This window comes from Ketobacter sp. MCCC 1A13808 (assembly GCF_009746715.1).
GTDB lineage: Bacteria > Pseudomonadota > Gammaproteobacteria > Pseudomonadales > Ketobacteraceae > Ketobacter.
Window position 1 is genome coordinate 1 of record NZ_VRKW01000006.1, and the last position, 57,671, is coordinate 57,671.

51 protein-coding genes and 2 tRNA genes are annotated in these 57,671 nt (G+C 50.1%); 24 read left to right on the top strand and 29 right to left on the bottom strand.

Translation table 11 applies throughout. The features are described from left to right. Positions 1-375 precede the first annotated feature (375 nt). Positions 376-1,584, bottom strand: a complete 1,209-nt coding sequence (gene tyrS, locus FT643_RS12500) for a tyrosine--tRNA ligase (protein WP_317622018.1) — start codon at positions 1,582-1,584, stop codon at positions 376-378. Between the two features lie 236 nt (positions 1,585-1,820). Here tyrS and FT643_RS12505 point away from each other — a divergent pair, with 236 nt between their 5' ends. Together FT643_RS12505 and FT643_RS12510 are read left to right on the top strand one after the other, a co-directional pair. Beyond that, the gene (locus FT643_RS12505) at positions 1,821-3,239 is read left to right on the top strand and encodes an OapA family protein (protein WP_156871749.1); all 1,419 of its coding nucleotides are present in this window, start codon (positions 1,821-1,823) and stop codon (positions 3,237-3,239) included. Further along, positions 3,232-4,350 carry an anhydro-N-acetylmuramic acid kinase gene (locus FT643_RS12510; protein WP_317622019.1) on the top strand — a complete coding sequence of 373 codons (1,119 nt, stop codon included), beginning with the start codon at positions 3,232-3,234 and terminating at the stop codon, positions 4,348-4,350. Before FT643_RS12505 ends, FT643_RS12510 begins: the two co-directional genes overlap by 8 nt. A gap of 17 nt (positions 4,351-4,367) precedes the next feature. Here the strand turns inward: FT643_RS12510 and erpA are convergent, their stop codons facing one another. The 4 genes from erpA to argC form a co-directional block, all read right to left on the bottom strand. Then, positions 4,368-4,688 carry an iron-sulfur cluster insertion protein ErpA gene (gene erpA, locus FT643_RS12515; protein ID WP_156871946.1) on the bottom strand — a complete coding sequence of 107 codons (321 nt, stop codon included), beginning with the start codon at positions 4,686-4,688 and terminating at the stop codon, positions 4,368-4,370. A 238-nt stretch (positions 4,689-4,926) separates the two neighbouring features. After that, complete coding sequence (locus FT643_RS12520) at positions 4,927-5,415, bottom strand: bactofilin family protein (protein WP_156871947.1); 489 nt, start codon at positions 5,413-5,415, stop codon at positions 4,927-4,929. Beyond that, positions 5,399-6,172 (bottom strand): DUF6776 family protein, encoded by a 774-nt coding sequence (locus FT643_RS12525; protein ID WP_156871750.1) that lies wholly within the window; start codon positions 6,170-6,172, stop codon positions 5,399-5,401. Before FT643_RS12525 ends, FT643_RS12520 begins: the two co-directional genes overlap by 17 nt. Positions 6,173-6,182: 10 nt before the next feature. Continuing rightward, positions 6,183-7,229: an N-acetyl-gamma-glutamyl-phosphate reductase gene (gene argC / locus FT643_RS12530; RefSeq protein ID WP_156871751.1), complete on the bottom strand. Its 1,047-nt coding sequence runs from the start codon at positions 7,227-7,229 to the stop codon at positions 6,183-6,185. A gap of 206 nt (positions 7,230-7,435) precedes the next feature. Here argC and FT643_RS12535 point away from each other — a divergent pair, with 206 nt between their 5' ends. The 4 genes from FT643_RS12535 to FT643_RS12550 are packed head-to-tail and all read left to right on the top strand — an operon-like array spanning position 7,436 to position 11,372. Beyond that, entirely contained in the window at positions 7,436-9,181 is a 1,746-nt protein-coding gene (locus FT643_RS12535; RefSeq protein ID WP_156871752.1) for a chloride channel protein, read from the top strand. Positions 9,182-9,187: 6 nt separating this feature from the next. Then, positions 9,188-9,625, top strand: coding sequence for a protoporphyrinogen oxidase HemJ (hemJ, locus tag FT643_RS12540; RefSeq protein ID WP_156871753.1), 438 nt, complete (start codon positions 9,188-9,190; stop codon positions 9,623-9,625). A 34-nt stretch (positions 9,626-9,659) separates the two neighbouring features. Next, the gene (locus FT643_RS12545) at positions 9,660-10,034 is read left to right on the top strand and encodes a cupin domain-containing protein (protein WP_156871754.1); all 375 of its coding nucleotides are present in this window, start codon (positions 9,660-9,662) and stop codon (positions 10,032-10,034) included. 42 nt (positions 10,035-10,076) lie between these two features. Further along, on the top strand, positions 10,077-11,372 hold the full coding sequence (locus FT643_RS12550) for an NAD(P)/FAD-dependent oxidoreductase (protein WP_156871948.1): 1,296 nt from the start codon (positions 10,077-10,079) through the stop codon (positions 11,370-11,372). Between the two features lie 339 nt (positions 11,373-11,711). Here the strand turns inward: FT643_RS12550 and FT643_RS12555 are convergent, their stop codons facing one another. Then, on the bottom strand, positions 11,712-12,626 hold the full coding sequence (locus FT643_RS12555) for a LysR family transcriptional regulator (RefSeq protein WP_317622020.1): 915 nt from the start codon (positions 12,624-12,626) through the stop codon (positions 11,712-11,714). 160 nt (positions 12,627-12,786) lie between these two features. Here FT643_RS12555 and FT643_RS12560 point away from each other — a divergent pair, with 160 nt between their 5' ends. Both FT643_RS12560 and FT643_RS12565 read left to right on the top strand, forming a co-directional pair. Further along, a complete protein-coding gene (locus FT643_RS12560) occupies positions 12,787-13,392 on the top strand; it encodes an FMN-dependent NADH-azoreductase (RefSeq protein ID WP_156871756.1) in 606 nt (201 codons plus the stop codon). A gap of 79 nt (positions 13,393-13,471) precedes the next feature. Beyond that, the gene (locus FT643_RS12565; RefSeq protein WP_156871757.1) at positions 13,472-14,311 is read left to right on the top strand and encodes a pirin family protein; all 840 of its coding nucleotides are present in this window, start codon (positions 13,472-13,474) and stop codon (positions 14,309-14,311) included. A gap of 54 nt (positions 14,312-14,365) precedes the next feature. Here the strand turns inward: FT643_RS12565 and FT643_RS12570 are convergent, their stop codons facing one another. Continuing rightward, positions 14,366-14,824, bottom strand: a complete 459-nt coding sequence (locus FT643_RS12570; RefSeq protein ID WP_156871758.1) for a copper chaperone PCu(A)C — start codon at positions 14,822-14,824, stop codon at positions 14,366-14,368. Between the two features lie 12 nt (positions 14,825-14,836). After that, positions 14,837-15,427, bottom strand: a complete 591-nt coding sequence (locus FT643_RS12575; RefSeq protein WP_156871759.1) for an SCO family protein — start codon at positions 15,425-15,427, stop codon at positions 14,837-14,839. 138 nt (positions 15,428-15,565) lie between these two features. Between FT643_RS12575 and miaB the strand changes: the two genes are divergently transcribed. From miaB to FT643_RS12625, 10 genes are all read left to right on the top strand, one after another. Beyond that, positions 15,566-16,927 (top strand): tRNA (N6-isopentenyl adenosine(37)-C2)-methylthiotransferase MiaB, encoded by a 1,362-nt coding sequence (gene miaB / locus FT643_RS12580; RefSeq protein ID WP_156871760.1) that lies wholly within the window; start codon positions 15,566-15,568, stop codon positions 16,925-16,927. Positions 16,928-17,438: 511 nt separating this feature from the next. After that, positions 17,439-18,461: a PhoH family protein gene (locus FT643_RS12585; protein ID WP_156871761.1), complete on the top strand. Its 1,023-nt coding sequence runs from the start codon at positions 17,439-17,441 to the stop codon at positions 18,459-18,461. Then, a complete protein-coding gene (gene ybeY / locus FT643_RS12590) occupies positions 18,451-18,945 on the top strand; it encodes an rRNA maturation RNase YbeY (RefSeq protein ID WP_156871762.1) in 495 nt (164 codons plus the stop codon). Before FT643_RS12585 ends, ybeY begins: the two co-directional genes overlap by 11 nt. A gap of 17 nt (positions 18,946-18,962) precedes the next feature. Continuing rightward, a complete protein-coding gene (locus tag FT643_RS12595) occupies positions 18,963-19,808 on the top strand; it encodes an HlyC/CorC family transporter (protein WP_156871763.1) in 846 nt (281 codons plus the stop codon). A 21-nt stretch (positions 19,809-19,829) separates the two neighbouring features. Continuing rightward, entirely contained in the window at positions 19,830-21,374 is a 1,545-nt protein-coding gene (lnt, locus tag FT643_RS12600; RefSeq protein WP_156871764.1) for an apolipoprotein N-acyltransferase, read from the top strand. Positions 21,375-21,534: 160 nt separating this feature from the next. Next, positions 21,535-24,111 carry a leucine--tRNA ligase gene (gene leuS, locus FT643_RS12605; protein WP_156871765.1) on the top strand — a complete coding sequence of 859 codons (2,577 nt, stop codon included), beginning with the start codon at positions 21,535-21,537 and terminating at the stop codon, positions 24,109-24,111. Further along, positions 24,095-24,607: an LPS-assembly lipoprotein LptE gene (locus FT643_RS12610; protein ID WP_156871766.1), complete on the top strand. Its 513-nt coding sequence runs from the start codon at positions 24,095-24,097 to the stop codon at positions 24,605-24,607. The genes leuS and FT643_RS12610 overlap by 17 nt, the downstream gene beginning before the upstream one ends. Then, positions 24,604-25,641: a DNA polymerase III subunit delta gene (gene holA, locus FT643_RS12615; RefSeq protein ID WP_156871767.1), complete on the top strand. Its 1,038-nt coding sequence runs from the start codon at positions 24,604-24,606 to the stop codon at positions 25,639-25,641. Before FT643_RS12610 ends, holA begins: the two co-directional genes overlap by 4 nt. 216 nt (positions 25,642-25,857) lie before the next feature. After that, complete coding sequence (locus FT643_RS12620) at positions 25,858-26,184, top strand: rhodanese-like domain-containing protein (RefSeq protein WP_156871768.1); 327 nt, start codon at positions 25,858-25,860, stop codon at positions 26,182-26,184. A gap of 9 nt (positions 26,185-26,193) precedes the next feature. Continuing rightward, positions 26,194-26,787: a type 1 glutamine amidotransferase domain-containing protein gene (locus tag FT643_RS12625; protein ID WP_156871769.1), complete on the top strand. Its 594-nt coding sequence runs from the start codon at positions 26,194-26,196 to the stop codon at positions 26,785-26,787. Between the two features lie 82 nt (positions 26,788-26,869). On the opposite strand, the gene FT643_RS12630 is transcribed toward FT643_RS12625, so the two are convergent. Then, entirely contained in the window at positions 26,870-27,445 is a 576-nt protein-coding gene (locus tag FT643_RS12630; RefSeq protein WP_156871770.1) for a DUF1269 domain-containing protein, read from the bottom strand. Positions 27,446-28,188: 743 nt separating this feature from the next. Here FT643_RS12630 and FT643_RS12635 point away from each other — a divergent pair. Then, complete coding sequence (locus FT643_RS12635; protein WP_198043512.1) at positions 28,189-28,797, top strand: helix-turn-helix domain-containing protein; 609 nt, start codon at positions 28,189-28,191, stop codon at positions 28,795-28,797. A gap of 78 nt (positions 28,798-28,875) precedes the next feature. Here FT643_RS12635 and FT643_RS12640 read toward each other — a convergent pair whose 3' ends face one another. Beyond that, positions 28,876-29,406 (bottom strand): hypothetical protein, encoded by a 531-nt coding sequence (locus FT643_RS12640; protein WP_156871772.1) that lies wholly within the window; start codon positions 29,404-29,406, stop codon positions 28,876-28,878. Positions 29,407-29,744: 338 nt separating this feature from the next. Here FT643_RS12640 and FT643_RS12645 point away from each other — a divergent pair, with 338 nt between their 5' ends. Then, the gene (locus tag FT643_RS12645; RefSeq protein ID WP_156871773.1) at positions 29,745-32,102 is read left to right on the top strand and encodes a fatty acid cis/trans isomerase; all 2,358 of its coding nucleotides are present in this window, start codon (positions 29,745-29,747) and stop codon (positions 32,100-32,102) included. A gap of 63 nt (positions 32,103-32,165) precedes the next feature. Here FT643_RS12645 and FT643_RS12650 read toward each other — a convergent pair whose 3' ends face one another. The 16 genes from FT643_RS12650 to rlmE form a co-directional block, all read right to left on the bottom strand. Further along, entirely contained in the window at positions 32,166-32,870 is a 705-nt protein-coding gene (locus FT643_RS12650) for an START domain-containing protein (protein ID WP_156871774.1), read from the bottom strand. A 158-nt stretch (positions 32,871-33,028) separates the two neighbouring features. Then, positions 33,029-35,149, bottom strand: a complete 2,121-nt coding sequence (gene pnp / locus FT643_RS12655) for a polyribonucleotide nucleotidyltransferase (RefSeq protein WP_156871775.1) — start codon at positions 35,147-35,149, stop codon at positions 33,029-33,031. A 220-nt stretch (positions 35,150-35,369) separates the two neighbouring features. Continuing rightward, the gene (gene rpsO, locus FT643_RS12660) at positions 35,370-35,639 is read right to left on the bottom strand and encodes a 30S ribosomal protein S15 (protein ID WP_156871776.1); all 270 of its coding nucleotides are present in this window, start codon (positions 35,637-35,639) and stop codon (positions 35,370-35,372) included. Between the two features lie 93 nt (positions 35,640-35,732). Continuing rightward, positions 35,733-36,656: a tRNA pseudouridine(55) synthase TruB gene (truB, locus tag FT643_RS12665; RefSeq protein ID WP_317622021.1), complete on the bottom strand. Its 924-nt coding sequence runs from the start codon at positions 36,654-36,656 to the stop codon at positions 35,733-35,735. Positions 36,657-36,658: 2 nt separating this feature from the next. Then, a complete protein-coding gene (gene rbfA, locus FT643_RS12670) occupies positions 36,659-37,075 on the bottom strand; it encodes a 30S ribosome-binding factor RbfA (RefSeq protein WP_156871778.1) in 417 nt (138 codons plus the stop codon). 12 nt (positions 37,076-37,087) lie between these two features. Further along, positions 37,088-39,781, bottom strand: coding sequence for a translation initiation factor IF-2 (infB, locus tag FT643_RS12675; RefSeq protein WP_156871779.1), 2,694 nt, complete (start codon positions 39,779-39,781; stop codon positions 37,088-37,090). 59 nt (positions 39,782-39,840) lie between these two features. Beyond that, positions 39,841-41,337, bottom strand: a complete 1,497-nt coding sequence (nusA, locus tag FT643_RS12680; protein WP_156871780.1) for a transcription termination factor NusA — start codon at positions 41,335-41,337, stop codon at positions 39,841-39,843. Between the two features lie 49 nt (positions 41,338-41,386). Beyond that, positions 41,387-41,911: a ribosome maturation factor RimP gene (rimP, locus tag FT643_RS12685; protein WP_156871781.1), complete on the bottom strand. Its 525-nt coding sequence runs from the start codon at positions 41,909-41,911 to the stop codon at positions 41,387-41,389. A 555-nt stretch (positions 41,912-42,466) separates the two neighbouring features. Beyond that, a tRNA-Met gene (locus FT643_RS12690) sits at positions 42,467-42,543 on the bottom strand. Between the two features lie 266 nt (positions 42,544-42,809). Continuing rightward, positions 42,810-42,896: transfer RNA gene (locus FT643_RS12695), tRNA-Leu, on the bottom strand. A 77-nt stretch (positions 42,897-42,973) separates the two neighbouring features. Beyond that, complete coding sequence (secG, locus tag FT643_RS12700) at positions 42,974-43,459, bottom strand: preprotein translocase subunit SecG (RefSeq protein WP_156871782.1); 486 nt, start codon at positions 43,457-43,459, stop codon at positions 42,974-42,976. 13 nt (positions 43,460-43,472) lie between these two features. Continuing rightward, positions 43,473-44,222 carry a triose-phosphate isomerase gene (gene tpiA, locus FT643_RS12705; RefSeq protein ID WP_156871783.1) on the bottom strand — a complete coding sequence of 250 codons (750 nt, stop codon included), beginning with the start codon at positions 44,220-44,222 and terminating at the stop codon, positions 43,473-43,475. Positions 44,223-44,341: 119 nt separating this feature from the next. Further along, a complete protein-coding gene (gene glmM / locus FT643_RS12710; protein WP_156871784.1) occupies positions 44,342-45,685 on the bottom strand; it encodes a phosphoglucosamine mutase in 1,344 nt (447 codons plus the stop codon). 31 nt (positions 45,686-45,716) lie between these two features. Further along, the gene (gene folP / locus FT643_RS12715) at positions 45,717-46,565 is read right to left on the bottom strand and encodes a dihydropteroate synthase (RefSeq protein WP_156871785.1); all 849 of its coding nucleotides are present in this window, start codon (positions 46,563-46,565) and stop codon (positions 45,717-45,719) included. Positions 46,566-46,579: 14 nt separating this feature from the next. Beyond that, positions 46,580-48,514, bottom strand: a complete 1,935-nt coding sequence (gene ftsH / locus FT643_RS12720; RefSeq protein WP_156871786.1) for an ATP-dependent zinc metalloprotease FtsH — start codon at positions 48,512-48,514, stop codon at positions 46,580-46,582. 145 nt (positions 48,515-48,659) lie between these two features. Beyond that, complete coding sequence (gene rlmE / locus FT643_RS12725; RefSeq protein WP_156871787.1) at positions 48,660-49,298, bottom strand: 23S rRNA (uridine(2552)-2'-O)-methyltransferase RlmE; 639 nt, start codon at positions 49,296-49,298, stop codon at positions 48,660-48,662. Positions 49,299-49,470: 172 nt separating this feature from the next. Here rlmE and yhbY point away from each other — a divergent pair, with 172 nt between their 5' ends. The 4 genes from yhbY to FT643_RS12745 all read left to right on the top strand — a co-directional run bounded on the left by yhbY (position 49,471) and on the right by FT643_RS12745 (position 52,377). After that, positions 49,471-49,782, top strand: coding sequence for a ribosome assembly RNA-binding protein YhbY (yhbY, locus tag FT643_RS12730; protein ID WP_156871949.1), 312 nt, complete (start codon positions 49,471-49,473; stop codon positions 49,780-49,782). A gap of 72 nt (positions 49,783-49,854) precedes the next feature. Beyond that, on the top strand, positions 49,855-51,237 hold the full coding sequence (locus FT643_RS12735; RefSeq protein ID WP_156871788.1) for an ATP-binding protein: 1,383 nt from the start codon (positions 49,855-49,857) through the stop codon (positions 51,235-51,237). Further along, positions 51,237-51,920, top strand: a complete 684-nt coding sequence (locus FT643_RS12740) for a response regulator (RefSeq protein WP_156871789.1) — start codon at positions 51,237-51,239, stop codon at positions 51,918-51,920. Before FT643_RS12735 ends, FT643_RS12740 begins: the two co-directional genes overlap by 1 nt. Positions 51,921-52,020: 100 nt before the next feature. After that, entirely contained in the window at positions 52,021-52,377 is a 357-nt protein-coding gene (locus tag FT643_RS12745; RefSeq protein ID WP_156871790.1) for a periplasmic heavy metal sensor, read from the top strand. A 48-nt stretch (positions 52,378-52,425) separates the two neighbouring features. Here the strand turns inward: FT643_RS12745 and greA are convergent, their stop codons facing one another. From greA to carA, 3 genes are read right to left on the bottom strand one after another with little or no spacing between them, the layout of a single operon-like run. Next, a complete protein-coding gene (greA, locus tag FT643_RS12750; protein WP_156871791.1) occupies positions 52,426-52,902 on the bottom strand; it encodes a transcription elongation factor GreA in 477 nt (158 codons plus the stop codon). Beyond that, positions 52,899-56,120: a carbamoyl-phosphate synthase large subunit gene (carB, locus tag FT643_RS12755; protein ID WP_156871792.1), complete on the bottom strand. Its 3,222-nt coding sequence runs from the start codon at positions 56,118-56,120 to the stop codon at positions 52,899-52,901. The genes greA and carB overlap by 4 nt, the downstream gene beginning before the upstream one ends. Positions 56,121-56,138: 18 nt before the next feature. After that, positions 56,139-57,287, bottom strand: coding sequence for a glutamine-hydrolyzing carbamoyl-phosphate synthase small subunit (gene carA, locus FT643_RS12760; protein ID WP_198043513.1), 1,149 nt, complete (start codon positions 57,285-57,287; stop codon positions 56,139-56,141). Between the last annotated feature and the right edge of the window lie 384 nt (positions 57,288-57,671).

Consider the following 57,671-nt stretch of genomic DNA (forward strand, 5'->3'; position numbering starts at 1 on the left):
CTTGCGCGCCTCAAATATTACTCTTTGACGAGAATGTCAGTTGCAGAACTTCGTTGCCGAATCTCTACCACCAACACCCACACTTATTGCTTCTAACAAACTGTTAAAGAACGTCTTTCTTTCCCTTACCCTCTTCGAGCAAGGAGGCGTATTCTACATCGTCCCGCTGGACTGTCAATCGATTTTTTAAACTTTCTCAAAACCGCCCGACTGTAAAACTTCGCCGCTTTTTTCAATACTTTCAGTATCTTAAAAGCTTTACTCCAACCTTCCCGGCCTCCTTGTCGGCTGCCTTTCCCGTCGAAGTGGTGCGCATTATAGGGACATCATTTCACCCGTCAACGCTTTTTTTAAACAATTTTTTCAACACCTTAGCTATTCCAACACTTTTACTCGCGCAAAACGCTTCTTGCCTGCCTGGCAAACATACGTGGCACCTGGGCTCAGCCTGAATTTCGGGTCGCGAACAGGCTCACCATCGACACGCACGGCCCCCTGCTTCATCATATCCCTGGCTTGCCCCGTCGTCTTGGTCAAGCCTGCCTGTTGCACAACATTGGGCAGTGGTATTCCCTCCGCACCCTCAGCTCTCAACTCAAACTCAGGCATATCTTCCGGAATTTCGCCCCACTTGAATTTATTACCGGCGCCCTTATTTGCATTTTCAGCGGCACCTTCGCCGTGAAAACGCTCAACCAATTCCTCTGCCAGAAGAATTTTGATATCCCTAGGGTTTTCACCCTGACCCACCCGCCTTTTGAGGCCCTCTATATCTTCATTGCTACGAAAACTCAGCAAATCGAAGTAACGCCACATCAAGTCATCACTTATAGACATTAACTTGCCATACATTTCAGAAGGCGACTCCGTCACACCTATATAGTTACCCAGCGACTTTGACATTTTTTGAACACCATCCAACCCCTCAAGCAATGGCATCATCAGAACTGTCTGCGGACTTTGCCCGCTGGCTTTCTGTAATTCGCGCCCCATCAATAAATTGAATTTCTGATCAGTTCCCCCGAGTTCAACATCGGCTTTCATTTCGACGGAATCCCACCCTTGAATGAGGGGATATAGAAACTCATGTATCGCAATGGGCTGATTCGACTTAAACCGCTTGGAGAAATCATCGCGCTCCAGCATCCTGGCAACGGTATGTTGCGACGCCAACTGAATCATCCCGGCAGCGCCCAACTGCTCCATCCAGCTGGAATTGAACAAAATTTCAGTTTTCGCCGGATCCAAGATTTTAAACACCTGCTCTTCATAAGACCTGGCGTTTTCCAACACCTGGTCACGCGTCAACGGCAATCGGGTCTGATTCTTTCCAGTTGGGTCACCTATCATGCCGGTAAAGTCGCCAATCAGGAACAGCACCTGGTGACCCAATTCCTGGAACTGGCGCAATTTATTAATTAACACCGTATGACCCAGATGCAGATCCGGCGCGGTCGGGTCGAACCCCGCCTTAACTCTCAATGGTCGCCCCGACCTAAGCTTGTCTAACAGCTCGTCCTCAAGCAATATTTCTTCGCTACCCCGCTTAATCAGGGCTAAAGCTTGTTCTGCAGTGTGCGGCACTTTTCTCACCTTAGATAATATACGTCTAAAAAAGGGGCGCATTGTAACACGGGCCTTATTGCCACTGTTATACGGGATGAAAATAGCGTAGCTTTGGGCTATTTTTAAAACGCCACCGGTTATGTGAAGTAGGGCTCAATGAGAAAATTAAATTTTCTGTAACATCCCGATTCAACTATCCTTATAATGATTATGAATGACTTAGCGACAACAACCAGAATCTACTCGAAACAGGCATGAAGAATCTTTCAAAAGCGAACGAAAACAAGCTGATAAATTACCCTCGACTGCATTTGGTAGCCGTGGCTGTGTGCTCTCTCACTTTAGTGTTAGCTCTCACTTTACTGCCATCACCCGATGCGACAGCAACAAAAACCGTTCGCCTGAAGACGCCCGTGTCCGAGAAGCAAGCCGAAGAGCCAGCAATTGCACCTGCCAAGCTTGCCCCGAGAGAACAGCTCGCTACATTATCTAGCGAACGCACCACCCTGAATAATGCCCAGTCTATTAACCCTGCAGCACCGGTAACCACACACACCAGCCAAGACTGGAAGGTCGAGAAAATTCGCTCCGGCGACACATTAAGCCACATATTCAAACGAGTTGGCTTAACTTCCAAAGATGTTCATAGCGTCATGTCTGGGGGCGGCGAAGTAAAAACCTTAGCCAAGATACAACCAAACCAGACTATCAAGTTCAATATTCAGGACGACACGTTACAAGCTCTTGAATATATTATTTCGCGCACCGAAAGCCTTCTGGTGGAAAAGTCAGACAACGGATACCAAGCGATCCGCTCGATTAAGAATTTAAAGCCCTTCACCTCCTACGCTGAAGGCACCATTAATTCTTCACTGTTCCTGGCTGCGCAAAAAGCAGGCCTTTCGGACAATCTGACCATGTCCCTTGCCGGCATCTTTGGCTGGGACGTGGATTTCGCGTTGGACATCCGCGAAGGCGACTCGTTTAAGGTGATCTATCAAGAGTTATACTTGAATGGCGAAAAAGTGAAAGACGGACAAATTCTCGCAGCCGAATTTACCAACCAGGGTAAAACCTTTACGGCTGTTCGCTATGACTCTCCCACCCAAGGCTCAAATTATTACACGCCAGAAGGCGACAGCATGCGGAAAGCCTTTCTGCGCAGCCCGATTGACTTTGCACGAATCAGCTCGCACTTCAACCTGAGTAGAAAACATCCTGTTCTGCACACTATTCGCGCCCACAAAGGCACCGACTACGCTGCATCCAGAGGCACACCGATCAAGGCAACAGGTGATGGCAAAGTCGTGTACGCCGGCCGCAAAGGCGGATATGGAAATGTGGTCATAATTCAACACGGCCAGACATATAAAACGCTATATGCGCACATGAATAACTATGCCCGAGGCATCCGCTCCGGGAAAAGAGTACGTCAGGGTCAGGTGATCGGCTATGTGGGTAGCACCGGTCTTGCCACCGGCCCCCACCTTCATTACGAATTTTATCAAAACGGTGCAGTTCGCAACCCGGTTACGGTGAAACTCCCCCACGCAGAGCCCATTGCCAAAGCAGATAAAAACGCGTTCTTAGCCTTATCAAAACAGATGCAGGGGCAGCTCTCTACCTACGCAGCAGCGATGAAAAGCGAGAACCTGGCTCGACTGGGTGAATAAGTTTACAGACGGGCTTTACATTGGGCTGATTTCCGGCACCAGCGCAGACGGGATTGATGCAGCGCTGGTTTCATTCAGACAGCATCAACCTGAACTGGTCTGTTCTCATCTTGAACCCTTTCCTGCCGACCTACGACAACGGTTGACCTCTCTGTTTACTCCCGGCGCGAACCAGATTGACCTTCTTGGCCAGCTTGATGTGGAGCTCGGGCAGCTTTTTGCACAGGCTTCGTTAAACTTGCTCAGCAAATCAGGTGTCACCAAAAACGAAATTGCTGCCATCGGTAGCCACGGCCAAACGGTTCGCCACAGGCCGACGGAGAGGCACCCTTTTACCTTGCAGATTGCAGATCCCCACTACATCGCAGAAATCACTGGCATTGATGTAATTGCTGACTTCCGGCGTCGCGACATGGTGCTGGGTGGCCAGGGCGCACCTCTGGCTCCTGCCTTCCATGAAGCGTTCTTGGGACATGCCTCTGAAAACCGGGTGATTCTAAATGTTGGAGGAATTGCGAATATTACGTATTTGCCTGCCGCCAATGTGGAAGGCGCCTTGGCCATGGACACCGGGCCAGCGAACGGGTTGATGGATGCCTGGATTCAGCGGCGCAACGGCTTCACGTACGATCAGAACGGCGCCTGGGCAAGCAGCGGTAAAGTGATTCACCCCTTATTGGAAAATTGGCTACAAGACCCGTACTTCAAGTTATCCGCTCCCAAAAGCACAGGTAAAGAGTACTTTCATTTAGCCTGGGCGGAAAAAGCAGGCAACCTAACCGCCTACGCACCAGAGGACATTCAGGCGAGCTTTTTGGAGCTAAGTGCAACTAGCATTGCAAACGCTATCGCCCAATTAGCAACGCCCGTTGACCGAGTTCTCGCCTGTGGAGGTGGAGTACGAAATAGCGCGTTAATGGCGCGTTTACAGCAACTTATCCCCTGCCGCGTACAGAATACTGGCGATTACGGCATACCCCCTGACTGGGTTGAGGCGATGGCGTTCGCCTGGTTCGCCAAGAACCACCTGCAGAGAATCAAACTAGATCTATCCGCCTTTACCGGCGCACAAAATCCGGTATTAATGGGAAGCTTCTTCCCCGCAAGCTAATGGGTAAAATTGAAAAATCAGATTGAGAAGGATGAACCGCAGCCACAGGTCGTGGTTGCATTGGGGTTTTTAACGATAAATTGCGAGCCTTGCAGGCCTTCCGAGTAATCTACTTCGGACCCTGCAAGATATTGAATGCTCATTGGATCGACCAATAGGGTCACGCCGTGGTTTTCGACCTGGGTATCGTCGTCCTTTGAATCTTCTTCGAACTTAAACCCGTAGGAAAACCCTGCGCAACCACCGCCGGTGATATACACACGAAGCTTCAGGCTATCATTACCTTCTTCCTCGATCAGGCTTTTCACCTTTCGGGCTGCATTATCGCTGAACATCATGACAGATTCGTCAGTCACTCTAAGGAATACTCCTTCGTATTACATTGATCGTCAAATTATCATGATTCCACCTTGAGCAGTCAAGGTACATATCCGGCGATGATCGATGCAGCCTCCCGAAACACCTAACAAACTAAGCTGCGCATCCCGCTTTTTGAGCGCCGTAAGAACCGATTAGGCTCCTCCAAAACAACAACTCAACCAACGAAACAAACATCTGCCGATAAAATAAGCGTCACTAACTGGCGTGGCTATGCTTCGGGTCTAGCTCAGGTTCAGCATTGCTTTTCGCGGCAGAGCCCGCCTTAGACTTTTTTTCCAGCGATAACGACACATCTGTTGCTGCCTGTTTTGGCTGATTGTGCACCAAAGAGCCATTTACAGCAGCCCCCATCACCATTTCGATCAGGTTATAATGCACGTTGCCGTTTACTTCTGCTTTCGCGGCAAGTTCCACATGGGTAGTCGAATGCACGTCGCCGTTGACCTTTCCATTTATGACGACATTCGGAACGTGAATCTCACCTTCGATTTGACCTGCCTCACTTAGTCGCAGCAAGGCTTCGCTACCTTCATCAGCTCGAACGTTACCTTTGATGGTGCCTTCTACCAACAAACCACCTTCAAATTTTACATCGCCATCAACAACCGTTCCCTTGGAAATCATCGTGGTTTTGCCGGCGTGGCGATCAAAGTCGACTTTCTTACCTTTATCCTTTCCCCACATCACTCGTTACCTCTTGTACTTTCCAATCAAACCGCTTTTCCAACCGGGTTGCTTTCCGGCCTTTGGATTGCGCGATCACCTCTATCTGCTCCGGAACAAACCCATCCGGGAGCACAACCTCACCAGCAACATCCTGAAAGTAACGGAATTTGAACGGTACACTGCTACTTTCGAACTCACCTGAAATGCCTTTGAAGGATAAGCTTTCTTTCTTGCCTTGACGCACACCCAACAAATTCATCGAAACTTTGCCCTGTATAAACGAACTGTTATCTGCAACCTGAGTCATCACAACCTTGTATTTGAAACGACGCTTATTAAACGTTGAGGACAGCTCTATTTTTTCGATACGCAAGCCTTTATCGTTTTTACCCGGCACCATGATGCTTTTATAAAAATTAACAGCCTCTTGCAGTTCAGAAACTTTGTTTTGCAATTGCACGTTTTCCTGCCTAACGCGCTCCGATGCTTGCCGCTCCAATTCAATTCCATGTTTATTAATAGCCGTCTGAGACTGCAACTCATCCAACTGCTGTTGCAGCTGAGCGTTGGTTGATTTCAGTTGTTCGACCTCCGTGGACACTTGCATTTGACTCTGACTTCCGTAAAAGAAGCCGGCACCCAAACACCCACCTGCAACAATCACCATAGTGAACAAAACCAATATGAAACTTCGCCAACGGGAGCTTTTCCCAACCGGCACCAGCATCATGCGCGGATCAGGCGAACTTACCGGTCGATCTGAGTCCCGCGCCACACTCCACTCCTTAAGGCATTAATGCAATTTGATCCAGGCCTGCCGATTCCGCCAGTCCAAACATGATATTCATATTCTGGACAGCCTGGCCGGCAGCCCCTTTTACCAGGTTATCTATGACCGATAGCACCACGACGGTATCACCACCTTGCGGCACATGCACTGCGACCCTGCAGTGATTAGCTCCCTTCACACTACGGGTTTCCGGAAGCGAGCCTGACGGCATCACATCAACAAAAGCGTCGTTTGCGTAGCGTTCCTGGTATAACGATTGCAAATCCGTACCGGTATTATTAAGACGTGCATAAAGTGTAGCGTGTATTCCCCGAATCATCGGTGTTAAATGTGGAACGAACGTCAGCCCCACCGGGTTATCGCTGGCACGTTCCAAACCTTGTTTGATCTCTGGCAAATGTCGATGCCCGGCAACGCCATACGCTTTAAAGTTTTCACTGGCTTCGCACAATAATGAACCTAGTTTGGCTTCGCGGCCCGCTCCACTGACACCAGACTTGACGTCAGCAATTAAACCATTCTGATCCACCAAACCTTGCTCAAGCAAGGGCAAAAAACCCAACTGTACCGCTGTGGGGTAGCAGCCGGGGTTTGCAACCAGGGCCGCTTCGGCAATGGCTGCGCGATTCACTTCCGGCAACCCGTAAACCGCTTGCTGGAGAACATCCACACAGGCATGGGGAATGCCATACCATTTTTCCCAAACCTGAGGATCCTGTAAACGGAAGTCAGCCGCCAGATCAATAATTTTCACGCCAGCACGTAAAAGCTCTGGGACCATTTTCATTGCGACACCATTGGGCGTTGCAAAGAAAACCAGATCGCATTCAGAAAGCGTCTCTACCTGAGGATGGGTAAATTCCAGATCCAGATACCCCCGCAAGTTCGGATAAAGCTCGTGCACCTGACTTCCCGCCTCGGAGCGAGAAGTTACCGCGGTTAAGGAGACTTTAGGATGCTGAACCAACAAGCGTAGCAGCTCGACTCCGGTATATCCGGTTCCGCCAACTACGCCGACTTTTATCTGGGCGCTATCATTCATGGCTAACTCAATTCACTTAAACTAACTGGGTATGCAATCATAAAGCAGCTCGTGATGTAATAAAAATCCTAACTTGTTGTTAATGCGAATTTTTTGATTAGTAAGCGTCAATACTGCATGCTATCAGCGTGACTGATAGGGTCTACACCGAGAATTGCGGCAACCCTATCTGGTAAGCGTAGCGTATTTGAGAACCCTGTCTGCTCATGAAACTTGATTTTGATCGCATCCGTGAAAAATTATCCACCGTGGATGCTTTACCATTACTGTCTTTGCTGGGAATTTTGGCCGGTCTCAGCTCCGGCTTGATCATTCTTCTGTTCCGGTTTGTCATCGAATTCATTCTGACACTGTTTTTACCCGGGTCGTCTGAGAATTTCGAAGCTCTAAACCCGTTACTCCACAGCGCCCTTCCGCTTGCAGGTGCGGCGACCCTCGGCACAGGCTTTCATTTTCTGGCCAAAGAGCAGAGGCGCACCGGAATTGGCTATGTCATTGAACGCTTTAATCTACATCAGGGCGCCATTTCCCTACGCAGCTTACTGGTGCAGTTTGGGGGCGCCGCAGTGGCTCTGATTAGCGGCTTATCAATGGGGAGAGAAGGCCCGGCTGTTCATCTGGGCGCCGCCGGTGGCAGCTTACTGGGACAGTGGTCGAGGCTTCCGAATAACAGTGTTCGCGTATTAACCGGGTGCGGCTGCGCTGCCGCCATTTCAGCTTCGTTTAATACGCCGATAGCGGGTGTTATTTTCGCTATGGAAGTGATCATGATGGAATACAGCATCTCGACTTTTATACCGATTATTCTGGCTTCGGTAGTTGGCGCATCACTTACACGCGCTGCTTATGGCCATGCGCCTGCGTTTTCTATACCGGAAGTACAGCTCGGTTCCCTGATCGAGCTGCCGTTTATCGTCGTTTGCGGGCTGGTAATCGGCTGCCTGGCGGCGGCTTTAATTTATCTTTCTCGAGAATGCTTTCATAAAACCAGGCGCTTGGGCGTGGGAGTCCGCTTCCTGTTAGCCGGAGCCATTACCGGGTTCGCGGGCTTTCTGGCCCCCCAGATTCTCGGAATTGGGTACGACACCGTAAACGCGGCTTTGGTCGGCGGCCTGGGTATCTGGGCTTTATTGCTGATTATGAGTCTTAAAATTGTGGCAACAGGCGCTTGCGTAGGAATGGGGCTACCGGGCGGGATCATTGGACCATCACTGTTTATTGGGGCGATGGCCGGTGCCATTTTCGGCTCTCTCAGTGCAGCCATGCTGCCGGACAATGCGAATATTACACTCTATGTTTTATTGGGAATGGCAGGCATGATGGCGGCTACTCTGGAGGCCCCCCTGGCCGCGTTGATGACGCTACTGGAATTAACTTTCGAAGCAAATATCATCTTTCCCGGCATGCTGGTTGTGGTAATTTCGAGTTTGGTGGCTTCGCAATTATTCAAACAAAAGAGTATTTTTCAAACCTTGCTGAAAGCTCAGGGGATTACAGTCCGCATCAGTCCACTGGCTACTCACTTGCACCGGATAGGGGTAGCAGCCGTTATGGACAGAAGCGTTCGCCGGATAAAGCCGCTGATCAGCCGTGAAGAAGCTGACGAACTCCTTAAGAAGCAGCCCAATTGGCTGCTAATTGAAAAAGACGGTCTACCGAGCCACTTTCTGCCGGCGGCCGACTTGGCACTGCACTTGGGTAATCTGGATGAGCAGTCAAAAGAAAAACCCTCCGAGAATGGCAACATAGAACAGATTAACTTATTGGATATCCCCGCGCACCGGGATAACGTTTCGCCCATTCTGCTGAGCGCCACGCTACAGGAAGCGCTTGAAACCATGAAGCGTCACGACGTGAACGCAGTCTATGTCCGACGCATGTCAGCACCGAACATCTATCGGGTTTTCGGCTTGGTGCGCAAGCAAGATATCGAACACTTTTATCAGGTATAGACGTCTATGTTATTGGTTAAAGCTTTCCATCTTATCGCGGTTATTTGCTGGTTTGCGGGATTATTTTATTTACCCAGGCTGTTTGTTTATCACTGCCAAGCGCTTGCTGAAAACGATACAACCGGTGCTGAACGCTTTAAAATCATGGAGCGCAAGCTATACCGCGGCATCATGACACCCTCCATGCTGATTGCTTTAGCTTTGGGTTTATGGATGCTGATTGACCGCTGGGATCCGTACTTTAAAACCGCAGCGTGGATGCATATCAAACTCACTTTGGTGATCCTATTACTGATATATCATCATATTTGCGGACGCTTTCTAAAGCGGTTTGCAGAGGACAAAAACGAGCTTAGCGAGCGCTTCTATCGCGCCTTCAATGAGGCGCCTGTTTTAATTCTGGTAGCCGTCATTATTCTGGTAACGTTAAAAATGCCAACTTGAAGTCGCGATCCAGGCCTGCGCAGGAGGACCCGTCATGGCTACGCAATGTAAACAATTTGACAGCAATAACGAATACTATTTCCAAGAAGGCTGTTTTATCATTGAATGCAGTAATAGTGTGGATGACCCTGCAGTTTCTATCGCCCAAGCTCGGGTTGAAGCAGGTAAAACCACTCGCTGGCACCGTCTGATAAATACCACTGAGCGCTATCTGATTCTATCCGGAACCGGTATCGCTGAAACCGAAGACCGGCCGGCCACCCCCCTGACCCAGGGAGACATTCTAATAATACCCGCTGGTCACGCACAGCGGATTCATAACCCCGGGGATAGTGATTTAGTCTTTCTGGCCATTTGCAGTCCACGCTTTGAGGTCCGGAACTATCAAGATGCAGAGGATCTGGTTTAAAATTAACCATTTGCATTTACACACCTGAAGGAAATCAACATGATGCTGCACCGTATTGTTGTCGTTGGCGGAGGTGCCGGCGGGTTGGAATTAGCAACCGTGCTGGGCAATAAAGCCGGTAGAAAACGGTTGGCAGAAGTCACTCTGGTTGACGCCAGCATGACTCACCTGTGGAAACCCAAATTACATGAAGTCGCTGCCGGAGTGCTCAACGCTGACCTGGATGAGCTGAACTACGTTGCCCACGCTAAACGTCATCACTTTCGCTTTATCATGGGACGTATGTCAGGGCTGGATCGAGACAACAAAGAATTGGTGCTGGCTCCGCACTACAGCAATGGGGAGGAAGTACTGCCGGAGCGAAGACTGTCCTACGACACCTTGGTCATTTCCATCGGTAGCAATACCAACGATTTTGGCACTCAGGGAGCGTCCGATCACTGCATTTTCCTGGATCAACGTGCAGCCGCCGAAGATTTCCACCGCCGCTTTCTGAACCAGTATCTCAAAGCGAGTCAATCGCACTCGGTTGAAGAGCCCCATTGTAATATTGCGATTGTCGGGGCCGGTGCCACTGGAGTGGAGTTAGCAGCAGAGCTATGCCATTCAGCTCATGAACTCGTGAGCTACGGCTTTGATCAGATTAAACCCGAAAATTTAACGATTACTATCGTCGAGGCTTCACAACGGGTTCTGCCGGTTTTGTCAGAAAAGGCTTCTATCGCTATTTTGCAGCAACTGGAAGATCTGAACATTCGGGTGATGACCAATGAGATGGTGACCGAGATCACCGAAGAGGGGTTGCACACCAAAAGCGGCAAATTCATTCCCGCCTCTTTGAAGGTCTGGAGCGCAGGCATCAAAGCGCCCGAATTCCTGAAGAACCTGGCCGGCCTGGAAAGTAACCGGATTAACCAGCTTATTGTCAAACCGACGCTGCAGACGACTCTGGACGAGCGCATTTTTGCGCTGGGAGACTGCGCCCAATGCCCACGCCCTGACAACGACTCTCCGGTGCCACCTCGTGCCCAATCAGCCCATCAACAGGCCATGCTACTGGCCAAATCCTTAATTGGCTCACTGAAAGGGAAAGCACTGCTGGAGTTCCAATATGAAGATAAGGGTTCACTGATCTCCTTAAGCAAATACAGCAGCGTCGGCAATATTATGGGCAATCTGAGTAAGGATTTCACTTTTGAAGGCAAAGTCGCACGATGGATGTACGTCACTCTGTACCGGATGCACCAGTTCACGCTGCACGGCACCTTGCGAACATTACTATTAATCATACGGGACAGGATTAACCGGCGGGCCAGCCCCAACTTGAAGCTGCACTAAAAGAGTCAAAAAATACTCGCCATGGCAGCCCAATCTGCAACATGGCGAGTGCATTTAACGCACAAATGCTAGAAGAGAAGATAGCAAGAGTTCTGTTTAACCACGCACACTCGGTCAAAACAGTTTTTGTAGACTGGTTAGTCACGGGCCTTATTGTATTAAATCTAAACGCTAATGCAACTGACCTTTAGTAACAAGATAATTGGCCAAACTGTCCACTCTAATTTAGAAACGAATAACCGTTGTGGTAACGCGCAAGCAGTCAAAGCTTAAGCTGGCGCTGATTGCCCTACTGCTATGCCCCCTTGGAATGTTGGAGTGCCCTGTGCTGGTACACGCTTAATATACTCTTCCAGCTATTTCCCGACTCACCCTGGCAATCTGCTCTGCCAAAAAACAGGTTGCCGGTCCGGCAGCATCTTTATCCTTATAAATTAGATATAGGTGGCCGAATCGACTGCCCCCTTCAGCCATATCCAATGCCTGTAATTCTCCGCTGCGCAAATCGTCTTCAATTTGAAGCCTGGGTACCCAGGCGAAGCCCAGCCCCTGCTTTAGGGCTCTGACGGAGGTGGTAATGTTGGTCACTGTCCAGCGCTGTTCGGCCTCTAACCAGGGAGCACTGAGCCTGCGTTGCGGACCGGAATCCCGAGTGACCAATTGTCTCTGCTGCTTTAAATCCTGGAGTGTAATCTTACGATCCAGGCCGTTCAAAGGATGATCAGGGCTGGCAACGCAAACAAACTCCAGACGTAAGAGGGGCTCCCCGGCAAAACCCTGAGGCACGCTAGGGGACACCAATAGATCCAGTTGCCCGCTCACCAACAGGTCCTGACCACCCGATAGCACGGATTCCATCAGTTCAACCCGCGTATCCGGATAACGCTGGGAAAACTGCGCTAAAACGCACAATAATTCGGTGTACGGAAATACTACATCCACAGAGACATCAATACGCGCTTCTATTCCCCGCGCCAGGTTCTCTGCAATTTTCTCCAAAGAAATCGCGCTGTCGAGCAACTGCTTGGAACGCCTCAACAACACCTCCCCCTCTTTGGTCAAAACCGCCTTGCGCCCAATAACGCTGAGCACTTTTACACCCAAAACCTGTTCCAGTTTCTTTACCGAATAACTGAGGGTGGATTGTGTCTTGTGAATCTTTTCAGCCGCTTGGGCGTATCCTCCATGCTCTACAACCGCTTGAAACGCACGCCACTGCTCTAGAGTGACATTTGGAATAACAGTACCTGACACAGTGAGCGCTCCCTTAGCAAACGATCCAAACATCTTATGTTTCGAATATTTCGATATTATCTTACGAAATATTCCGATTTTAAATCTATTTATTCGAACTAATATGGTTTCAACACCGAAACAAACCACATTCGATACAGGACATTCCAAGGAGCCGATTATGAACTTACTTCACATCAGCAGCAGCCTTTTCAGTGATCAGGGTAATTCCAAACAACTTGCCGACCATTTCGTTCAAACATGGATTGCGCAACACCCGGACGGCGCGGTAACCGAGCGCGACCTGAGTAAAGACCCGGTACCCCACCTGGATCAGGCAACGTTCACTGCAAATATCACCGCTGTCGATCAACGCACCGAGCAGCAACGGGCACAGGCACGCTTAGCCGACACCCTAGTAGAGGAACTGATGGAGGCCGATGTTCTTGTGCTGAGTGTGCCTATGTACAATTTTGGTATCCCGTCCACATTGAAAGCCTGGATCGATAACGTGGCACGTGCAGGCACCACGTTCAAATACACAGCAACAGGCCCGGTCGGATTAGTGAAAAACACCAAAGCAGTTGTGCTGACTGCACGAGGCGGTGCCTATGTTGGTACACCAAACGACACGCAAACACCCTACCTGACAACACTGCTGGGATTTCTGGGTATAACCGACGTGCAATTTATTTACGCTGAACGGTTGAATATGGAGCCGGAAAAAGCGCCTGAGATTATAAACAGAGCAAAAGCCGAGGCCGAAAAGCTGGCAGCGAGCACCTGAAACCCACAGTGAAAACGACGGTGATCGCCATACACCTTAGTTGAAGCACGTAGCCAAAACACGTTAAGGAGAGCCCAATATGAACACGATAATGCATCGCTTAACCGCTCAACCCGCCTCCGACGGAGCAGGTGTTAAAATCAAGCGCGTCTCCCCGGGTAGGGGTTACCGTATTCTGGATCCATTTCTGATGCTTGATGAGCTCCGTTCGGATTCCGCAGGGGATTATGCTGCAGGCTTTCCATCGCACCCGCACCGGGGCTTTGAAACCATTACTTACATGCGCAAGGGGTTACTTGAGCATCAGGATCACCTGGGAAATCGAGGTGTTATAGAAAATGGTGGTGCCCAGTGGATGACAGCCGGGCGTGGAGTCATCCACTCAGAAATGCCATTGCAGAAAGAAGGTTTTTTTCATGGCTTCCAACTGTGGTTGAACCTGCCGGCAAATGAAAAAATGCGCGATCCGGAATACCACAATCTGAAGGCTGACGATATTCCACTGATACGGGAAGGTACCCATGTGATTCACGTGCTGGGGGGCCGCTTCCTTGCCGGCAGCACAGTCACAAGCGGTCCGATAGGAGACCGGTCAACCGACCCTCACCTGTGGGATATTGAACTCAATGATGGCAACGAATTGAGCTTGAGACTGGATCCGGGCCTTAACGTACTGCTGTATGCCTATGAGGGTAAGCTCAGCGTGAACGGCGAGCCTTTGTTTACGCACCAAATGGCCACCACGGAGTCGGGGACCGCTTTGAGCCTGAAGGCGGAAAGCTCGGCCAAGGTGCTATTGCTGGCGGGACGTCCGCTTGCGGAACCGGTCGCCCAGTACGGCCCTTTTGTCATGAACACCCGGGAGCAGATAGAAGAAGCTATCCATGAGTATCAGTCAGGAGCCTTGACCGGCTCCTGACCGGTTATTCTGTCGCAGCGACCTGCACTGCCATCTCACTGATGCATACCGTGCTCAGTGATGATGGTGATGGGATTCGCTATCATCGGCATCCCTCTTTACCGTCAACGGCACTTCCAGCTTTTCACCATCGGAAAACTCGAGCTCCACTGTAACCGTTTCCCCTTCTTTTAGCGGCTGCTTCAAACCGATCAGCATGATATGACGGCCTCCGGGCTCGAATGAAATACTGCGGCCCGAAAGCACATCAAATTTCTTCACCGGGCGCATGGCTGTCACTCCGTGAGCGCCAACCACCATATGCATTTCCGCGGTTTCAGCAACGGCACTGCTGGCTTTAACTAATACACGATCACGCTTACTTTCATTCTTCAGCTCAAAATAAGCCGCCGTAGTACCCGTTACCGGGGGCACCATCCGAACCCAGCCTTTTTCCACACTAAGCTCGGTAGCGGCGATAACCACACCGGAAAATCCGAGAGCCAATGTCATCACAACTGTTTTAATCCACATGATCACTATTCCTTATAATAAACTTTCAATACCCTCGACAATTTTGTCGATAGGTTCATCAGTACCGTACAGTGCCCGGATGCGTCCGGCGTCATCCAATAAATAAATATAATCGCTGTGGGAAAACAATATCCCGGCGGCGGATTCCGATTTCTGCTCTATCGCAATGACACCATACAGCTTGTTCACTTCTGCAATTTGCTCCGGTGTTCCGGTGAATCCCACAAACTCTTTACCGAAATACGGCAGATATTGCTTCAGCCGCTCTACCGTGTCGCGCACCGGATCAAAGGTAATAAAAACTGGCTGCACTTTGCTACGACTATCACCCAGTGCATTCATCACATTGGCCATACGATTCAACACCATAGGGCATATATCAGGACAATGGGTATAGCCAAAATTCAGCAACACCACTTTACCTGCAAAATCACTTAATTTGCCCTTCCCCCCTTCAGTTGAATCGAGCTGAAAATCACCGCCGAGCTTGTTATTGACCGGTAACTCCTGCTTTGCAGAAGATTGTGAATCACAGGCGGTAAGCGGCAGGACCAGCAACAAGCTCAATATTGGGCCCGACACTAGCTTAAGCAATGATTTCATGTATTTGCAGACTCCCTGATTTATAACGAAATTTTGCACGCTTCGATACTAACTTAAAGCCAGCGTTGCTGAAACTGTGAAAACTGCCGCAGTCCCCTGTATAATGCGCATCCCCTGTAATGCTCTGATGTTGATACCATGCGCAAGAAACTGTTTATTGAGACCCACGGCTGCCAAATGAACGAATACGACTCCAATCGTATGGCCGATTTATTGGGCGTTTCCTACCAACTGGAGTTGACAGACAAGGCGGAGGATGCTGATGTCTTGCTGCTCAACACCTGCTCCATCCGGGAAAAGGCGCAAGAAAAAGTATTCCATCAGCTTGGACGCTGGAAAAAATTAAAAGACCGTAATCCTGAACTGGTGATCGGAGTCGGAGGCTGTGTAGCAAGCCAGGAAGGCTCGGCAATTCGTGATCGAGCGCCCTATGTCGACATGGTGTTTGGCCCACAAACATTGCACCGTCTACCCAATATGATCGAAACCATCGACGTTACGCACGAACCAGTTGTCGATGTCAGCTTCCCGGAAATAGAAAAGTTCGATAATTTGCCGGAGCCCAGTGTAGACGGGCCGAAGGCCTTTGTATCCATCATGGAGGGCTGCAGCAAGTACTGCACATTTTGCGTCGTACCCTACACGCGAGGCGAGGAAATAAGCCGACGCTTTGAAGACGTCATTAAAGAAGTAACTCACCTGGCCAACCAGGGTGTTCGTGAGGTCAACCTTTTGGGGCAGAATGTGAACGCCTATCGCGGCGAAAATGCGGAAGGCGATCAGGTTGATTTGGCTGAGTTAATCGACCGCATCTCCGATATACAGGGCATCGGCCGTATCCGGTTCACCACCAGCCATCCGGTTGAATTCAGTGATTCCCTTATCGACATATACGCCCGCGCGCCCAAATTGGTCAGCCATCTCCACTTGCCAGTGCAAAGTGGATCAGATCGCATCCTAAGCGCCATGAAACGGGGGCATCTGGCTGACGAATACCGCGCCAAGATCGCGCGCATTGTTGCGAATCGCCCCGACATCAGCTTGTCATCCGATTTTATCATCGGTTTCCCCGGAGAAACCGAGGACGACTTTAACGACACCCTTCAGCTCATTGACGACATTGGCTTTGATACCAGCTTCAGCTTTATCTACAGCGCCCGCCCGGGAACACCGGCGGCCGATCTGGTGGATGACACACCGATGGTCGAGAAGAAGCGTCGATTATCTCTATTGCAACACCGTATTTTACAGAATGCGCAGGAGATAAGCCGCCGCATGGTGGGAAGTGAACAGGTTATTCTGGTTGATGGCATCTCAAGAAAAGATCCTGGCCAGCTACAGGGGCGCACTGAAAACAATCGGGTGGTGAATTTCAGACATGACGATGACGAACTAATCGGCCGCTTTGTCAAGGTGCATATTGAACAGGCACTACCAAACTCGTTGCTGGGTCGTTTCTGTGAAATGGCGGAAGATAATTTGGAGCTGACGTCGCCGTAATAAAGGCCGCAAAAAATAAACGGTGGCCGGCGATAAAAATCGTCCGGACCACCGCATCCTGCGTTGTTCACGAATACAGCAAACTATAAAAGAAACCCGGAAACCCGCACGAATACGACTTAATTTCGTACCGGCTTCCATGCTAACACCCCAGCATATTGCCCCAATGGGTTTCTACAGGCTTTCCCCCAGGAATACTGATGTCTCGTTGAAACAAACACGACAAGACTAATGCAGAGTGCGTGCCAACTTCATAAACCGCTGTTTTATAAGAAAAATGTTCGATAAGCCGATATTCCGAATCAAAGTAGTGTAAATTACTCCGACGATTGCAGCCCTCAAGCCGGTTAAAAAGCGAACTAATTTAACACCCTGGCGAACAACCGAAGGGAGCAAAAAGTGAGTGCACGAGCACCATTTATTCTTAAAAAGAATTTACGCTTTTCCTGAATAGCGCTTCCGTATATTCTTATAACCATTCAACAATTGAAGGGCGTTCCACGCATCCACATTGAACGAGACCGAAACAACACATCAACTAAAACTGGAGCCAGCAGATTCCAGCCGCCTTGCCAGGTTGTGTGGTCAATTTGACGAACACCTGCGCCAAATCGAAGATAAACTCGAGGTACAAATCAAAAACCGGGGCAACACGTTTCAGCTCACCGGACACCCGAGTCGCGTCAAAAGTGCGTGCGATGTACTCAAAGCTCTCTATAAAGACACCCATTCGGACCAGTACCTGAGCGCCGACGATGTTCACCTTCTGCTGCGGGAGTCATTGATGGATTCCGACCTCCCGGAAACACCCTTGAACCCCGGTGAAGTGGACCATGAAGCTGCGGAGTTGACTATTCGCACCCGAAAAGGGCTGATAAAACCACGCGGCGATAATCAGAAGGCGTATGTGCGGCAAATTTTCCGCAATGATATCAACTTCGGCATTGGACCGGCAGGTACGGGGAAAACCTATCTGGCCGTCGCCTGCGCTGTGGAAGCACTAGAGGCAGAAAAAGTCCGGCGAATTCTTTTGGTGCGCCCTGCAGTGGAAGCGGGTGAAAAGCTGGGCTTTTTGCCTGGTGATCTGGCAGAAAAAATCAATCCTTATCTGCGCCCGCTGTATGATGCACTCTATGAAATGCTCGGCTTTGAGCGGGTCGCCAAATTCATTGACCGGCAGGTGATTGAAGTCGCTCCCTTGGCTTATATGCGCGGACGTACGCTGAATAATGCATTTATCATTCTGGATGAAAGCCAGAATACCACCCGAGAACAAATGAAAATGTTCCTGACCCGGATCGGTTTTGGCTCCAAAGCGGTCATCACCGGAGATTACACGCAGATCGATTTGCCACGTGGTACCAAGAGTGGCTTGGTTCATGCTATGGAAGTGTTAAACGAAGTGAATGGCATTGGCTTTTCTCACTTTGAATCCCGGGATGTAGTGCGGCATACACTGGTGCAACGTATCGTTGAAGCCTATGACAAATTCGAATCCACATTACCGGACAATGAACTGAATCATGGCAGATAAGATCGATCTTGATATTGATCTGCAGCTGGCCAGTGCAGAAGACAATCTGCCCACCGAGGACCAAGTGAATCAATGGGTCACCACCTCGCTGCAGGCTGTTCATTACAAAACACCCCCGGATCTCACAACCGAGTTGACACTCAGAATAGTGAATCAGGAAGAAAGCCGGTCAATGAATAAAAGTTACCGCAATAAAGATTATGCGACCAATGTCTTATCGTTTCCTTTTGAAGGTCCGGAAGGCATTCCGCTGGCATTACTGGGGGATCTGGTGATTTGTGCTCCGGTAGTAAAACAGGAATCACAGGAGCAACACAAACCCCTGCAACATCATTGGGCTCACATGGTGGTCCACGGTACTCTTCACCTGCTGGGTTATGATCATATGGAAGCGGCAGAAGCCGACGAAATGGAAGCGTTAGAGGTGCAAATCCTGAAACAATTGGATATTGCAGACCCCTATCAGAATTATCACGAAACTTAGGAGAGACATTCGTCATCATGAGCGACGATCACAGTCGTAACGGTTCACAAGGTAAAAGCTTGCTGGACAAAATCGCAAATTTTTTATCGGGTGAACCGCAAAACCAATCAGAGGTCCTCGAAATACTGACCAGTGCTCATCGCAGTGGATTGGTTGACTCAGAAGCGTTGGGGATTTTTCAGGGAGCATTGCAGGTTTCAGACATGCAAGTGCGCGAGATTATGATTCCGCGCGCCCAGTGCATCATTATCAATGCTGGTGCAAAACCCGAAGAATATTTGCCTCCGATTATTGAATCAGCGCATTCGCGTTTTCCGGTTTATGGTGATTCAAGCGATGACATCATTGGCATATTGCTGGCGAAAGATTTGCTGGATCTGGCCTACAAAGGCAAGCTGGAAAAAACGCCGTTAAAGGATCTGATCCGTCCTGCGACACTGGTTCCTGAAAGTAAGCGCCTGAATGTATTGCTCAAGGACTTCCGCCAGTCCCGCACCCATATGGCGATCGTGGTAAATGAGTACGGCAAAATGTCCGGCCTGGTTACGATCGAAGATGTGCTTGAACAGATAGTGGGTGAGATCGATGACGAACACGACTTCGACGATGAGTATATGATCAAGCAAGCTGGCAGCAATGAGTTTGTGGTCAAGGCGGTTACGCCAATCGATGAATTCAATGAGCATTTTTCAACAGCGTTCAATGAAGACGAATACGACACCATCGGCGGCATTGTGCTCAGCCATTTCGGGCACTTGCCCAAACGCGAGGAAAGCGTCAACATTGGCAAATATCATTTCACGGTGCTGAATGCTGACAACCGCGCTATCCGACTGTTGAAGGTTAGTCAAAACCACCATTAACTAATTCGTATAAAAACCCACATGACTTTAAAGACCTCCATTAGCGCGGGCGCCAAGGGCGCCGTGCTGGCCTTTGTTGCCGGCGCGCTCTTCCCCCTGGGTTTAGCGCCGGTTGGTGCCTGGCCGATCATCCCGGTTTCCCTGGCATTGCTGTTGTTTGTATTAGAGGGTCAGACCTCAAGTGTGGTGTTTCGCAGAGCGCTGATATTCGGTCTTGGTTTCAACGGCGTCGGGGTATCCTGGGTATTCGTCAGTATCCACTATTTTGGCGGCACGCCCGCCTGGCTCGCCGCAATCGGCACCGGGGCCTTTATCTTGACGCTGAGCCTGGTTTTCTTTGCGGTGCCGTTCTGGTTCGCACGGAAGCTCAGAATCGACCACTACGCCATAATCAGTTTCCCAGCCCTGTGGGTGGCAATCGAATGGAGTAAAAGCTGGTTCCTCAGTGGCTTCCCCTGGCTATGGGCAGGGTACGGATTTGTCGACTCCCCCTTCGCCGGGCTCGCACCTATTTCCGGAGTACTGGGCCTCAGTTACATGTCAGCCCTGTGCGCCGTTTTTTTGCGTTTCATGGTTTTGCGCCAACGCACTATTCGTATTGCTTCGGCCTGCGCCCTTGGCGTTTTATTAATTGTTTGCTGGGGATTGAACACGATTACCTGGACCACGCCGGATGCCACCAACCTTCGTGAGGTCGCTCTGGTTCAGGGGAATATTCCGCAGCAACAGAAATGGGATCCGGCCTACCGGCAAAAGATCTTTGACACCTACAGCAGTTTGACGGAGCAGTCCTGGGACGCGAATATTATCTTGTGGCCAGAGGCCGCGTATCCGGTTTTTTATCATCAGGCGTTGAATTTTATTACTAAGCTGGACATTAAAGCCACCGATAACAACGTTGCTATTATAAGTGGTATTGCACGCTGGGAACCCCAGGACAACGGCGAACAGCATAATTACAACTCCATCTTTGTGATCGGCGATGGGGACGGTGTTTACAACAAACAAAAGCTTGTCCCGTTCGGCGAATACGTGCCACTGGAAGGCCTAATGCGCGGTTTGATTCCTTTCTTTAACCTACCGATGTCGAGCTTTAACGCGGGCGACAAGGATCAAGCACCGTTGTATGCAACCGGTCTCAGTTTCGCAGCTTTTATCTGCTATGAAATTGTCTATCCCGAATTGGTCAGAAAAGAGGCCAAGAATAAAGATTTTCTGGTAACTATCAGCAATGACGCCTGGTTCGGACACTCATGGGGTCCACTTCAGCATTTTCAAATGGCGCGGATGCGCGCATTGGAAACAGGAAAATACATTGTGCGGGGCACCAACAATGGCATTACCGCCATTATTGATCATCATGGCAATGTACGATCACGCTTACCGCAGTTCGAGCAAGGTATTTTGAAAGGTGAAATCTATTCTACCGTAGGGGTTACACCCTTTGTTCGTATCGGCCAATGGCCACCGGTTGCGTTGGCCCTGATTTCATTGATTCTGGGCGCAGCTCTGAGCCATCGTCGCGCGCAAAAAATCACAAATGAAAATCGCACCGGACAGCGATGAAACAATCAGTAGTCAAGCCCATAGACGGCTTTCAAGGCCGCTCCTCTATATGTTAGCTGCCGGGTAAGGTATCCTTGGTGCAGACCAAACCAATCGAATCCAGGCCCTGAAACCCATTCGTTCCACTCAGTGGCCCACCACTAATTCCGAGAGTTTTTTGATGGAAGACATGTACCACCCCCAGGACATCGAAGCTGAAGCACAGCGTTACTGGGAACAACACAAAAGTTTTGACGTGACGGAGCAAGCCGGAAAAGAAGCCTACTATTGCTTATCCATGTTCCCCTACCCCAGCGGCCGATTACACATGGGCCATGTGCGCAATTACACCATTGGCGACGTCATTAGCCGCTTCCAGCGCATGCAGGGGAAGAATGTAATGCAACCGATGGGCTGGGATGCTTTCGGCCTGCCTGCAGAAAATGCCGCCATCAAAAATAACGTCGCGCCGGCAAAGTGGACCTACCAAAACATTGAGTATATGAAAGGCCAGCTAAAACGGCTGGGGTTCGGATACGACTGGAATCGCGAACTGGCTACCTGCCGCCCGGAATACTATCGCTGGGAACAATGGTTCTTCACTCAGCTTTATGAAAAGGGCCTGGTCTATAAAAAAATGGCGACCGTCAACTGGGACCCAGTAGACCAGACTGTCCTGGCCAATGAGCAGGTGATTGATGGCCGCGGTTGGCGCTCCGGCGCATTAGTGGAACGCAAAGCAATTCCGCAGTGGTTCGTAAAAATCACAGACTACGCGGAAGAGTTGCTCAACGACCTGGACAAACTGGAGCACTGGCCGGAACAGGTCAAAACCATGCAACGCAACTGGATTGGGCGTTCGCAAGGTGTGGAACTGGCCTTTGCTATTCCCGGCAATGAGTCGCTTGAGGTCTATACCACCCGTCCAGACACCCTGATGGGGGTAAGCTATTTGGCAGTGGCTGCGCAGCACCCGCTGGCCCGGCAAGCCGCAGAGAACAGCACGGATATCGCCTCCTTTATCGAATCCTGCAGTCACAATAAAGTGGCCGAGGCCGATATGGCGACCATGGAAAAGAAAGGTATTTTCACCGGAGTGATGGCCGTACATCCCATTAGCGGCGAGGAAGTTCCCGTCTGGATTGCTAACTTCGTTTTGATGGACTATGGCTCCGGCGCGGTCATGTCAGTGCCGGCACACGATCAACGGGATTACGAATTTGCTCAACAGTACCAATTACCCATCCGTCAGGTCATTGCCCCCGCCGACAAAGATGCCGTTATTGATTTACAAACCGCCGCCTTCACCGAAAAAGGCAACCTGATCAACTCCGGTGATTTCGATGGCCTGAGCTCAGAGCAAGCCTTCGAAGCGATTGCTAACTGGCTTACCGAAAACAACAAAGGCAGAGTCAAAGTAAACTACCGCTTACGCGACTGGGGAGTTTCCCGGCAGCGCTATTGGGGCACACCGATTCCAATGATCAATCTGCAAGATGGTAGCGCCGTACCTGCCCCTGCCGAACTGCTACCGATACAACTGCCGGAAGACGTCACCATGGATGGCGTTCAATCACCGATAAAAGCAGACCCGGCATGGCGAAAAACGGAATTCAACAGCCAGCCTGCCGAGCGCGAGACCGACACGTTTGATACCTTTATGGAATCATCCTGGTATTACGCCCGTTACTGTAGCCCGAATGACACCACCCAGATGCTTGATCCGGAAAAAGCCAATTATTGGCTACCAGTGAATCAGTATATCGGTGGCATCGAGCACGCCATCCTGCATCTTTTGTATTCGCGTTTCTTCCATAAATTAATGCGCGACTTCGGCCTGGTAAAATGCGACGAGCCCTTTGAGCGCTTATTGTGTCAAGGCATGGTATTAGCGGATTGCTATTATCGTGAAGATGAAAAAGGCGGAAAAAACTGGTTCTCACCAACCGACGTACAAGCAGTCAAAGACGCAGCAACCGGTTTTATTTTGAAATCCGACGGTCAGCCGGTGTTACATGACGGCATTAGCAAGATGTCAAAATCGAAAAACAACGGCATCGACCCGCAAGTGATCATTGATCAGTACGGTGCGGATACCGTCCGTCTGTTTATGATGTTTGCAGCACCGCCGGAGCAATCACTGGAATGGTCAGACAGCGGCGTGGAAGGCGCCAACAAATTTCTACGTAAAATCTGGCGAATGGCTACAGCGCATATTCATCAGGGTGATGCACCGGCTTTGGATAAAACCGCGCTCAACAAACAGCAACAGGATTTACGCCGCAAGCTGCATGAAACCATCGCAAAAGTAAGCGACGATTACCAACGCCGCTTGACCTTTAACACCGCCATTGCCGCCGTAATGGAACTTAGTAATCATATGGCGAAGCTGGATGAAGACGGCAACCAAAGTCGCGCCCTGATGCGTGAAGCCATTGAAGCCTGTGTACAGATGCTGGCACCGATAACGCCGCACATCGCACATAAACTATGGCAAATGCTCGGCCATACCGACTCGATTCTGGACGCGGCGTGGCCAAAAGTAGATGAGAGTGCGCTCACTCGCGACACCCTACAAATGGCTGTGCAGGTGAACGGCAAAGTCAGGGCAACCATTGATGTTGGCGTTGACGAAGACAAACAGAGTATTGAAGACAAGGCGCTGAACAATGAAAATGTCCAAAAATTTACCGAAGGCAAGCACATTGCTAAAGTCATCGTCGTCCCCGGGAAACTGATCAGTGTTGTTGCTAAATAAGAAATTCATCCAGTCCCTTACGCTGATCAGTGCGATAGCGCTGATCAGCGCTTGCGGTTTTCAATTACGCGGTACCAACAATGCAATACAACACTCCTACTCCTCTATGCGTGTGGTCGACATGAGTGGTGATGAAGCCTTTAAGCAGGTGATGGAGCAAACTCTGGAAGGCTCCGGAGTCGAAATCCGCGAGGAATCTGAAAATGTGCTGGAGATCATGAAGTCGGTTCCGACCCGCCGAACAGCATCTTACTCCAGTCGTGGTAAAAGTGCAGAATTCGAGTTGCTAAAGGACGTCTATTATCAGTTCAGGCGAGAGCAAGATCTGCTGATTGCCCCGACGACGATTCAAGCTCGACGCTCCTATTTATATCGGGAGACTGCTGCAGTCGGTAAAGCAGAAGAAGAAACCATGCTAAAAAACGAAATGGATATGGATCTGGCCCAGAGAATCATAATTTCGTTGCAACGCTCGGTTCAAGAGCCGGCTCAATGAAACTCCGAAGCAACCAGATTAAAGAACACTTTTCAAAAGGCAACGCGCTGCCCCTTTACATTCTCAGCGGAGATGAGGCTTTACTTTTGCAAGAGTGTGCAGATCAGTTGCGGTCAGAGTTTCGTAAACAGGGCTTCAGCGAGAGAGAGCGATTCAATGTAGATGCGGGCTTCGACTGGAATGCTCTACTGCAGGCTGGCAACAGCATGTCGTTGTTTGGTGATCGTAAAATACTGGAAGTTCGTCACGACAAACCCAAGTTTGATGATAAAGCAAAAAAGGCACTGGTAGAGTACGCCGAAAATCCCAACCCTGATAATGTGCTGCTGTTAATCATTCCGAAAATGGATAAAAAGTCGCAGAACACCAAATGGTTTCAGAAGCTGGAAACCGCCGGAGCGATGATTCAGGTGTGGCCAATAGAATTGAATCAATTTCCCCAATGGGTCCACCAGCGCATGCGCGGTGCTAACCTTGAACCGAGCCGCGATGCTGTCCAGCTTTTAGCTCAGCGGGTGGAAGGTAATCTACTGGCGGCGGCGCAGGAAGTCGATAAGTTAGTACTGCTGATGGGGGAAGGCCCCGTCGAGGTAAGCGACATTGAAAATGCCGTCGCCGATCATGCTCGCTACAGTCTGTACGAGCTGGTTGATGAAGCCTTGAAAGGCAACTGCTCCCAAGCAACGAAAATGCTCAACCACCTACGTGCCGGTGGCAGCGAGCCCAGTGTTATATTGTGGGCCTTTAGTAACGAAATCCGCAAATTGGCTGGCATGAGCCAGCTCATCAATAACGGTATGGCGCCAGCTCGGGTGATGCAGGAATACAGGATCTGGGACACCAAAAAAAGCATTATCCAAAGCGCTCTGCAACGCATACCCGCTAACGGTTTCAAGCATTGCTTGCTGGAAGCGGCCCGCATTGACCGAACCATCAAAGGCATCGGTCACGGCAACCCATGGGATGGTTTCAATAATTTGATACTTTGGCTTTCGGGCAGCATACAGCCAGGCAAAATGGCATTAGACAGCTAGTCCCCTCCCCATTTCTCCGATGTCCTTTTTTTGAAATAACCAACCCCCCTTTATGGTTTAACATCCTCTCTGCCAAGTTAATGAAAAGCACGACACTCTACATACTGAAGACAATATGCAGGAGGATAATGCGACATGGCTAGAAATCACTCGCGCAAACTATGGCTAAAGTCATATCAAAGAAAGCGACGTAATTTCAGATTTAGGAGAATGAATATGAAATCCATTTCCCGGCGCGACCTTGAAGCGATGCACGATGACGTTCACAGGGATTTTTTATTGGTTAACGTTCTGCCCAAAGACACATTCAATCGGCTTCATATCCGAACATCCGTCAATGTACCGGTAGATAACGCCTCTTTCGAAACAATGATGGAATATGTGGCTGGCAGCAAACATCGTGAAATTGTTCTCTACTGCGCGAGCTTTAACTGCCCAGCCTCTACCGAGGCAGCTGAAAAGCTGGAAAAAGCCGGCTTCACAAGCGTCTACGACTATGAAGGTGGAACCCAGGACTGGATGCAACACAAATCCGCAGCTTAAGGAGCTTATATGAGTGACCAACTACATAATATCAAAGTCGCCTTCCTCGCCACCGACAATTTTGAACAGGTGGAACTCACGCAACCGTGGCAGGCCATATTAGACGAAGGTGGAATTCCCGAGCTGATCTCCCTTAGTTCAGGGCAGATCAAAGGTTGCCACCACGATCAGCCCGGAGATACCTTTCGGGTCGACAAAACCATCAAAGAGTGCGCAATCTCGGACTATGCCGGACTGGTATTGCCCGGTGGTGTTTTTAACCCGGATGCACTCAGGACTCATGCAGAAGCCGTACGTATGGTTCAGGAATTTGTCTATACGCAAAAGCCGGTCGCTGCAATTTGCCATGGGCCCTGGTTATTGGTGGAAGCCGACGTCGTGCGAAACCGCACTGTCACTTCCTGGCCTAGCTTGCAAACCGACATCAAAAATGCGGGCGGCACCTGGGTCGACGAAGAAGTCGTTGCAGACGATGGCATTATCACCAGCCGTAAACCGGAGGATCTGGACGCCTTTTCCGCGCATCTAATCGAAGCACTCTTTTCCGTTGCGAACCCTGGCAAGAAAAGTCAATCCACCCCGGTTGTCGAAACAGCGTCGTAGCGCTCTTGTTAAATTAATATAACACACCAGGGCTGCGGCAGCCCTGGTGTCGAACGTTCTTCCGTTTATTTCGAAGCTGGATTCAGGCGTTCTGGGATTCGCGCGTTGTCAAGTCGGTCTCAGCTTGTCTTTCCGATGTATTACTTTCAGAACCATTGAGCGTGCCACTGTGCAAGACCAAATCCGGATGAGCGCGATTTACCGTGGTTTTAACCGTGTTGACGTTCTGCTCTTCAACATCGACCAGCATCAAAATTTGCCCCGCATCCAATGCATCTTCAAACTCTGCAGCAAAATCGCTATTGGTCACGCTGACGCCCACCAAACTGGAAGACCAGCTTCCCACCGCTACACCCGCGACGGACAAGGCTGCAATGGCACCCCCCGCAGCGATCAATCCCAACGGATAAACCACGACTGCTCCCAGACCTGCAAACAACCCCACCGCGCCGCCGGTCAAAGCACCCCGCTTCGCTGCATGAGCGACATCGGACGACTCCAACACGCCCGCTTCGGGAATTTCGTCCGCTAACGGATACTTATCCCGCCGGGCTACTGCATGGATAGCCGGGTCTTTTATACCGGCACGATGCAAATCTTCTGTGATTTTCTCGGCTGCCATCTCGTCTGGCACTAAAAAAAAGATTCGTGTTGTCATAGCGTTCCTCCTTCCATGTGACTATCACCTTACGGACGTTGCATAATTCACACCAGAAGAGGAAATCTCAAACCAACGCGCACGAACCTGGAAGATGCGTTTATTTTCTACAACAAAGACAAGTTTTTGCACAAAAGCGATGCCATGCATCGGCTGGTTGGTAACGCCCACCCCACCGGTTCGTAGGTTTTACAATCTCCCTTTAAAAAATATTGTTATTCTTACACTCCACTCTCGCATCACCCTTAGAGAACTGGCGAATCACGGCGCAATGCGCTTAGTGTTCTTTAATTGAAATGACCAAGCAACTCCGTGCTGAATCGCAAGCAGCCGGCGGTGTGCGTCTGTACCGACAACCCAGTCCGAAGCTGGCATGAATCCCGCTATAACTTTAATGGCGACTCCACCCCAGAGATCTAAAACCGGATATCGAACCCGGATAATGGTCTTATCTTTTTTGCGACAGGTTAGCAATGAGCGGTACAACATCCCGACACTTCAGTTTCGAATCAACCGGGTTTAACGCCCGATTATGGCAACACAACACAGATCACTCAGAACGCTTTCGATCTGCGGACAGACATATCACCTTTTTATTTTTTCTGGCAGGTGCACATGCCACCAGGCTGTCCAAAACTGGCGACTCTCCACCTTGCGGAGGACCGGGACAAGCCGTGATTATCACAGATAATGAACTCTATAGGTGGTATTGCGAAGGCCCTATGGTCTATTTAGCAATATCCATGTCAGACACACTGGTGGACAGCGTCGATACTGCTTCGAACGCGCCTTTGATTAAACGAGCCGTTGCTTCTTCTATCTGGTTTTTAGATGATTGCGGGCTGGCGCAAATAGCTATCCAGATTGCATCGCAAGTCGTTAATGACGTTGAAGAGCGAAGACATCTAAATCACTCACCGCTACACAAACTTTGGGCCGGCCGCATCTGGAATTGCTCATCCCGACGCTTATTTGATGCGAAATACGGATTATTGAACAGGGACGACAGTGATGGGAGCTTACTGAACGAAATTGCAGGGCGAATTGATCAACGGGTTTCTGAGCCTATTTCCGTTCCACAATTAGCATCGGAGTTTTCGTTTTCGAAACGCCACTTTACAAGAATCTGTCTTTCTTCTGTAGGCCAGACACCTCACCAATTTGTATTAAGCAGGCGACTTTTAAGAACGCGCGAACAACTGTACACGAGAAAAAATTCCCTTGCAGAAATAGCATTACTTTCCGGGTTCGCTTCTCAAAGCCATATGACCAGTACTTTTCATAAGAGATTAAAAATGACGCCTCTACAGTATCAAAGGGCGTTAAAAGATATCACACTTGATCAAGACTGATGTACATCGGACCGAGTCATTGAACCCGTGTGATTAGCAAAACAGAGAGGCCTTTATTTGGTCCGCCTTCCTACCGGGTCAAAGCGTCGCGACAATTTCATCGCTGAAGCCATGCAGGTAAGTTTTAACTTTCTTCTTTTGTTCCATTGTTTTTACGTGAACCAAAAGCATCCAGCGGCGCTGATTGGTGACATCCCGTGAAAAATTTATCAAGCGATCATGGTCCGGACGTAAGCTGATAAGTCCACCCAACAACAACCCCCCTACCAAGCCCAACGCAAGCACGATAAAGGTGGTGTAATAGGGGCTGAATACCACCATCGGTATCTGCGTTTGATGCATCCAGGTTACAACACCGCCCCCGGCCACCAACCCGACGAGCCCCATAGTGACATGAGATCGAATAATGGTATTTTTGATTTCTTCCCCCTCCGGTTCCAACTTTTTTTCCAGTGCCCGATCTTTCGGTTTAAGAATTTCTATGTTCTCGAACCTGATCCCTATCTCCTCTTCCAGCTTGTCTGCAGCCAACTCTGCTTTTTCCACAGAATCGAATGCCGCGCCCACTTTACCCGGATATTTTTCGGCGATAACAGCTTGCTTTAACATGGCACACCTCCTGCTTAGCTTCGTTTAGTACTACGTTCCCAGACCAAAAGTTCCAACTGGGCCAGGAATACAGCTCCATCTGTTACATAAGAGAAAAGCAAGTCACGGGCCACCCCCCTCACATTCCCACCTAAACTTATGAAAACCGTAGAGAATTGGCTTAATTGTCGGCACAATCTGTTGGCTTGATAATCAATTTTCTTGAAAGGGTTACAAGCAACTTATGCAATTCCGGTAAAAATCGGCCATCCGTGCGCCTCTCACTCTCACTGATACGTTCGGATTTGTAATACACTTGAACTAGAATTTGGGGAATATCAGAGTTGGACGTTTCTAAGATGCACAGATTATTTTTACTATTTGGGGTGTTGGTCATCACGGGCTGCTCCACATTGCTGGCAAGTCAGTGGGATCGATTGTATGGAAAAAGTGATCCGGCGCATTTCGATAAAGCGACTACACAGACCACCGGAAGCAATGCTGTCAACTATCTCAAAGACGTCAAACCCATCCTGGATCAACGCTGCGTCGTATGCCACTCTTGCTACGATTCACCGTGCCAGTTGAAATTGGGGTCGTACGCTGGCATTACCCGGGGTGCGACCAAAGCACCTGTATACGATGGTGAACGCCTGCTTGCAGCGGATTTGACCCGACTGTTTCAGGATGCCAGTAGCAACCAGGAGTGGCGAGAAAAAGACTTTTTTCCGGTGCTGAATGAACGCGTTAATACGCCAGAAGCCAATATTAACGCCAGCATATTGGCTCATATGTTGTTATTGAAACAACAGCACCCGTTGCCTCAACAGAATCTACTGCCCGACAGCTTTAAATTTACCTCATTAGATGATCAGCAATGCCCGGACCTGAATGAACTGGCTGCGTACGAAAAAAGCAACCCGCTTTGGGGGATGCCCTATGCCTTACCTGCAATCAGCCCCGACCAACACAAAACCCTGATGCTGTGGTTATCACAAGGCGCCACAGGTGAAGAAAGCGGGCGTACGTCACCTGAATTGCAAACCCATATAGACAAGTGGGAAGCATTTTTTAATCGGTCATCGTTAAAATCCCAGGTGGTGAATCGATACATGTATGAACACCTGTTTCTGGCAAGTCTCTATTTTAATGAAAACAGCAATCCGGTTTATTACGAATTAGTGCGATCAAGTACTCCGCCCGGACAGCCCATCAAACGAATTAATACCCGTCGCCCCTACGATGACCCGGGGGTAGAACATGTCTATTACCGGCTGCAGGAACAACGTGAAACTCCAGCGCTTAAAACCCATATGCCCTACTTACTGGATGACAGCAGAATGGCTCGGTGGCACACGCTGTTTTATACCGAGGATTATACCATTACCGAAAAACCCAGCTACGACATCGGCAAAGCATCCAATCCGTTTATCACCTTTAAAGAGATTCCAAGCAGTGCTCGCTACCGTTTTATGCTGGAGGAGGCTCAGTTCACCATAATGGGCTTTATCAAAGGGCCGGTTTGCCGTGGCAATCTTGCACTCAACGTGATCAATGATCATTTTTGGGTGACGTTTCTGTCACCGGCTGCCGAATCCGCCATCTTCAGTGATCAGTTTCTACTGGATAATGTCAACCAATTAGAACTCCCCGCCGAAGCCAGCAGCAGCTCCGGAATACTCAATCTAATCAGTTACGCGGCCGATGAACGGAAATTTTTTGATGCTATGGTTGAACAGATCAATCAGAAGCTGGACGGGGGTTTTAAAATCGACCTTGATCTGCTTTGGGACGGCGATGGCAGCAATGACAACGCAGCCCTCACTATTTACCGTCACAGCGACAGCGCTACCGTTATCAAAGGTCTTCACGGGGATAAACCGCAATCTGCCTGGGTCATTAGTTACCCTCTTTTGGAACGCATTCACTATTTGTTGGTGGCCGGTTTCGATGTTTATGGCAATGTTGGACACAACCTCAACACACGCATCTATATGGACTTTTTACGTATGGAAGGCGAGTTTAATTTTATTACGCTGCTACCCGTTGGATACCGCACCGAAGTCCGAAACCACTGGTATCGTGGATCCGTTAATACGGTAAAAGAAAAGATATTTGATGCTGCCAAGGTCTACAAGGGTAAGTCGTCCGTTAATTATCAAACTCAACAGCCCCTGGATGAGCTCTACTTAAAGTTACGGGACAAGCTGGCTCCGGTTCTGAACCGCACGCACGACGCTGGGCAGGGTCAACTAACCGGAGAAGCCAGGGAAGCTATATTGGATCTCGATCAGGTAGCGGGCATCGCCGCCTCTCTCATGCCACAAGTCACCATTCTGGAGGTGGCTGATGAAAAAAAAGGGGCTAGCAATTACTACACCCTTTTGAGCGATAGCGCCTTCACCAATATTTCGTACTTATTCGATGAAGAGGACCGTCGCCTTCCCCAGGAAGATACTTTAACCGTCGGCTATGGGATTATCGCAGCCTACCCCAACTTATTTCTTCGAGTACCCCAGGCGCAAATGAGAAATTTTGTGGACCGGGTAAACTCATTACGATCTGCGAAAGACTATACCGCGCTGTTGGATGAGTTCGCGATTCGTCGCACATCAGAGCAATTTTGGGAGTTCAGTGACCGACTGCACAAGCATAACTTTCTTGAGTGGCCAGTGGAATTTGCGTTAATGGACTACAACCGTCTAGACAACAAGTAAATAAAAAGCCGCAGCACGCTAAAAGCTGTCTGCGGCTTTCTCGATTAAAGGTCTATTGAGTAACTATTGAGTAACGACCCTTTTTGCTGTCGGCTCTTTGATAAAAGCAAACGTTGCGCCTTCATTTTTCCCCAGCTCAGACTGCTTGAGGTTTTGCATCGTGTTGAAAGGCATTTCATAGGTAAACATGTCCAATAACCAGCCCTGGACATTACCGCCCGGGTCAAAATCGGAAACATACGCCACTTCCACCATGCCCTCCTCTTTCGGAGTCAGCACCCATTCCGCTTCCAAAGAGGGACTGCGAATCATCCGTTCATCTTCACTCACGTATTGCGGCTCTGATAACACTTTCTTGGTTACTACTAAGGTGTCGGGATCTTGATCCCACTTTGAATACCACACACTATCCCGGTCACGCTCGGGCCAGGGTGAATCAATTACGGTATATGTCAGCGTTTCCTGCTCGTTAATGTCTTTTAATTTTTCCACTTTGGACACTTTATCCATCCAAGCAGGAAAGCCACTCTGATCAGATAAAAAAGCCACCAGGCTGGATAAACTGGATTGCACCCGAGTCACCACCTTGACTTGCTTCAACGGTCCGGTATGAGACTCTTTCGTGTAGAGTTGAATATCGTTTTCGTCTTTATCCAGCTGCCAGTCGTCGGCGGCAAGAGATACCCCGGAAAACAACAAAACTGAGGACGTGACAATGACTTTAAAAACGCCCCTTTTTGCCAAGCTAACAGGTCGACCGAATGGCATAACCTTTCCCTCCCATTTATTTTTCTTCTAATACAAAGGCCTTTAGGGTACGCAATGGACTTCACAAACACAACTGTATTTTTTATAGCCAAATGTTAATAAAAAGGGAGCATAAAGCTCCCTTTTTATTAACACAATATCACCTAAACCAGTTTATCTTACTCTGGTTGGGTTTCACCCTGAGCGGCTTCAGCCACGGCTTCTTTTATGCTTAATTTAATGCGACCGCGATTGTCCACGTCCAGCACCTTCACAGACACTTCCTGACCTTCCTTCAGATAATCACTGACCTGATTGACTCTCTCTTCAGCGATCTGAGAAATATGGACCAAACCGTCGGTACCAGGCAAGATATTAACAAAAGCGCCGAAATCGACGATCTTGTTCACTTTACCCACATAAATTTTACCGATTTCAGCTTCTGCGGTGATGCCTTCAACCATTGAAAACGCTTTTTCTGCCGCTGCCTGGTTTTGACCATAGATGCGCACCTGACCATCATCACCGATATCAATTTCAGCACCGGATTCTTCACAAATGCTGCGGATCATGGCGCCGCCTTTACCGATGACGTCGCGGATTTTATCAGGATGGATCTTTATAGTTAAATAAACAGGCGCATCTTCGGAGATAGTACCTCGAGTCTGATTAAGGACTTTGTTCATTTCGCCCAGGATGTGCAATCGGCCTTCACGAGCCTGAGTCAGAGCTGCTTCCATAATCTCTTCGGTAATACCGGTGATTTTGATATCCATTTGCAGCGCGGTAATACCTTTCTCGGTACCCGCTACTTTGAAGTCCATGTCGCCCAAATGATCTTCATCACCCAGAATATCGGACAGCACCGCAAAGCGCTCACCTTCTTTAACCAGGCCCATCGCAATACCTGCAACCGGAGCCTTCAATGGCACACCTGCATCCATCAGGGCCAGACTGCTGCCACAAACCGACGCCATCGAAGAAGACCCGTTGGACTCTGTGATTTCCGACACTACACGAATAGCGTAGGGAAAATCAGCACCATCCGGCAGCATTGCCTGAATACCACGGCGCGCCAAGCGCCCATGACCTATCTCACGACGCTTCGGCCCCAGTTGAAAGCTGATTTCGCCAACACAGAATGGAGGGAAGTTGTAGTGCAGCATAAAAGGGTCGCTTTTCATGCCTTCGATTGAGTCGATATTCTGAGAATCACGCAAACTTCCCAGTGTAGCGGTTACGATAGCCTGAGTTTCACCTCGTGTGAACAAGGCAGAACCGTGCGTTCTGGGCATAACCCCCACTTCTACTGCAATCGGGCGAACGGTATTCAGTTCACGACCGTCAATACGAGGTTTGCCTGCCAACACGTTTTCACGCACGGTCACATATTCCAAGTGGTGAAATATGTCTTTAACCTCGGCTTCGGCCGGAGCTGTTTCCGAGTCAGCATCACACAGTGCGGCTACCACTTCTGAACGCAGTTCTCCTACCCGGGTATAACGGGCTTGCTTATCGTGAATCTGATAAGCTTCGTTCAGCTTATCGCCCAACTGGCTTTTAATCGCATCCGTTAGTGCTGTATTTTCTGCCGGTGCCTGCCAATCCCAAGCGGGTGTGGCCACTTCGGCAGCGAATTCCTTAATCGCAGTAACCGCAGTTTGCATTTCCATATGCCCGAACAGAACAGCACCCAACATCTGGTCTTCGGTGAGTTCCTGCGCTTCTGATTCCACCATTAATACTGCATCAGCGGTTCCGGCAACCACCAGGTCCAGCACTGAAGTTTCCTGCTGTTTGTAGTTCGGGTTAATGATGTACATGCCGTCGATATACGCAACTCGTGCAGCCGCGATGGGCCCCATGAAAGGCACGCCGGCAATCGTTAATGCAGCGGAAGCACCAATAATCGCTGCGATATCGGTATCCTGGGTTTTATCGGTCGACATAACCGTTGCAATTACCTGAACTTCGTTGGTAAAGCCATCAGGAAACAAGGGACGAATTGGCCGATCAATCAAACGTGAAGTCAGAGTTTCTTTCTCTGAAGGACGGCCTTCACGTTTCAAAAAGCCGCCGGGGATACGTCCGGCAGCGTAAAATTTTTCCTGGTAATTGACAGTCAAAGGGAAAAAACCAACACCCGGTGCCGCTTCTTTACGAGCGACAGCGGTTACCAAAACCGAACAGGAATCGGTTGTAACTACCACTGCCCCGGTAGCCTGACGCGCTACTTTGCCTGTTTCCAGTTTGTATTTCTGATCGCCGAATTGAAATTCTTTCGTTACCACTCTAAACATTATTCACCTTCCATTTCGAGACGCCGGCACAACTCGTGCTATTCCAGTCAATTAAATCTTGAAGCCGGAGTTTTACCAATAAGTTAGTCATCCGCTTAAACAAACACGGCACTTATCCGAAAATAAGTGCCGTGTTATCAAGCTTATTCAGTCGCAACCCCTGCGCAGGCCATAGCCAGCTTTGAGCGCGCTCCTGAATATCTGCCTAGCCAATGCTTCATTAACGACGCAGACCAAGTTTACCGATCAGAGCAGTGTAACGATCAAGATCCTTACGCTTCAGATAGTCCAGCAATTTACGACGCTGATTTACCATCCGGATCAGACCACGACGTGAATGGTGGTCTTTGTTATGCGCTTTGAAGTGACCCTGCAGCTGATTAATTTGTGCAGTCAGCAAAGCAACCTGCACTTCCGGAGAACCGGTGTCACCTGCTACCCGCTGGTGATCGGCTACAACTTTTGCTTTTTGTTCAGCATTCAATGACATTGTTTTTTCTCCAATATGCTTTTACGTTTAAAACCGGTCAAACCACGCATATTTACAGTTTGAAGGTTACAGATAAAACAACTAAGCGGTCTGCTAGTTGCAATTACTTATTAAACGCCGAGGGGCAACAAGACCATCGTCCTGCAATTCTCCGACGCCAATAAATTCTTCGTCCGGGCCGATCAATTTAACCCACCCATCCAGTGGTGCTCCGGGAACCTGCACCGGATTACCATTGCGCAGGTAGAAAGTGGAGCTTTCGCTTAACGTCAAACAAGGCCAATGATCGACACTGCTGCTTAACGGTAACAATAATTGATCCAGAGCCTGATGGCCCCCGAGTTCCAGTGTCTCGGACAACACCTCGACAGTCTTCGCTTGGCTTTCAACATAAGGGCCGGCCCAAGTGCGGCGCAATTCTACCACATGAGCAAGGTTCCCAATAGCCACCGCAATGTCTTCCACCAGATTACGGATATAGGTGCCTTTACTACAGGCAACAAATAAACTGAAATGTTCCGTATCAAAATCCAACAAGTCTAGCTGAACAATGTGAACCTTGCGCGCTTCCCGCTCAACTTCAAGCCCTTGTCGGGCCAATTTATAAAGCGGCTGCCCTTTATGCTTCAGGGCCGAAAACATAGATGGAACCTGCTCAATTCCGCCACGAAAGTCAGGCAATGTAGACTCCAGCAATTCCCGCGTTAAGCCATCAGTAGCACAACGCTCAACCACTTCGCCATCTGCGTCAGCGGTATTGGTTTTTTCACCCCATTTCGCTTTCACTACATAGGCTTTATCTGAATCGAGCAGGTACTGGGAAAACTTGGTCGCTTCACCGAAACACAAAGGCAACACCCCGGTTGCCAATGGATCCAGGCTGCCGGTGTGCCCCACTTTCGCGGCTCCGAACATGCGTTTTACCCGCTGCAGGATTTCATTAGAAGTACAGCCGCCTGGCTTATCGAGCACCAGAATGCCATCTACTTTACGGCCATTATTGCGTCGCCTACCCACACTCAGTCTCCGTTTTTCTGGTCCGGGTCAGAACTGCCTTGATGGCGAGCTTCATCTTCTTTCACGGCTTTATCAATCAACCGCGACATACGCGGTCCGTCAACAATCGTCCGGTCATAGTGAAATCGTAATCGGGGAATGGTACGCAACTGTATTCCCTTGGCCAGCATAGAACGAAGAAATCCGCTGGCATGGCCTAGCACACCCAACGCTTCGTCTACGCCATCCTCTTCGTCAATACCCATAAAAGTGACGTAGATATCCGCATACGCGAGATCTTTACTCACATTCACGCTATTAATCGTCACCATCCCGACTCTGGGATCTTTAATTTCCCGATGCAGCATCAGCGCTAGATCGCGCTGAATTTGATCGGCAATACGGTCGGTTCGGTTATAGCCTCGGGCTCCGTGACGCAATCCTGTACCCTCTTAAATACTACGCGCGACTTTCTTAACGCTAAAGACTTCGATCTTGTCGCCTTCTTTAACATCGTTGTAGCTCTTGACTGCTATGCCACATTCGATACCGGCGTTGACTTCCTGTACATCGTCTTTGAAACGTCGAAGGGATTCCAGCTCGCCCTGATAGATAACCACATCATCACGCAACACCCGGATCGGCTTGTTGCGGTACAGAGTACCTTCAATAACTTTACAACCGGCTACCGCTCCGAACTTGGATGACCGGAAGACGTCGCGCACTTCGGCAGTCCCCATTATTTCTTCACGTAGTTCAGGCGCAAGCAAACCGGACATAGCGTTCTTAACGTCTTCGATGATGTCATAGATAACACTGTAATAACGCAGCTCGATGTCTTCTTCCTGACATAATTTCCGCGCCGAGTTATCTGCCCGTACGTTAAAACCGATCACGACCGCACTGGATGTCAGCGCAAGATTGACATCCGATTCGTTAATACCGCCCACACCGGAGGAAACGATGTTCACCTTCACCTCATCGGTTGACAGATCCGTTAATGCCGTTTGCAGGGCTTCCAACGAACCACGTACATCGGTTTTCAATACGATATTGACGTAAGCACATTCGCCCGCGCCCATATTCTCAAACACGTTCTCCAGCTTCGCTGCTTGCTGACGGGTCAACCGGTTATGACGTAATTTCTTCTGGCGGAATTCAGCAACTTCACGAGCTTTTCGCTCATCAGGCACCACCTGGAATTCCTCACCGGCGTCCGGTGCGCCTGCCAAACCTAAAATTTCTACAGGGATAGATGGCCCGGCTGCGTCTACCTGCTTGCCGTTTTCATCCAGCATGGCTCTTACACGACCGTAATACTCACCGGCCAGCACCATGTCGCCCTGATTCAGGATGCCGTTTTGAACCAACAGACTGGCAACAACACCACGCCCTTTATCCACGCGAGACTCGATAACCATGCCTTGGGCTGCGCCCTCCGCGACGGATTTCAACTCCAGCAATTCAGCCTGTAGCAAGATCGCATCCAGTAAGGCATCGATGCCCTGACCGGTTAACGCAGACACTTCAACAAACTGAGTGTCACCACCCCACTCTTCGGAAATCACTTCCTTCTGAGATAAGTCCGACTTAACCCGTTCCGGGTCCGCATCTTCTTTGTCTATTTTGTTAACTGCAACGATAATCGGTACACCCGCTGCACGAGCGTGGTCAATTGCTTCCGCAGTTTGTGGCATCATGCCGTCGTCCGCTGCAACGACCAGAATAACAATGTCGGTACAGGAGGCACCGCGCGCCCGCATCTGAGTAAATGCAGCGTGACCCGGTGTGTCCAGAAACGTAATCATGCCGTGACCGGTTTCAACGTGATAAGCGCCGATGTGCTGAGTGATTCCACCTGCTTCACCTGCCGCCACCCGGGTTCTGCGGATGTGATCCAGCAAAGAAGTTTTACCATGGTCAACGTGACCCATAATAGTAACCACCGGTGCCCGGGCCGCCAGATCGCCTTCTTTCTGGCTATCTTCCAGATGCTCTACCAGTGAATCTTCAACCGCGTCCTCGCTGACTAATTTCAGGTTATGGCCGAATTCTTCAATGATTAATTGCGCAGTATCGCGGTCGATCGTCTGATTCATGGTCGCCATGATTCCGAGATTAAACAGGGATTTGACTACCGCTGCGCCTTTCACAGACATCTGTTGCGCCAGATCAGATACTGTTATTGATTCGCCTAATGCAACTTCACGCACAACCGGTCCTGTCGGGTTCTGGAACCCGTGTTTATTGACTCTGGATGCAACCCGCGAAATCGTCTTGCGTTCAGGCTGTTTGTCGCGGCCCTTTTTCTTCGGCACTTTACGTGCGCGCTTAGCTTGCCGAGCTTCTGCAGCCAGGCTGTCTTCGAACGCACGCTTAACAATGGCGTCCTTCTCTTCTTCCAACAACACTTCTTCTGTTTTGGTTTCAGAGCGACCTTCAAGTTCCTGAGCGATACGGCGAGCTTCTTCGAGAGTACGCTGACGCGCTTCCTCTTCCGCTTTCTTCCGAGCCTCATCACGTCGCTTAGCGTCTTCCGCCCGGCGAGCGTCTTCTGCTGCCTGCTCTTCAGGTGACAGCTCCGGCTTTTTGGGTGCCGCCTCTTTCTTCTCAGGTGCTGACTTTTTGGCAGACGATTTTTTCGATGCAGCGCCACCCGCAGCTGCCTTTTTCGCTTCGTCTTCGGCCTTCGCCTCTTCCAAGGCTTTTCTTTCAGCTTCCAGGCGGGCCTCATCTGCTTCACGCGTGGCCTCAGCTTCCTGCGCTTTCTTCGCTGCTTCGGCCTTGGCTGCTTCTTCAGCTAACCTGGCTTCTTCAGCCTTCGCAGCTTCCTCGGCTTCCACATCAGCACGTTTCACGTAGGTGCGCTTTTTACGAACTTCCACGTTTACTGTTTTGCTGCGCCCTTGAGAACCACTCACTTTGAGCGTACTGACGCTCTTGCGTTTCAGGGTAATCTTTTTGGGCCCGGCATCACTGCCACCATGCGAGCGCTTTAGATGCGCCAGCAGCTGTTCCTTCTCGTTATCTGACACAGCTTGCGCCGCATCTTTGTGAGTCAGCCCCGCGTCTTTCATTTGCTGCAATAGAGTCTCTACGGGAATTCCCACGACGTCTGCAAGCTGTTCGACGGTCACTTCTGCCATATCAGCGTTTCTCACTCCTGTTCTTCGTGCCTGTTGCTGTTCAAGGTTCGGGGTTTCGATTATTCCTGATCCTCGAACCAGGGGGCACGTGCAGTCATTATCAATTGCCCGGCGCGTTCTTCATCTATGCCTTCAACGTCAATTATGTCGTCGACGGCCTGTTCAGCAAGATCATCCATTGTGATAATGCCAATTTTTGCCAGAGCATATGCGGTAGTTTTATCCATACCATCCATATTCAACAGGTCTTCAGCAGGTGCCTGCTCACCTTCGAGTTTTTCTTCTGACACCAGCGCCTTGGTCAACAAGGCGTCTTTTGCTCGTCGTCGCAATTCATCGACAACGTCTTCGTCAAAGCCATCAATGGCCATCATTTCCTCTTTCGGAACATAGGCAACTTCTTCCATGCTGGTGAAACCTTCTTCAACCAGAATCGCTGCCACATCTTCGTCTACATCCAGATCCGCCATAAAGCGCTCAACCAGTTCCCCCGACTCTTCCTGCTGCTTGTCCTGGGCCTGCTCTACTGTCATTACGTTCAGATCCCAGCCGGCCAACTCACTCGCAAGACGGATATTCTGCCCGCCTTTACCGATCGCCTGGGCCAACTGATCTTCGTCAACTGCAATGTCCATCGCGTGACGATCTTCATCCACCACGATCGAGACCACATCGGCAGGAGACATCGCGTTAATCACAAACTGGGCAACGTTGTCATCCCACAGCACGATATCAATACGCTCGCCGCCCAACTCATTGGAAACTGCCTGCACCCTTGCACCGCGCATACCAACACAGGCACCAACCGGATCAACGCGCTGGTCGTGGGTTTTTACAGCAATTTTGGCGCGCGAGCCCGGGTCACGGGCAGCACCCTTAATTTCGATAAGGTCTTCACCGATTTCCGGCACTTCAATTTTGAAAAGCTCTACCAGCATTTCCGGACGGGTTCGGCTGACGAATAATTGCGGACCACGATTTTCACGATTAACGTCGTGCAAGACAGCTCTTACCCGGTCACCCATACGAAAGGTTTCGCGGGGGATCATGTCTTCGCGCGGTAACAAGGCTTCTGCGTTATTGCCCAAATCCAGTATGACGCTATCACGGGTTACTTTCTTCACCGTGCCGCTGATCAATTCACCGATACGATCCAGGAAGGCTTCAATTACTTGCTGCCGCTCAGCCTCGCGGACTTTTTGCACAATAACCTGCTTTGCCGTTTGCGCAGCAATGCGTCCGAACTCAATCGACTCTATGGGCTCTTCCCAGGTATCACCGATATTCAACTTGGTATCAATGTCGTGTGCTTCCACCAGGGTTAAGTGCCGACCTGGGAATTCAAAATCTTCATCCAGAACCACGTGCCACAAACGAAAGCTTTCATAATCGCCGGTCACGCGGTCAATATTGACCCGAATATCCACATCATCAGAAGGAAAGCGCTTTTTTGTGGCTGTCGCCAACGCTAACTCCACAGCTCCGAAAATAACGTTTTTATCAACGCCTTTCTCGTTTGATACAGTATCCGCTACCAGAAGTATTTCTTTACTCATCTCACTGCCTCACCCTGAGACTGCACACGGCAATCTTTCTGCCAATGTATTAGTCGAATGTTGGGACCAGGTTTGCTTTATCTATTTGATTTATCGATACGGTTAGTGTTTTGCTATCCACTTCGAACGTGAGCTGATCATTCTCAGCCGCCACTAACCTGCCCGTAAAATTTCTCATGCCGTCGACAGCCAGCTGCAACCGCACTTTTATCAGTTCACCTTCAAAACCGGCATACTGACTGAATTTAAAAAATGGCCGATCCAAACCCGGTGAAGACACTTCCAGGTTGTATTCACCATTTATAGGATCCTCTACGTCAAGCACACCGCTAAGCTGGTGCGATGCCGCCTCACAATTTTCTATGCTGACTCCATTTTCTGAGTCGATGAACACTCGCAATATAGAGTGACGCCCTTGAGAGATGTATTCCACACCCCACAACTCCATTCCCACTGCGTTAACAGCAGGTTCCAGCATGGCGCATAGCGTTTCAATTCGTTTCGATGACACAGTTAGCCTGAACTCTGCTCTAATTTGCGACTGCTCGCCGCACAAACAAAAAGTGGGCACCATGGCCCACACTCCGGGGCCAACGCTTCCACCAGCCCTGGTTAAGGCCAGTCAAATTACGCGTCCACCCTCTCTATCCCTAACAAAAAGCCCCTAATTAGGGGCTTCTTAAAACTTTTACACTCCGGCATGTACTTCACGGCAACCGACACAGACACACTTTAACCGATTTAGGCACCGCACCGCGCTATCCCGTGGCGACGTAGTATAGCAATCTTGACCGCCATGCTTCAACAGAAGCCAAACACGTTATAGGGAAAACACACCGGGAGAGAATTGCCTTCACTGAAGGTGAGCGTGTTACTGTCAGATACCTGCTGATAACCTATCAAGAGGGAGCCCACGCTTCACAGGGCGCGGATTATAACCGCGAAAGGGAGCATTTATCAATTTAGATGGCGCAAAAAACCGTAATTAGTCATAAAACCGTTCTTACGCTGCATTCTACCACTGCCCTCGACATAATCATCGCTGCGGAGCGATCCCAGCAACCACATAAAAAAAGACCCGGATACCAAGTCACTTATCGCAACAGGGCCTCCGGGCCTTTTTCGTATTTGGTAGCGGGGGCTGGATTTGAACCAACGACCTTCGGGTTATGAGCCCGACGAGCTACCAGACTGCTCCACCCCGCATCAACGTGAGGCGCATATTAGAGACTTTAATATGACCTGTCAACAATATTACTGAAATAAAACTCTGCTAAGTGCTGGCTTTTTAAAGAAATTTCCAAGAAGCACAAAAGCAGACACCATAGCCTCACCCCGCTTTCATAAGGCGACCTTACCATCAGCAGCAAAGGACCATTGGCGTTTATAAATCAGCTTTAACGAGAGAATGATACGAATAGACTTCGGGCTTTACGCAGCAACATGGTTCGCGCAAAGCCCGAAGGTAGATTTGGTGCCGAAGGCCGGACTTGAACCGGCACGACCAGAAGGCCACTACCCCCTCAAGATAGCGTGTCTACCAATTTCACCACTTCGGCGAGGGAGGCATAATTTACCGGATCCATTACAAGCTATCCAGAAAATTATTCCTTAAACAATTACTTTTTTTGACATCTTACTCAGATGGCGGTATTTCGGCTTCCGGCTCAGCTGGCACAGCGGTCTGATCAACTCCCTCAGCCTCTAGCTCTGCCTTTTCTGCAGGCTGAGCAGGCACATCTGCTTCCGGTTCGGCCACTACGGGCACATCCGACGGCTCCGACACACCCTCATCGTCATATTGCGGCACGTCGGTTTCGATGACCTGCTCAACTACCGGAGCTGGCTCCGAAAAATCAATGCCTGTGCCGCCGGTCGCTTTCTCTCTGGCAATATAAGCCAAAGCCAGACAGATAATGAAAAACAGTCCTGCCAAAATCCAGGAAGATTTGGTCAAAAAATTACCCGACCCGGCGCCTCCAAATACAGTCTGCGAGCCGCCGCCGCCGAATGAGGCACCTGCATCCGCTCCTTTACCATGCTGTATGAGTACCAAGCCGATCAATGCCAGCGCCACACACACCAACACAATCAATAAAACGGTTTCAATCGTAACTGTCATCTTTTATTCCTGATCACCCTGCCGCCTGGCAGATAGCTATAAAGTCATTGGCGTCCAATGAGGCTCCACCAATCAAGCCTCCGTCTATATCGTCGCAGCTGAACAATGCAGCTGCGTTTGCTGCTTTCACACTGCCGCCATACAGTATGGGCAATTTTCCGGCTACTTCTACGTCTAGCTGTGCCAGTTTAGTACGCAACACACTGTGCACTTCCTGCGCCTGGTCGGGCGTTGCTGTTAACCCAGTACCAATTGCCCATACGGGTTCGTAAGCCAACATCGCATTAGAGAACGAGTGAATCCCGGCCTTTTCGACCACCGCCATTAATTGGCGCTCAACCACTTCGATCGTTTTTCCCGCGTCCCTTTCCTGCAAGGATTCCCCCAGACAAAGAATCGGGGTCAAGCCGCCTTCGAGTGTTGCGACGAATTTTTCTGCGACAAGCTCATCCGTTTCGGAAAAGAGCGCTCTACGCTCGGAATGCCCTAAAATAACGTGCGTACAGCCGAAGTCGGCCAACATACTGACTGAAACTTCCCCCGTGAATGCACCAGAGCCATGCTGGCTCGCATTTTGAGCGCCCCATTTGATGCCCGAGCCATTCAACACGTTCGCCACCTGATCCAGAAACGGGTAAGGCGCACAAATCAGGACTTCCGCCGTACTAGAGGTTAATCCGGCTTTCAGGTCGTTGAGCAATGCAGCGGCCGAAGCCTTACTGCCATTCATTTTCCAATTCCCAGCGACGACAGGGGTACGCATTATATCCGCCTCCTCTTTTGCGAGGCGGCAATGGTAGCGAAGAAGATGTCAACATACAAGGCGCCAAGGCGCGAGACGCCAGGCTGAATGGCTCCCAGATCACTTATGACGCGAGCAGATCAAGCAGAAATGGCCTCTTCAACCGTATCGGCAATTTGGCGACACAAAGAAGACACCTCATCGGCATTTGCACCCTCTACCATCACCCGGATCAGCGGCTCTGTGCCGGAGGGGCGTAACAACACCCTGCCACGCCCGGAGAGCTGGTTTTCAGCCGTTTTAACTGCATCCTGAACTTGCGGGATGGCAATGACATCGCGCTTTTCGGGCAACTGTACATTAATCATGGTTTGCGGCATTTTAACCATACCGCGCTTCAATTCTGCCAAGCTACGCTGCTCTGATATCATTACCGTCAGGGCTTGTAGAGCCGCTACAATGCCGTCACCTGTGGTCGTTTTATCCAGGCAAACAATATGCCCGGAAGACTCCCCCCCGAGATACCAGTCTCGCCGACCAAGCTCTTCCATCACATAACGGTCTCCGACCTTGGCCCTGACAAACTCGATGTCATTTTCACCAAGCGCCAGCTCCAGGCCATAATTGCTCATCAGCGTCCCAACGACTCCACCCACCAGCACACCTGCGCGCTTTCGGCCCTGAGAGATGATAAACAGCATTTCATCACCATCCACCACCTCTCCGTCGGCGTCCACCATTACAACCCGGTCACCATCGCCATCGAAAGCAATTCCTACGTCCGCCCGCAGTTCCAAGACTTTTCGTTGCAACAATTCAGGCCCAGTAGAGCCGCAATTTAAATTAATATTCAATCCGTCCGGTTCGACTGCCAGCGGGATAACTTCGGCACCCAATTCTTCAAACACCAGGGGCGCAGATGAATACGTGGCTCCATTCGCACAATCGACGACAATCCGTAACCCATACAATGACAACCGCCTTGGATAGGTGCTCTTACAGAACTCAATATAGCGGCCACGGGCATCTTCTAATTTTCGTGTTTTGCCAATACGGTCCGACGGCACCGTGTCCATATCCATGTCCATATAACTCTCAATGGCCAACTCGATGTCATCTGGTAGTTTTTTCCCCTCCGTGCAAAAAAACTTTATCCCATTATCATAATACGCGTTATGCGACGCACTGATCACAATCCCCGCCGCGGCGCGATAGGTTCGAGTTAAATAAGCTATACCCGGGGTTGGCATCGGACCCAATAACATAACGTCCACGCCGGAAGCGGAGAGACCGGCCTCCAACGCGGACTCGAACATATAACCGGAAATTCTCGTGTCTTTACCAATGAGTATTTTTTGGCGCCCCTCGCCTTTGGTGAACACCTTGCCAGCAGCCCACCCCAGCTTTAACATAAACTCCGGCGTTATCACGCCTTTACCAACCGCACCCCGAATTCCGTCTGTTCCGAAATAACGCTTTGTCATTCAGTGTTTCCTTAGGTTTCACTAACCGGTTTCAATCTGCATCCACCTCTGCGACGGCAGACGCTATTTTTAATACATCAACGGTGGCAGCCACATCGTGTACGCGAACAATGCGGGCTCCATTTTGCACCGCAATCAAAGCCGCCGCTAAGCTTCCGAACAGCCGCTCTTCAACCGGTCTCCCGAGCAAGGTTCCGATCAGGCTTTTGCGGGAGAGCCCCACCAGAATCGGCAGACCAAGTTGTCCCAATTGCGCCAAATGCTTGAGTAAGAGCAAGTTATGCTGCACGGACTTGCCGAAACCAAATCCGGGATCAATGATGATCCGGTCTCGCTCTATGCCCCCGCGCTCACAAACGCTCACTCTATCCACAAGATAGCAGCACACCTCTGCAACCACTGAATCGTATTTTGGTGCGACCTGCATAGACTGCGGTTGACCCTGCATGTGCATCAGACAGACGGGCAACCCACTATCTTTAGCTGCCGATAAGGCGCCGGGACGCGATAACGCGCGAACGTCATTAATCAGCCCTGCACCGGCGCGCGAAGCTTCCGTTATGACTTGGGGGGAACTGGTATCAAGGGAAATTACCGCGTCGACCTCCTTCGCCAAGGCTTCAACCACCGGCAAAACACGATCCAGCTCTTCTTGCTCTGATACCGGAGCGGCGCCTGGACGCGTGGACTCTCCACCCACATCAATTATGGATGCGCCTTCAGCCACCATTTTGACAGCGTGCGCTATTGCAGAGTCCCTGGAATTAAATAGACCCCCGTCCGAGAAGGAGTCGGGGGTCACATTGAGCACCCCCATGACGTGGGGATGCCGGAGATCAAGACTACGCAGACCGCATTGGAGTTGGTCTGATACTGACATGCACTGGTTAACGCTTAATGCGTGTTAGCAGGCCCGCCAATCGAGCCTTTGCTTGTCGCGTCTTTTTTGCTATCACCTGAGTCAGGTTCAACTGCAGGGCTTCCGCCTCTTGGTCCATCGTTGGAATCGTTCCAGCCTTTCGGAGGACGCGGCTTACGGCCTTCCATAATGTCATTGATTTGCTCAGCATCAATAGTTTCATACAACATTAACGCTTCTGCCATCGCATGCAGTTGATCCATATTTTCTTCGAGAATCGTCTTAGCCCGATCGTAACACTCATCAATTATCTTACGGACTTCCTCATCGATCTCTTTCGCGATCTGACCTGAAACCACCTTACGCTGATTATATTGCCGACCCAGGAACACTTCGCCTTCGTCTTCTTCGTAACTTAGTGGCCCCATTTTCTCGGACAGACCCCATTTGGTTACCATGTTACGCGCGATTTCAGTTGCGCGCTGAATGTCATTGGAAGCACCCGTTGTAACACCATCTTTACCCAAGGTGATTTCTTCTGCTATCCGACCACCAAACAAGGAGCAAACCATGCTTTCCAATGCACGCTTGCTTTGACTGTATTTGTCTTCCTCTGGCAAATACATGGTCACACCCAGTGCGCGACCGCGAGGAATAACACTGACTTTGTATACCGGATCGTGATCAGGAACCATACGCCCCACGATCGCGTGCCCGGCTTCATGATACGACGTATTCAATTTTTCCTTTTCTGACATGACCATGCTTTTACGCTCTGCGCCCATCAGAATTTTATCTTTGGCTTTTTCAAACTCTGCCATTTCTACGACACGTTTGCTGGCACGCGCAGCGAACAGAGCCGCTTCGTTCACCAGGTTAGCCAAATCCGCACCGGAAAAACCAGGTGTTCCACGAGCGATGGTTTTGGGATCGACATCATCGCTGATCGGCACTTTACGCATATGTACTTTCAGAATCTGCTCACGGCCCAGAATATCTGGAGCGGAAACCACAACCTGGCGATCGAAACGACCTGGACGCAGCAGCGCTGAGTCCAGCACATCCGGGCGGTTGGTTGCCGCGATGACAATTACTCCATCGTTCGGTTCGAAGCCATCCATTTCAACCAGCAACTGGTTCAGAGTTTGTTCTCGCTCGTCATGACCGCCGCCCAAACCTGCACCGCGCGAACGTCCAACTGCGTCAATTTCATCGATAAAGATGATGCAAGGCGATTGTTTCTTGGCTTGCTCAAACATATCGCGGACACGGGAAGCACCCACACCTACGAACATTTCAACAAAGTCAGAACCCGATATGGTAAAAAACGGCACCTTGGCTTCACCGGCAATGGCTTTGGCCAGCAACGTTTTACCTGTACCCGGGGAACCCACCATCAAAACTCCACGAGGAATTTTTCCGCCGAGCCGTTGAAACTTACCGGGGTCTCTTAAGAACTCCACCAGTTCCTGTACTTCGTCTTTCGCTTCATCACAACCAGCAACATCGGCAAATGTCGTTTTAATCTGATCTTCGCTGAGCAAACGCGCGCGGCTTTTGCCAAAAGTCATCGGGCCACCCCGACCGCCACCGCCGCCCTGCATTTGACGCATGAAAAACATAAATATCGCGACGATCAACAAAATGGGGAAGCAGGCGACAAGCAACTGCGCCCAGAGACTTTGCTTTTCAGGCGCCCGGCCTTCAATCGCCACATTGTTTTCTAACAACATGGGCATTAGATCGATATCGGCAATAGCAGGCAATACGGTTTCGAATTTCTCGTTGGATGCAGTACGGCCACTGACGGTAGATCCGTCAATGACGACCTTATCAATCTGACCGGACTGAACCGATTCAATGAATTGGGAATACGGGATAGGCTGCGACCCGGATTGAGAGCTGAAGTTATTAAAAACCGACAGCAAGACAATTGCGATAACAACCCACAGGATTAGGTTTTTTGCCATATCGTTCAAGGGTTTACCCTCACTATAATTATCGCCGGTTACAAGTGTCCGGCGTGCGTGCAAATTACATCAATTAACTATCTACATTACTACACATTAGGCGATGACACCATCTTTGCGCAGGAATCCCGCCTGGTGCTCATAATTAAATTCCTTTGAAGCCTTTTCCAAGCAAGTAGACCTCTTTTGAGCGGGCACGTGAAGCATCTGGTTTACGAGTGATCAGTTTCTGAAAGTCGTGTTGCATGCCCTTCCGGAATTGATCGATTCCCGGCCCCTGGAACACTTTGACAAGGAAATCTCCGTTTTTCTTCAGAACCTGCCTTGCCATTTCCTGAGCCAGCTCCACCAGGTACATGCCTCGTGGATGATCCACTGCCGTTACACCACTCATATTGGGGGCCATATCCGAAATTACAAGGTCAACCGGGCGATTACCAATTATTTCAAGTAGTTGCTGATAGACTTCCTGCTCACGAAAATCGCCCTGTAAAAACTGAACCTCCGCGATCGGCGCCATTTCCAGTATATCTGAAGCGATTACCAGGCCCTTACTGCCCACCAGCTTAATCGCTACCTGAGACCAGCCGCCCGGTGCCGCCCCCAGATCCAGCACCGTCATGCCCGGTTTGAAAAGCTTGTCTTTTTCCTGTATTTCCAACAACTTGAATGCTGCCCTGGAGCGCCACCCCTGCTCCTGAGCACGTTTCACGTAGACATCGTCAAAATGCTCCCGCAGCCATTTATTGCTGGTTTTCGTTCGCGAACTCTTCTTTTCGGACAAAACATTCCCCGGTGGTGATTCAGTCTATTTGACGGGTATTTTGCCTGATCCATACAGCAAGTCATAGATTAATGGAGAAACGCCGGTGACTCCTCTACAATACGCGCCCTATCCAGGAGCCGGGATCGTCGGCCCGACCGTTTCGACTAAATCATTTAGGTGGCACATCATTATGGCGCTGAGCCAAGATCAAAAAAAACGCTTTCGTAAAATTGCCCATCACTTAAAACCCGTTGTTATGATCGCGGAAAACGGGCTATCTAAAGGCGTGCTGAGCGAGTTAGAGCGCGCGCTGGAGGATCATGAGTTAATCAAGGTGCGCATCAACGTGATGGACCGGGATGACAAGAAAGCCGTTATCGACGCCATTTGCTCATCCACCAAAGCGGAGCTTGCGCAGGTCATCGGCAAGATGGCTGTAATCTATCGTCCGGCCAAAAAACAAAACCCCAAATTGTCCAATCTGGTCCGCCTGCAGGACTAAAACTACCCGCTACAAACTTTTTGCACATTTCGCATATATACTGGCCATGCATCATCTCCACTGCAGGCCGGTATGTCTATTCATAAAAAGCTCGTTCTCACATTTATTACCTTCAGCGCCGTTCTGATTATCAGCATGGCCATTCTGATTAAATGGAGTTTTCAGCGTGGTTTTGTAGACTATATCCGCCAGCAGGACAGCCAGACACTGCAAGAGATTACCCCGGACTTAACCCGGTTTTATGCGGAACAAAATGGCTGGGGGCCAATCCAGAACGATACCCGGCGCTTCTACCGGCTTTTACGTCACTTTGCAATGATGCGGGATGACCCTGATGCCACCGGCAACCCGCCGCCCCCGGGAAAAGTCCCGTTTCATCTTTCCGTTTTTCTGATTGACCCGACGGGCAAACTCATCGCTGGTAGAGACCCGAAAAGTCAAATCATCGAACAACAAGCCATTACTGTTAACGGCAATGTCGTCGGTTACTTCGGCCTGGGAGAGCGCCACCGCCCGCCCAATCGCCACGACAAACGCTTTGCTGACCAGCAGGGCAAACAGCTGGCGTTGATTACTCTGCTGGCGTTACTACTTTCGCTGCTGTTCGCCTGGCCCGTCGCTAAATTCCTGGTGAAACGGATTCAACGTTTGGTTTCTCAGGTACGGCATTTGAGCCAGGGGCAATACGATCACCAAATCAAAGTCCGCGGCGGAGATGAATTTGCCACACTGGCGCAGCACCTTAATGACCTGGCAAACACCCTCAAACAGACGGAGCAATCGCGACGTAAATTAGTAGCAGACGTGTCACATGAACTGAGGACGCCGTTAGCTACATTGAGGGCTCAACTTGAAGCGATTGAAGATGGTGTGCACCAATACAACGACGATACACACGCACGATTGCACAATCAGGTAATGCGGCTGCATAACCTGGTGGATGATTTATACCAACTGTCCTTATCGGACCTGGGAGCCCTGCAATACCGGAAACAGGATTGCGAACTGGACGTATTAATACTGAATGCCGTGCAAGCGTCTTTACCGGCATTCGATCAGGCAGGCATTGAACTAACCCTGGATGATGAATTACCGGATCGAAGCACCGTGTTTGCTGACCCGCAACGCATTACCCAGTTGTTTTCTAACCTGCTGCAAAACAGCCTGCAATATACTGACACACCGGGCAAAACCCGGGTCCGCTGTCAGCGTGAAGGAAACCGTTATCTGGTGGAATTCGAAGATACGGCACCCGGTGTAAGTGACAGCCAGCTACCCCAACTCTTTGACCGGCTATATCGGGCCGAATCTTCCCGCAATCGTGATCATGGCGGCGCAGGCCTGGGCCTGAACCTGTGTAAAAATATCGTGCAGGCACACCAGGGCAGCATCGAAATCCATAACAGCAGGCTAGGAGGGATACGGGTCAGCGTGCACCTGCCTGTATCAACTTAATGAATAAAATACTGATCATCGAAGATGAGGCCGACCTGGCACAAGTGCTGGACGATTACCTGAAACACCATCATTTCGATACGGCCATAGTGAGCGACGGTGCAAGAGCTATGGCCACGCTCGAGGAATTTCAGCCTGACTTAATATTACTCGATCTGATGTTACCGAACAAAGACGGCCTTAGTTTGTGTCGAGAAATCCGGTCTGTTAGCCACGTACCCATAATCATGGTAACCGCAAAGGTGGAAGAAATTGATCGATTACTGGGCCTTGAGTTAGGCGCGGATGATTACATATGCAAACCTTACAGCCCGAGAGAAGTCGTAGCCAGGGTCAACGCCAACCTCCGCCGGGTGCAGTTCGACCAAGGCTCCCCAGCCACGGAGCACAATGCATTGCTACTGGACGAGGACGCCATGGCAGCGACCTTACATGGCAATGAACTTAATCTTACGGCGGTGGAATTCAGATTGCTCAGCGCGCTATCTGCCGAGCCCAAAAGAGTGTTTACCCGAGACCAGCTGATGGACCGTATCTACCGCGACCAACGCGTAGTGAATGATCGCACGATCGACTCACATATCACTAAACTGCGTAAAAAGCTGACAGCCGCCAACGCAGGGAGCGAAGTGGTCCGCTCGGTTTATGGTGTGGGGTATAAATTCGAGATGCCGGCAAAATAAACCGGTTTAAACCCATCTTCACAATTGCTGCACATTGCATCCAATTTCATTGCACATTGCATTGCCATACTGCCTCACACCAACCACAGAGGACTATAGAATGAAATACATTATCGCAATATTAATGAGCTCAATGATTGCTTTTTCAGCCGCCGCCGAACCAATGCAGGGTGGACGTATGATGAAAGGGTTAACCCGACACCTGGATTTATCAACGGAACAACAACAACAGGTGGAACAAATCTTTGAAAGCAAACGACCGCAAATGGAAGGGTTGCACGAACAAATGCAAGCCTTGCGTGAGTCGACCAATACCGAGATCAAAAGCGTTCTGAACGAGGATCAACAAACCAAGTTTGAGAAGATGCAGGAAAAGCGTGAGGAAAAACGCGACCGCTTTAAGGGTCAACACAAAAAATCAGGCAAGCATGATTCAGAAAACGAAAGCGCAGAGTAACCCAACCCCACCACAGACTTGCCGCCCCATTCGGGGCGGTTTTTTCGATTAAATATGGCTTACTTTCAGAATTTCGTAACAGACCGTGCCACCGGGAGTGTCTACTGCCACCTCATCCCCGACGACTTTGCCAATCAACCCCCGGGCAATGGGTGAATTTACGGATAGTTTTCCTTGCTTAATATCCGCCTCATCATCTCCCACAATCTGGAAAGTCCGGTTTTCATCCTTATCCACATCATACAAATCGACTGTCACACCAAAAATAACTCGCCCTGTATTTTCAATTTTAGATACATCAATAATTTGGGCGTTTCCCAGCTTGCCTTCGATTTCCATGATACGGCCTTCCGCGAAACCCTGTTCTTCCCGGGCAGCGTGATACTCCGCATTTTCTTTTAGATCGCCGTGTTCGCGCGCTTCTGCGATCGCTGCAACAATACGCGGACGCTCAATTCGTTTCAATCGATCCAATTCTTCACGCAACCTGGCAGCACCCTGCTCCGTCATTGGATAGCGGCTCATACTGATAACTCCGAATGCAAATCCTGAAGGCGTCGGACAATGGGCTCCACATTAGTCTCCAAAGCAGCACAAATTGCCTGCGCACCCGCAATCGTGGTGGTATAGCAAATTTTGCCCAGCAGAGCCTGGCGCCGGATGGCAAAAGAATCGGCGACTGCCTGAGTACCTTCCGTCGTGTTAATAATCAACTCTACTTCCCGGTTCTTAATAGCATCCACTATGTGAGGACGACCTTCTTTCACTTTGTTAATAGATTTCACCGGCAAGCCGGCTTCCCGACACATTTTTGCAGTTCCGCTGGTCGCAAATAACTTAAATCCCAGCTTGGTTAGCTGCTTGGCCACTTCCAGGGCCGCAGGTTTATCGCTTTCACGGACACTGATAAACGCAGTACCGGAATCAGGAATTTTTTCACCGGCGCCCAACAGAGCCTTACCGAAAGCTTCACCAAAGGTGTCACCAACGCCCATTACTTCACCCGTCGACTTCATTTCAGGGCCCAGAATCGGGTCAACACCCTGGAATTTAGCGAACGGGAAGACCGCTTCTTTCACATGGTAGCGGGTTGGCACAATTTCTTGGGTAAAGCCCTGCTCCTGCAAAGAAGTTCCTGCCATACAGCGGGCAGCTGCTTTGGCCAGAGACCGACCAATACACTTGGACACAAACGGCACTGTGCGGGATGCTCTGGGGTTAACCTCCAGCACATACACATCGTCACCCTGCACTGCAAACTGCACGTTCATCAATCCGATTACGCCTAACTCCAGCGCCATCTTACGTGACTGCTCGCGCATAACCGCCTGCACCTCTGCAGTTAAGCTGTAAGGGGGTAACGAACAGGCAGAATCACCAGAGTGAATACCGGCTTGTTCGATATGCTGCATCAACGATCCGATCACCACATGGGTGCCATCGGAAACCGCATCCATATCCACTTCTACGGCAGCATCCAAGAAATGGTCCAGCAACACCGGCGCATCGTTGGAAACACTCACTGCGGTGTTCATATAACGACGCAATTCCGATTCTTTGTACACAATTTCCATTGCCCGCCCGCCCAATACATAGGAAGGTCTGACCACCAGAGGATACCCGATATCCATTGCGTGACGCACAGCTTCTTCGACACTCCTGGCTGTACGGTTGGGGGGCTGACGCAACTGCAGTCGCTCAATCATTTGCTGGAATCGCTCACGGTCTTCCGCTCGATCGATTGCGTCTGGCGTAGTACCGATAATAGGCACACCTGCTGCCTCCAGCTCGCGCGCCAACTTCAGTGGTGTCTGCCCGCCAAACTGCACGATAACGCCTTTGGGTTGTTCCAGCTCAACAATGGCCAGAACATCTTCCAGCGTAACCGGCTCAAAGTACAAACGATCCGACGTGTCGTAATCCGTTGATACCGTCTCAGGATTGCAGTTCACCATAATCGTTTCATAACCGTCTTCACGCATCGCTAATGCAGCGTGAACACAACAGTAATCAAACTCAATACCCTGACCGATTCGGTTGGGACCACCACCCAGAACCATGATTTTGTCACGGCCGCTGGGTGCAGCTTCGCATTCCTCCTCATAGGTGGAATACATATACGCAGTTGTGGTCGCAAACTCTGCTGCGCAAGTATCAACGCGCTTGTAGACAGGCTTCACGCCCATTTCCCAGCGCTTTTTGCGCAAATGTTTTTCAGACACCCCGAGCAACTGTGCAAGACGCGCATCAGCAAAGCCTTTACGCTTTAAACGCCACATCTGATCGCGGGTAATCTCACTAATAGCAGCGGTTTGTAATACTTTCTCGTTCTTGATCAGATCTTCGATTTGCACCAAAAACCAGGGGTCGATACCGGTATATTCGTTGATTTCATCAACCGTCAGCCCGGTACGAAAGGCATCACCAATGACCCACACGCGCTCCGGCCCGGGCGTCTTTAATAAGTGACGCACCTGATCCAGATAATCATCGGCTTTGTCGTCCAGGAATGGTTCAAAACCGTGGCTGCCCACCTCAAGGCCGCGCAAGGCTTTCTGCAACGACTCCTGAAAAGTGCGGCCGATCGCCATTACTTCGCCCACCGACTTCATTTGCGTAGTCAGTACGGGAGAAGCATTGGGAAACTTTTCAAAGTTAAAGCGCGGTATCTTGGTAACCACGTAATCGATTGATGGTTCGAATGAGGCTGGTGTTTTTCCACCCGTGATCTCATTTTGCAGCTCATCCAGCGTATAACCTACTGCAAGCTTGGCTGCCACTTTCGCGATTGGAAAACCAGTCGCTTTAGACGCCAGGGCAGACGAGCGCGACACCCGCGGATTCATTTCAATGACAACCAAACGCCCCGTCTCGGGATCCATTCCGAACTGCACATTGGAACCACCGGTTTCGACACCGATTTCGCGCAATACCGCAAGCGAGGCGTCCCGCATGATCTGATATTCTTTGTCCGTGAGCGTCTGCGCCGGGGCGACGGTCACCGAATCTCCGGTGTGCACGCCCATGGGGTCGAAGTTTTCGATAGCGCAGATAATGATGCAGTTATCATTCTTATCCCGCACCACTTCCATTTCGTATTCTTTCCAGCCTATCAACGACTCATCAATTAATAGCTCGTTCGTGGGCGACAAATCCAGACCACGCTCACAAATTTCCACAAATTCTTCGCGATTGTAGGCGATGCCGCCGCCTGAACCGCCCATGGTAAAAGAGGGCCGGATAATACAGGGGAAACCCAGGGTATCGAGTACCTGTAGCGCCTCTTCCATACTATGGGCAATAGAGGCACGGGGCGTTTCAAGCCCGATCGCCTTCATGGCATGATCGAAGCGCTCACGATCTTCAGCTTTGTCGATGGCATCCTGGGTTGCACCGATCAGCTCCACACCAAATTGGTCCAGCACGCCTTTGTTCGCCAAATCCAGCGCACAGTTCAGTGCCGTCTGTCCACCCATGGTCGGCAATAATGCATCGGGGCGCTCTTTTTCGATGACCTTGGAAACCGTCCGCCACTCAACCGGTTCAATATAGGTGGCATCGGCCATCGCCGGATCAGTCATGATGGTTGCCGGGTTGGAGTTCACCAAAATGACGCGGAAGCCCTCTTCTCTTAAGGCTTTACAGGCTTGAGCACCCGAATAATCAAACTCACAGGCCTGCCCAATAACGATCGGCCCGGCACCCAGAATTAAAATACTCTTTATGTCAGAACGTTTTGGCATTGCATCCTACCGTTGGCTTTATTGAGTGTTGCTGATTTCTTTGCGCTGCGTCATTAAGGCAACGAAATGATCAAACAGCGGCGAAGCATCGTGGGGGCCCGGGCTCGCCTCGGGGTGACCCTGAAAGCTGAATGCGGGCTTATCTGTCCGATGTATTCCTTGCAGGGAATCATCGAACAATGAACGATGTGTAGCTCGAAGTGTGTCCGGCAAAGTGGCTTCGTCTGCAGCAAAACCATGGTTCTGGCTGGTGATCATCACCGTGCCGGTGTCCATGTTTTTCACCGGGTGGTTCGCACCGTGATGGCCGAATTTCATCTTCACCGTTTTAGCTCCGCTGGCCAAGGCCAGCAGCTGGTGACCAAGGCATATTCCGAAAATCGGAATCTCGGTTTCCAGACATTCCTGTATTGCCTTGATGGCGTAGTCACAGGGTTCCGGATCGCCGGGGCCATTGGACAGAAAAATACCATCGGGGTTCATGGCCAGCACTTCACTGGCGGGAGTTTGCGCCGGCACAACCGTAAGATCGCAACCGCGATCCACTAGCATGCGTAAAATGTTGCGTTTCACGCCGTAATCGTAGGCCACGACTTTGAAGGGTAGGGATTCAGGCGCGTCCACGTAACCTTTTTCCAGGTCCCATGTGCCCTGCGTCCAGCGATAGGGCTCACTGACTGTAACCTCCTTCGCCAGATCCATCCCTTTCAGCCCGGCAAAGCCTTTCGCCAACGCCAGAGCCGCCGTTTCGTCGACTTCTTCGCCTGCCATAATGCACCCGCTGAGTGCACCTTTTTCCCGTAGGATTCGTGTCAATTTACGGGTATCTATTTCGGCAATGCCCTGGATGTTGTTGTCACGCAGGTACTCATCCAAATCCTTCTCTTTGCGCCAGCTACTGGCGATCAAAGGCAGATCGCGGATGATTAGCCCCGCAGCCTGGATTTTATCGGACTCCTCATCCTCTGCGGTCACACCGGTGTTGCCGATGTGAGGATAGGTGAGCGTCACCATTTGGCGTGCATAGGATGGATCGGTAAGGATTTCTTGATAGCCGGTGAGAGCAGTATTGAAAACTACTTCGCCTACGGTTTGCCCGTCGGCTCCGATGGAAACACCTCGAAACAGGGTGCCGTCTTCTAAGGCCAAAATGGCTGGTTTATTCAAGCCAACCTCCATTACTGGTTTCGTGTTGCGGGTAAGGCATTGCTGGGTACTGGGCTTACACGCCCAGTGATACAGCAATAGGGCGCCAGTTGCAAAAAAGCGGAATAGATTGTTGGCATCCATCCCGCTTTTTTTAGTGATTCTGGCATGATCAAACTAATACACGCTTCTGTAAACAGGTTCCAAATTGTCGTCACCATCAATTTAAACAGGTCGTCATCAGACCGAACTATAGCGGGCTCGGGACAGTGGACTGCAAAGCCTTACTATTTGTTTGTTTAGGTGAATTCAGGTAGACGGATCATTTCGCAATTGCGAGTCGATCGAGATGCATTCTATAAGATTGGAGTTTGGCCGTCCAATGCTTTGTCCCGATGAAACCTG

What these genes read in the sequence shown, in the direction of transcription:
- FT643_RS12740 (WP_156871789.1), top strand. Translation starts at nt 51,237, where the DNA reads ATGAATAAAATACTGATCATCGAAGATGAGGCCGACCTGGCACAAGTG.
- FT643_RS12650 (WP_156871774.1), bottom strand. Translation starts at nt 32,870, where the DNA reads ATGCCATTCGGTCGACCTGTTAGCTTGGCAAAAAGGGGCGTTTTTAAA.
- infB (WP_156871779.1), bottom strand. Translation starts at nt 39,781, where the DNA reads ATGGCAGAAGTGACCGTCGAACAGCTTGCAGACGTCGTGGGAATTCCC.
- FT643_RS12575 (WP_156871759.1), bottom strand. Translation starts at nt 15,427, where the DNA reads ATGAAATCATTGCTTAAGCTAGTGTCGGGCCCAATATTGAGCTTGTTG.
- miaB (WP_156871760.1), top strand. Translation starts at nt 15,566, where the DNA reads ATGCGCAAGAAACTGTTTATTGAGACCCACGGCTGCCAAATGAACGAA.
- yhbY (WP_156871949.1), top strand. Translation starts at nt 49,471, where the DNA reads ATGGCGCTGAGCCAAGATCAAAAAAAACGCTTTCGTAAAATTGCCCAT.
- FT643_RS12595 (WP_156871763.1), top strand. Translation starts at nt 18,963, where the DNA reads ATGAGCGACGATCACAGTCGTAACGGTTCACAAGGTAAAAGCTTGCTG.
- FT643_RS12565 (WP_156871757.1), top strand. Translation starts at nt 13,472, where the DNA reads ATGAACACGATAATGCATCGCTTAACCGCTCAACCCGCCTCCGACGGA.
- FT643_RS12640 (WP_156871772.1), bottom strand. Translation starts at nt 29,406, where the DNA reads ATGTTAAAGCAAGCTGTTATCGCCGAAAAATATCCGGGTAAAGTGGGC.
- FT643_RS12550 (WP_156871948.1), top strand. Translation starts at nt 10,077, where the DNA reads ATGCTGCACCGTATTGTTGTCGTTGGCGGAGGTGCCGGCGGGTTGGAA.
- FT643_RS12520 (WP_156871947.1), bottom strand. Translation starts at nt 5,415, where the DNA reads ATGTGGGGAAAGGATAAAGGTAAGAAAGTCGACTTTGATCGCCACGCC.
- lnt (WP_156871764.1), top strand. Translation starts at nt 19,830, where the DNA reads ATGACTTTAAAGACCTCCATTAGCGCGGGCGCCAAGGGCGCCGTGCTG.
- FT643_RS12635 (WP_198043512.1), top strand. Translation starts at nt 28,189, where the DNA reads ATGTCAGACACACTGGTGGACAGCGTCGATACTGCTTCGAACGCGCCT.
- holA (WP_156871767.1), top strand. Translation starts at nt 24,604, where the DNA reads ATGAAACTCCGAAGCAACCAGATTAAAGAACACTTTTCAAAAGGCAAC.
- FT643_RS12620 (WP_156871768.1), top strand. Translation starts at nt 25,858, where the DNA reads ATGAAATCCATTTCCCGGCGCGACCTTGAAGCGATGCACGATGACGTT.
- FT643_RS12505 (WP_156871749.1), top strand. Translation starts at nt 1,821, where the DNA reads ATGAAGAATCTTTCAAAAGCGAACGAAAACAAGCTGATAAATTACCCT.
- FT643_RS12545 (WP_156871754.1), top strand. Translation starts at nt 9,660, where the DNA reads ATGGCTACGCAATGTAAACAATTTGACAGCAATAACGAATACTATTTC.
- nusA (WP_156871780.1), bottom strand. Translation starts at nt 41,337, where the DNA reads ATGAGTAAAGAAATACTTCTGGTAGCGGATACTGTATCAAACGAGAAA.
- carB (WP_156871792.1), bottom strand. Translation starts at nt 56,120, where the DNA reads ATGCCAAAACGTTCTGACATAAAGAGTATTTTAATTCTGGGTGCCGGG.
- rpsO (WP_156871776.1), bottom strand. Translation starts at nt 35,639, where the DNA reads ATGTCATTGAATGCTGAACAAAAAGCAAAAGTTGTAGCCGATCACCAG.
- FT643_RS12645 (WP_156871773.1), top strand. Translation starts at nt 29,745, where the DNA reads ATGCACAGATTATTTTTACTATTTGGGGTGTTGGTCATCACGGGCTGC.
- leuS (WP_156871765.1), top strand. Translation starts at nt 21,535, where the DNA reads ATGGAAGACATGTACCACCCCCAGGACATCGAAGCTGAAGCACAGCGT.
- erpA (WP_156871946.1), bottom strand. Translation starts at nt 4,688, where the DNA reads ATGATGTTCAGCGATAATGCAGCCCGAAAGGTGAAAAGCCTGATCGAG.
- FT643_RS12745 (WP_156871790.1), top strand. Translation starts at nt 52,021, where the DNA reads ATGAAATACATTATCGCAATATTAATGAGCTCAATGATTGCTTTTTCA.
- FT643_RS12535 (WP_156871752.1), top strand. Translation starts at nt 7,436, where the DNA reads ATGAAACTTGATTTTGATCGCATCCGTGAAAAATTATCCACCGTGGAT.
- FT643_RS12560 (WP_156871756.1), top strand. Translation starts at nt 12,787, where the DNA reads ATGAACTTACTTCACATCAGCAGCAGCCTTTTCAGTGATCAGGGTAAT.
- tpiA (WP_156871783.1), bottom strand. Translation starts at nt 44,222, where the DNA reads ATGCGTACCCCTGTCGTCGCTGGGAATTGGAAAATGAATGGCAGTAAG.
- hemJ (WP_156871753.1), top strand. Translation starts at nt 9,188, where the DNA reads ATGTTATTGGTTAAAGCTTTCCATCTTATCGCGGTTATTTGCTGGTTT.
- argC (WP_156871751.1), bottom strand. Translation starts at nt 7,229, where the DNA reads ATGAATGATAGCGCCCAGATAAAAGTCGGCGTAGTTGGCGGAACCGGA.
- pnp (WP_156871775.1), bottom strand. Translation starts at nt 35,149, where the DNA reads ATGTTTAGAGTGGTAACGAAAGAATTTCAATTCGGCGATCAGAAATAC.
- FT643_RS12570 (WP_156871758.1), bottom strand. Translation starts at nt 14,824, where the DNA reads ATGTGGATTAAAACAGTTGTGATGACATTGGCTCTCGGATTTTCCGGT.
- ftsH (WP_156871786.1), bottom strand. Translation starts at nt 48,514, where the DNA reads ATGGCAAAAAACCTAATCCTGTGGGTTGTTATCGCAATTGTCTTGCTG.
- greA (WP_156871791.1), bottom strand. Translation starts at nt 52,902, where the DNA reads ATGAGCCGCTATCCAATGACGGAGCAGGGTGCTGCCAGGTTGCGTGAA.
- secG (WP_156871782.1), bottom strand. Translation starts at nt 43,459, where the DNA reads ATGACAGTTACGATTGAAACCGTTTTATTGATTGTGTTGGTGTGTGTG.
- rimP (WP_156871781.1), bottom strand. Translation starts at nt 41,911, where the DNA reads ATGGTGCCCACTTTTTGTTTGTGCGGCGAGCAGTCGCAAATTAGAGCA.
- folP (WP_156871785.1), bottom strand. Translation starts at nt 46,565, where the DNA reads ATGTCAGTATCAGACCAACTCCAATGCGGTCTGCGTAGTCTTGATCTC.
- FT643_RS12735 (WP_156871788.1), top strand. Translation starts at nt 49,855, where the DNA reads ATGTCTATTCATAAAAAGCTCGTTCTCACATTTATTACCTTCAGCGCC.
- glmM (WP_156871784.1), bottom strand. Translation starts at nt 45,685, where the DNA reads ATGACAAAGCGTTATTTCGGAACAGACGGAATTCGGGGTGCGGTTGGT.
- ybeY (WP_156871762.1), top strand. Translation starts at nt 18,451, where the DNA reads ATGGCAGATAAGATCGATCTTGATATTGATCTGCAGCTGGCCAGTGCA.
- FT643_RS12630 (WP_156871770.1), bottom strand. Translation starts at nt 27,445, where the DNA reads ATGACAACACGAATCTTTTTTTTAGTGCCAGACGAGATGGCAGCCGAG.
- FT643_RS12625 (WP_156871769.1), top strand. Translation starts at nt 26,194, where the DNA reads ATGAGTGACCAACTACATAATATCAAAGTCGCCTTCCTCGCCACCGAC.